Raw genomic sequence first — 42487 nt, forward strand, 5'->3', positions numbered from 1 at the left:
ATGGGGCTCGCATTGGTATGGGCAAGTGCTCAAAACAACTGGCTTTGCGCCAGTAAAACAAACGAAAACAAACTTGACATCGGAGCAACGCGCCGTCGCTAATATCTGCCGAAAATTCTACAATCAATTGTCAGAATATAGAATCAAGATTCTCTAATCCTTAGATATTTATTCCGATCTCGATCAATCTGATTGACCTGTTTGTGACATAGTTTTGCGTTCATCCCATAGCATGCCAACAAATTTTATGTTAAAAGCGCAGCATATTATGAGGAGGCCCATATGTTTCTATTATCTTCACTAGCCCTCTTTAGCGCCGCAACCGCTGGTATCGCTGACGCCGAGGCAAATCGCGTAAACTATTCCAATTGCTTGACCGATTTTACTGTTACGCATCTTGATCAAAAAACCGAACGCAAGGTTTTTAAAAAAGCCGCAGCGGAAGCCTGTCTCGACGAACGCAATGCTATGCTGACGGCGATGAAAAAGGATGAATTGGAATTTGGTAGCACCGAACAGGAAGCGGTTGATTATGCCACAGAAGAGGCTGACGGTGTCTTATTTGCCTTTGTCGGGGGATATTCCGGTTATATGAGTTCTAATACTCGTCCGGTAAAAGAATAAGCGCTAAAGTTTTTATTCAGTTCAGTTCCTTGCGAGGACAGGTATTTTGTCGTCGGGCAATTCGGCTTTTTCTTGACGTTTGGCTAGCACCTGCGCGCGTTTTTCTGCTTTGCGCTGCATCATCAGTCCGGCTAGCATACCCATGGCAATCCCCAGCATATATTGCACGACCGAGGTGACCAGAATCCACTCATAGAAACAGTGGAGCGCTACGATTACCAGCGTCACACCAATGCCAAGCGCTAAATCCCCGCGCGGATCGCGCCTATTGGCCCAAGCAAAGCGAAAAGCCGCGATCATTGGCGCGAACATGAACAGCAAAAAGGTAACAAGACCCAAATAACCTGTCTCCGCGGCGATCAGTAAGTAGACATTATGCACTTTCGCCGATCGACTGCCATAATTCCAGATTACGCCAGCTCTTTCTGAATATCCGCCGCTATTGGCCACCACAACATATTGATTGGCGCCAACACCCATGGGAAAATCTGCGAGCATCATCGTAGCGGCGCGTTCAAAGGCTTCCCGCTCTTCATTGCTGCCGGCAGTGGATTTGACTTCAAACCGCTGTTCTAGGGCGTTTAATGCGAGCGGAGTGGCCATGATCAAGGCAAATAGGCCGATGACTGCAACTTTGGTTTTCTGCGCAGAAGGCATCCGCAGCATCGATAAGAATATCAGCAATATGACGCCAGCACCCGCTAACCCTATGGTTGCTCGCGATGCGCCAAAGGCAACCACAATCAAACCCGCTACTACGCCCAATAATGGCAGTCGACTTTTTTGCGCTGCCAGCAACATCGCAAGCGATGGGTACAAGACGAAATGGGTCACCATTCCAAGCAAATTCTGATGCCCCATTGTTCCGCTCGCTTGCAAAACTCCCGACATTTTTTGACTGATCGCAAAGCCGGCTTGCAAGGTTATGCCGCAAACAAGGCCAGCAATAATAAGTTTCGGCCCGCCTTCATTCATGCAGATATTCGCAACCGCTAGAAACACCAACAACATGGTGCCCAATTGCCAGACGTAGAAAAAGGATGATTGCGGGTTGTTAGAAAAGGGGATCGATATGCCGGCGGCGATAATATAGGCAATGATTACCCCAACAAAGGGAAAGAAAAACGGCGATCGTCGACTGTTGAGAATGATTGCTAGCGCCAATCCGTCCAAAAGCGATATAATGACCCCTTTGGTCTGCCCCGGCCATGTTGCCCAACTGATAAACGCGGCATCGAGATTCCAAGCGGCAATTACGAAGGGCAAGAATCCAACGGCGAAGCAAAGATAGCGGCGATAGTGTCCGTTTTGACGCAATAGAGCCATGAATATGGGTACAGAAAAGATAATCACGACCAACGCAACGAATCTCATGACCTAATTACTTCCCATTTTTGCCTGTGAGGCATCTCATATCGTGGCTTTAATGTCATTCTGATAAAGATTTCACAAAAAAAATCTATCCAACTTTTATAATTTTGACGAGTCTGAAAAGGATTTTCCCTGGATTTTCCCTGGATTTTCAAAGTGGACAAATGCCTTTCGATTTTACGTTTAGGTACAAATAAATGGTATCCTTTGTAACAACTTAACAAGCATTACACCTGTTACAACTTTACTTGATTGTACATTTGTAACGACCGTCCCAAGATGGGACAATTTTTCCAATTGGGAAATAAAATAACGCACGAACATATTGTTCTTAAACAGAAATTGGTAGATTTTAGCGATTATTGGGCACGCACTCATTGAAAAACTGTCAACAATTCCGACACTCTAAAATAATTTACAAAAGCGCCAAAAATACGATTGACTCTCTGCCGCAATATTGGAATTAACTTTTTATTAACGCCTATCCTGGCGGGACAAAAAGGGGAAAATACGTGAATAAAACCAAGCTTCTAATGGCTGGTGCTGCAATCGCTGCAATGCCGCTATCAACTGCTCCAGCAAATGCTCTGACCATCGTGTTGGAAAATCTCGGCGGCGCGGAAAGCAATACCCGCGCATTTGCCGGCTTTACTGCTGCCGCACGTTTCTGGGAAAGCATTTTGACCAATGATGCAACCGTTCGGGTTAGCGTTGGTTTTTCAGCATTGGATCCAGGCGTTTTGGCTCAAGCAGGAAGTTCAAGTGCAGGTGTATTGGTTGAGGATTTTGTAACCGCATTGCGTGCGACAGGAACAACCAATTTGGACAGCCAAGCTGTTACACCTAATTTGGTTGCATCACAGTTTGACAACGACGATGGCACTGATATTCTGGGTTTCAATGCTTTGATTTCAGCGCCTAACGAAAATGGTGGCGGAGTTGCTACTCCCTTGACGCGCACGCTTGATGCAGATGGTAGTGCTAACAATGTTGTTCTCGATGCCAACCGCTCAAACTTGAAAGCTGTAGGTTTGCTAGCAGATGACGGCGCTTCTGATGCGGCGATCACCTTCAGCAATCAATTTGCATTCGATTTCGACCCAACTGATGGTATCAGTGCCGGCGCTTTCGACTTTGTAGGTATCGCTATTCACGAAATCGGCCACGCGCTTGGTTTCGTATCCGGCGTAGACACCTATGACTTTGTAGGCGGTAACCCTGACATTCCATTCGGCGACGGCACATTTGCAGATTTGGATCTCAATCCATTCCGTATCTTTAGTCCGTTGGACTTGTTCCGTTACAGCGATCTGAGTGCGCAATTGGGCGTTATTGACGTAGCTGTTGGCGGCGTTGACGGCGAAGCACCATTTTTCTCGATTGATGGCGGTGCAACCAATCTGTTTGGTGATGCCTTTTTCTCAACGGGTTCGTTCCTTGGTGACGGCCGTCAAGCCAGCCACTGGAGAGACGTTGCAGCGGGTGAAGTACAGCGCGGTATCTTGGATCCAACGCTTTCACGCGGAACAAACAGCATTATAACTGGTCTGGATCTTGCAGCCTTTGATGCCATTGGTTGGAACCTGGACTTTGATGTTCTTGCTGATCCAAATTTGGGCTTCAGCACCACAGGTATCAATGTTTCTGCTGTGCCTGAGCCAGCAACTTGGGGCATGATGATCTTTGGCTTCGGTATGATTGGTGGTGCTCTGCGCCGTCGTAAAACCGTTAAAGCGAAGCCAGCATTCGCTTAAACTAAAGACGAATAAAATTATAAAGACCCGCTGGCGCAAGCCGGCGGGTTTTTTTGTAGATGGAATAAGCGTTGCAGGTTTAACCATATCTTTGCCGCTGGCTGTCATTCCCTTGGCCACTCACGAACAGCAATTTCACTTCATGCATCATGCTTTTGTGATGATCTCTGCGCGAAGTTGATGTAAGCACCGATTCAATGGTGGGACAGGCAAAAAACTGAAATGGCACTGATTTCTCGCCAGATGATATCCCAGATCGGTTGGGTCACCGGTTCTTTTGGAGCTGCTCAAGGCCTTCGCCTATTCACCAATGTCATATTGGCGCGTTTGCTGGCACCGCAACTTTTCGGCGTCATGCTAATCGTAAACACGCTGCGAACCGGGATTGAGCTGTTATCGGATATTGGCGTCGGGCAAAATATTGTCAGCAATCGCGATGGCTTTAAGTCCGCCTTTTTCAACACCGCTTGGACCGTCCAAATCATCAGAGGCATTTTGCTATTCGGTCTGGCCTTGTTACTCGCCCAGCCCTTGGCCGGCTTTTACGACAGCCAGGAACTGACAGAAATTATCCCCATTATCGCGGTCGTGTTTCTGTTGACCGGGGTGCAATCTCCCTCGCGCTATTTGCTGCAAAAACAGCAAGCTGTAAAAACAATTGCGTTGTTTGATATGAGCATGGCGGCGGCATCCGCTGTGGTCCACATCGCATTAGCTCTCTACTCGCCGACCATATGGGCGTTGGTAGCAGGACTTATTCTGGCGACGACAATTTCAACCACCACCAGTTTTTTCCTGATCGACTTTCGCATGCACCGGATCACGATCGATCGGGCGCATATCAAATCGATTATATCCTTTGGCAAATGGGTCTTTGCGTCTTCCATTGTCTTCTTTCTCGCGATGAATTTTGACCGTCTCTATTTTGCGAAAGAAATTCCCTTTGCGATATTAGGGATATACGGCATCGCTCGAACCTTTTCCGATATGGTCGGAACATTGGTTCAACGCGTTGGGAATATGATGATCTTTCCTAAGGTTGCCGGATTTGCAAAAGAGCGATCAGAGCTGCGCCCAGCCATTGCCGGATTGCGGTTAAAAGCTTTGCTTGCCACTGCATTCGGCCTTTCAGTAATCGTTGCCTTGTCCGATTTGATCATCCTGTTGCTCTATGATGATCGTTATATCGCGGCAGCATTCATGTTGCCAATTTTGATGGCTGGCGCCTGGTTTTCCATATTATCTACTATGGGTGAAGCCTTCATGCTCGGCATCGGGAAATCGGTTCACAGCGCTCAAGCCAATTTTGCCAAATTATTATGGCTGGTTATTGCCGTGCCTATTGCGCTCATTAATTCCGGTTTTGTAGCTGCTCTTTGCGTCATCGCAATGGCAGACCTCTTCCGTTATCTCTCGCTTGCTTATTCGCAATGGAAAGAAGGGCTTTCCTTCATTCGACAAGATATTGCACTGCTTAGTTTATTTGCCTTATTGGTAATTGTCTGGCGTTTGGTATTTTCGCAATTGGGTATCGTCGCAGATTTTGATGGTTGGTTAGCTTATGGAAGCATTGTCAATGAATGATGACCAATCCTCTTCTCTAAAATCACGCGTAGGTATTGTTGCAATTGGCCGGAATGAAGGAGATCGTTTGGTACGGTGCCTGAAATCTTTGCAACCGCTTGAATTAAATATGATCTATGTGGATTCTGCATCCACAGATGGGAGCCCGCAAGCCGCGACAGAACATGGTGCAAAAGTTCTCGATCTTGATCTCACAAAACCATTTACCGCAGCCCGAGCGCGTAATGAAGGTTTCGCGGCGCTAATCGCTATGGTGCCCAATATTGACTATGTTCAATTTGTTGATGGCGATTGTGAGGTTGAGCAAGGTTGGATTACCAAGGCAGCCGCTTATCTTGACGAGAATCCAGATATATCCATAATTTGTGGACGCAGAAGAGAACGCTTTCCGGACAAATCATTCTATAATGATCTGTGCGATCGCGAATGGAATACGCCGATCGGGCAGAGTGCCGCCTGTGGCGGCGATGCGTTGATGCGCGTGACCACGTTTCAATCCAATGGCGGCTATAATGGAGCCCTCATTGCTGGTGAGGAACCGGAACTGTGCCACCGGATAAGGGCTGCTGGCGGCAAAATTTGGCGCGCCGATGAACCGATGACCATTCATGATGCCGCCATGCACAGCTTTCGGCCATGGTGGCTTCGCGCTGTCCGAAGCGGCTTCGGCTATGCTCAAGTCTTTTGGACTACACGCGGCTCAGACAATCCGCTATATCGCAGAGAAGTTGCTCGTTCCCTATTTTGGGGTTTGATTTTACCAACTATTTTCGTCATCGGCGCTTTTTTGCATCCGATATTGGGGATATTTTTCCTTTCTATATTTCCGCTGCAAATAGTGCGAATGGCAGCGCGAGAGGGGCTCAATCACAGTCGATCCTGGAAAAGCGCAGCTCTTCATATCGTTGGAAAATTTGGAGAGCTTTTGGGGATTGCTCGTTTCATCAAGCGCCTTATCAAAGGTGAAATAGGTGGAGCAATTTTCTACAAATGACCAAAGAAATCAATTCCAATACCCAAAATCAAGTCCTGCAGGGAATTTCTGGGCCTATTGCCTATTTGACCAGCCAATATCCGGCGCCATCTCATACATTTATCCGACGGGAAATTACCCAGCTGCGCAAAATTGGCGTAGACATTCAATCTTATAGTATTCGCAAACCGGTTGCAGGATTGGACAATAATTTAGATTTAGCCGCTGAAAATGAAACCTACTATGTTTTAGGACAAAGCGCGGCGACTTATCTGACCGCGCATTGCAAAGCGATGTTCACGCACCCTGTGCGATATTTGCGAACCTTGAAAAAATCCATACAGCACCGTGTTCCAGGGTTTAAAGCGTTCATATGGTCCCTTTTCCATTTCGCCGAAAGTATTGTGCTTGCCGATCAATTGAGAAAAGATAAGATTGTTCATCTGCACAATCATTTTGCCAATCCCGCCGCCAATGTAGGGATGCTCGCAGCCGAATATAATCAAATGCCCTGGAGCCTAACGCTACATGGCATCTCCGAAACCGACTATCCAGCTGGATTGTTGTTAAGTGACAAGATCGCGGCAGCAAAATTCATAGCCTGCGTATCCTGGTTTGGTCGCGCGCAAGCGATGCGGATTTGCGCTTCAGAGCATTGGCACAAATTTCATACCGTTCGCTGCGGAATTAGCCTCGACAATTTGCCCGTTAAACCGGAAAATTCAAGCAACGACCCAGAAGAAACAAAAACCAAGCAAATTATATGTGTTGCCCGACTATCGAGTGAGAAAGGCTTACCCGGCCTGTTGCAAGCTTTTGCCGGGATAAGGTCCAAGGGACTTGATGTTGAGCTGAGCTTATTGGGTGATGGTCCTGAACAAAATCTTATCGAGGCAGAATGTCGCAATCTTGGTATCGAACCTTGGGTCCATTTACTCGGCCGGCGTTCTGAAACCGAAACGCTCGCGGCGATATCGCAATCAGATTTGCTTGTTTTGCCGAGTTTCATGGAAGGATTACCGGTCGTATTGATGGAAGCGATGGCGTTGAACGTGCCGGTTATCAGTAGTAGAATTGCTGGCGTTCCTGAATTGATTGAAGACGGCGAAAGTGGATTACTGTTTGATCCTGCCAATTGGTCTGAGCTGGAGGAGAAGCTCGTTCGTTGCCTATCAGATGAAATTGCCGCGAAAAATAGAGCCAAAAACGCCAATCAAACCATTCACCGAGAATTTAACATAGAAGTTGCGATATCTTCTTTACCTAAGCTGTTCTCTGATGCGATATCCGACCATAAAGAATCTGCTGCGCAAGACAGCGAATAGGGAGGACAATCATGATATTTGATCAATTCGACAGTATTCGAATTATCAATTTACCTCATCGCACGGATCGCCGTAGCGAAATGGAGGGAGAGTTGAGGCGCATAGGATTGCTCGATGATCCCCGTGTTGCCTTTTTTAACGCCTTTCAATTTGATGATGCCGGTCCGTTTAGCTCTCCTGGCGCTCGCGGCGTCTATCAAAGCCATCTGGCGATATTGGATGAAGCCGCGGCCAATAATTATCGCGTATTAATTTTGGAGGATGATTGCGACTTTACCGCTGATGCAAAATCCTATGCCCCACCCCAAGAATGGGAAATATTTTACGGTGGCTACGAAGCTTCAGACCCCAACAACCTGCTGAGCAGCGATATCATTGGGGCGCATATGATGGGATTTTCCGCAAAAACAGCGGTTCATTTGGCCGACTATCTCCACGATTTGGAATATGAGGGCATTCATCCACCCATTGATGGCGCCTATATTTGGTATCGCCGCGCTCACCCCGATATTGTCACATTATTTGCGCAGCCAGCTTTAGGCAATCAACGGCCTTCGCGCACCGATATTGCCGAATTGCGGTTTTTCGACAAAATACCGATCGTTCGCGGTTTTGTCGCGCTAGCTCGGAAATTAAAGCGGGCGGTTATTCGCTAAGCGACCGAAGACACTAATATGATGTGTCTATGTCATGTTTCTTGCAAGCCAGATCGATATAAGATCCGGGAACAGGGGGCTTGTCAAATAAACCCACCAAGCGGCTATGCCACATATGAACCGCAACCGTATCATCAGCAAGCATCGCTTCTACAACTTCGGCTGGCTCATATAATGCGCGCGCATCTTTCCATCTGACAGGATAAAATACAGTGGGCGCTTTGGCAAAACGCTCAATGCCATTTTTCTTTATAACATGGGTAACCAATCCAGAAGAATAGGTGCCCCAAGGCATTTCATCGAGGCCGATAGGGCCTTTGGTTAAGCGCTGCCAATAAAAAGCCAATGACCGCTTCGGCCCAAACCAGGGCGGCCGTGTATTTGGTTGCGGAATCGTATTGAGATCAGATACCATTTGAGAGTCAGCAGGAGCAAGAAGAACAGCATTATTGACCCATCCTTCATATTCCCAGCAAAACACATGGTCTTCGGCAAAGTCTAGCGGTTTGACAAAGTAAAAGTCCATATCCACCCAATAGCCCAAGCCCTTGGCGAGTAGCTCATAGCGCCAGAAATTCGCGCCCAAGGCTACTGAGCCGGTATCCGCATAGGTCAACAAGCGCTCTCGCGGCATAACTTCTGCGGCATTGCGCAATTCTATACCCTTTGGCACGCCTTCCAACTTGTCCGGTTCATAGGACCATAAAGTGAATTTATGTCCCACTGCCAAAGCGGATGTCAGGCAAAGCCGTTCCAGATAGCTGAGCTTATTGCCAACCCATAGGGAATTGAGATGTTGTAGTGCCAAGTTGAAACTCCATAGAAAAGCACGAGCGACCGCAGAAAACTATGTTAGGGAGTGTAAAAATTATTTCCCTGAATGAAAGGGATAATATAAATGCTTCAAAATCAATCTGAATAATATTTATTATAGGCGCCGCTGCCATAGCCATAGCCATAAGGGTCAATCAAACCGCCAACATAGCGGTTGAGCACAGTACCCATGCACGGTGTCGGCTTAAGCAAGGATACGGTATTATTCATTTGTTTTTTAGTGGTGATGCCCTGTTCAATCACTAGCATATACGCATCGAGATGCTGTGCGATCATGATTGTATCGTCATTGGCAAAGGCAGGCGGCAGATCGCAAATGACAACTACATCATCGGGCAAGTCCTTAATCGCTGCCATAAGTGCTTCAAACCGTTTGCTCGCCAACATCTCTGCTGAATTGCTTTTGACCCGATGACACGGAAACAGGGCAAGATTGCTGTCACCAATTCTTCGTCCGACGGAAGAAAGATCATCGGTTTTTCCGGATAAAAACTCTCCCAATCCCGTTTTGCTCTCAATGCCCAACGCTGTGGCTAGCGATCCGCGCCGCAGATCCAAATCAAAAAGATAGATGGTTTTGTCAGACAAGCGCGACAGCGCGGCCGCTAAGTTCATCGATAGAAAAGATTTGCCCGCCGCTGGTGTGGCGGAAGTAAGACCAAAAAGCTTCCAACTATTGCTTTCAAGGGTTTTTATCACCTGCGACCGTAGCAAGTTAAAGGGTCGTGACCGAATGTCATTGCCGTCAAAACCAACAATTTGATTTTCCTCTAGCGTTTCCTCAGCGGGAACCAATGCTTCCAACTGTGAAGGATGAGGTATTACCAAAGGGCTAGCAAGTTCAGATGGGTTTTCGGTCATATTAAGCACAGATTTTTTCCAGAAATTTGTATTAGGTTGCCCAAGCTAATCGGCATGCGCTTCCTTGCGCTTAAAAGGCCAGAACCGACGTTCTGATTTTTCTTCATTATCCGATTTTATAGTCGGAACAACAACCATTGGCGCTGCGCCCAGAGCGTTTGAAATGGTCTTAGGGTCTCTAATCGGCTGCAGGAATAGTTCCGTGCCGAAAACCAAAATGAAGCCGAGCGCCAGACCAGCACCTAAACCGCCACCGGTCAACAGTATCCAATCTGGAGACGCCGGCTGATCGGGAATAACTGGCGGGTCAATAACCGACAAGCGCTCGCCCATCTGTTCATTTTCCGCCTTCACACCCGCTTGGGCTGCAAGAAGTCGTCCGGAAACGGTCTGATATTGGTCATTCAGGCCATTTAGACGTTGCTGAAGCTGGTTGATTTGCTGCAGCACAAGAGGCGCTTGCGATTGTGCGCTCAAGGACGCGGACATGCGCGCCGTTTCTGCCGCCTTAGCCGAACGCAAAGTCGCGATTTGCGTATTGTTAAATGCTATTTGCTGATTGATCGTATCTACCGGCAATTTGCTTAAATTCTGTTTTGCCAAAGCATTGGCTTCTGCCAATCGCTGTTGTGCGATCACGACATCGGGGTGATTGTCGGAATAAATGGCCTTTGCATTGGCTAGTTGCTGTTCTGCCGCAGCAACGACCGGATCGCGATTGGACGATTTCATGGCGTCATCGCGCTGCGAAATGAGTTGCGAATTTTCGCGTTGGAGCGCCCCGATCTGGACGTCATATCCGCCACCGCCGCCAATCATCATTCCGCCACTATTGGCAAGAACGCTGCCATTTTGGGCCTTGATCGTGGCAATTTGATTTTCAAGTTCTTGAATTTGCAGCTGCAAACCTGCAGCCTGATCGGTCAAAAATTCTTCAGTGCTGCTGGCTTGCTCACTGTTGACCGTTGAATCGAGTTGCAGAACTTGCTCGGTCAAATCTTGCGCCACACTTTGTGCTTTGACGGGATCTGAATATTCATAAGCAAGCGCAAAGGCGATAGTTGAGCTTTGCCCGCTGGAAGCGCGTTGCAAATCGGCCGACATTGGGACGATTTCAATAGAATCGCGCATATTTTCCACAATTTCCGAAAGCGGATCACTGCCGCGTTCGGTGGGATAAAGCTCATATTTATTGATCAATTCAATCACACCGGGTCGGCTTAGAACCTGTTGGCGAATTCGCGCGATACGGCGGTCGACAATCTCGGTAGCCCCATCGCCGGCGACATCATCGGGCAATTGCGAAGATTGTACCAGCAAGATGGCCTGCGACCGATAAACGGTCGGTAAAAGGAAGTAAGCCGCAATGCCGGCCAGAAAACACAGCAACAACGGAATGATGAAAAGCCATTTGCGTTGCCAAACGATCACAGGGATTTGCGACAGAAAATTTCCGCCTTCAAATTCCTGTTCGTCGAGATTGTCTAAGTTCATCGATTATTACCAAGCGTAAATCTGATTCCCACGCTAACCTGTGTATTGGCTCGACGGTTAATACCTGATTGAAATGAGTCGGAATAGCCCGCAGATACAAATCCGGAAATTCTATCGGTAAACCGGCGATTATACGTTGCCGAGGTCCGCAGATAGTCAAAATCATCAGAAATACCGAAAACCGAATTTGAAGATCGCGAATAGCCCGCGTTAAAGGTTAAGCTGTCATCTCGATTGAGTTGCTGACTATAACCTAATGTAAATGAAGTTTGTGACCGCACACCATCAAAGGAGGTCGGCGAGGTAGAACGGCTACCGGACAAACATAAATTCCCCGTCTCGGTTGTCCGGCACAGGCTTAAAGATCCAGAAAAATCCTGAGATTTTGAGGTACCGATTAAGTTTTTCGAGTTCGCAAAAGAAACACCTGCGCTGGCTGAAAGAGTGAAATCTTCTGAAAGTTGATGTGAGATATTCACCGAAGGTGTTATAATTGTTGAATCACCCTGGCGTTGCCCCAAATAGTTTACTTGGCCAAAGCCAACGGATGCGCCGATTGAGGTCCGATCCGAAATAATTCTGGAATATCCAAGATTTTGGTTGAAGAAGTTATATTCGTTCTGAACTCCGCCACCGGAGAAGCGGATAAGCGACACGCCAGCATCGGCGCTGATACTATCCAATTCGGTCAGGCTATGGGTAATACCAATTCCAGTTTGGACTGTATGCCTACGCTGGTCTAGACCGTTTAGGGCGATATCATCCGCAATAATCGGTAGAAAATTATCATCGAAAACCTCGGGCGGGTTAAAAAAGGCGTCATTCACGCCTAAAATGCTACCACTATAGCCTAGACGCCCGCGCAATTGGGTCCGCTCTGACAGCTCGTGATCAACACTACCACTGAGGCCATAACCATTATTGGTCCGAAAATCTTCTTCATATTCTTCCAAGCGGGCATATCCGCGCAATTTGAACGTTGTTACGGATTCCGTCACAACCAATCGCGGCGCCACGCTTATCGATACACTACCGGTGGAATCAACCGGCCCGTTTTCCAGATAAGGATTTGTCGAAGCGCCCACGCCGATGGAAACATCGGTAACAAAAGACGTTTCCGCCATCGCAGGAACCGCACTTAACAATGTTCCAGCCGCCAAAGTCAGCGAGCTCGTATGAATTATGGATCTATGCAAGATGTATATCCTTCCCCCAGGAATGTTGCGTTAGGGCACGATGACCGTATCACCGGATTGAATATTCGGTATGGCACGCTTTGACACAGCGGCCGCAGCACCGCTGCGTTTAAACAAACCACCGAGCCTAGTGCGAATAGTCACCAGTCCCTGCGGTGTTTTGCGGACGATAGAAATGCCATCAAGATCAGCAAATTGACTGGGCCCTCCCGCCATACTCAAAGCTTCCAACAAATTAATGTAACGGCCCGGTGAAAAATTCCCCGGCGAATTAACCCGGCCCATCACGGAAAACTGCAATCCAGTAGGCGAGCTAACCGAAACCGTGACCTGCGGGACTTGACCACGATATTGATTCTCTAGGCCTTTGCTCACCACAGCCTCAATTTCGTATGGCAATTTTCCTTCCGCTTCGATGCGGCCAACCAAAGGGAATGAAAAAGTACCATCGGGCAATACGCGTATCTGTCGTTGCAAGCGGCTTTCACCCCAGACATATACTTCGATATCATCGCCAGCATTGATGCGATAAGCGGCCTGATTAGGATTTGCAGGGGTTGCTGCGGCTGGCGCAGGAGCTACCGCTGTTTCAGAATTTTGGTCAGTGGCTTGCGCTTGTATGGAAACAGAAAATAGCGCCAACATCACGGCCAATATAAAATTCTTCATAGATATTACTCATCCATCGTTTTAACTTCACAGCGCCGTGCTATATAACCTAATATTAATCCTTGCCACAGCAAAACACAGTTAATCGTATAGGAAAACCTCAGTTAACCGCAAAATTTACAGAAATATCCAGCCATTTGGCCAATTAGAGCATAATCTATCAAAAACATGAAACAGTGCAAAACATCGTTAATGCGACCGATTCGAAAGGTTAACGCACCAATTGCAGCTGTTTTTTTGCTGGCAACACTTGCCGGGTGCTCTTCTTCTGCTGAGAAATCAGCGGAATCGGCCTTATTGGCGCAACAATATCTCGATCAAAAAAACTATTATGAAGCGCGCAAAGCGATAGCGGAAGCAATCACGCATCGTGACGATCAATCAGAGCTCCATATTTTAAAAGGGCGTATAGCATTAGGAGCAGGAAAGCGTCGCGATGCGTTTCTGGCCTATCAAGATGCTCTTTCGCTGGAATCGACAAACCCGGAAGCCCTTCAAGCGGTTTCTCAGCTTGGATTGCAAACCGGATATTTACAGGACGCAGAGCAAGCAGCGGATACGATGCTATCCTTTTCGCCAGAATTGCCAGAAGCGCTACTCACAAAGGGGCTTATCGCTCTGGTGCGACGCAAACATGACAAGGCTTTGGATCTTGCAGAACGTATTCTTGCCGTTCGTCCCGGTGATGAAGCAGGAACGATTTTAAAAGCGCGCACCTTAGCTTTGACAGGAAACCCTCAAGAATCTCTGCAAATGTTACAAAGTTCAGCGACTGATGAGAATTATTCTGAAGGCGTCGACATGACGTTGATAGAACTGTATCGCGACACGAGCAATTTGGAACAAATGAAAGCTACTTTTAAAAGGCTTATAAAACGACGGCCTGAAAACATGAGTTTTCAATTGGATTACGCCAATACTTTATACAAATCGGGAGATATTTCCGGAGCAAGAAATTTGGTCGGCGGTTTGTTACGGGACAAACTCAAACAAGCATTGCCGCTGTCGATGGTAACCGATCTTTGGCATGAATATGATAATGATCCCATTGATGCCAGTCTGCTCGATTTTCTTGCGAAAGAAGGTTCGCTTGAATCGAGAATAGAAATTGCTGAATTTTTGCTACATGTTGATCAACCAGAACAAGCTTTGACGATATTACGGTCGGTATCCTCCGGTTTTTGGCCGAAAGCCCGGGCGCTATATGCCCGGGGATTATATGCGACAGGCGAAACTGAAAAAGCGAGCGAAATGGCGACTGTTTTGCTGGATAAAGATGAAACCAATGTCCACGCCTTACTTGTTCGCGCGCGCCACCATCTGTCCCAGCGTGATTTTGTGAAAGCCGTCAATGATGCACAAATTGTTGTACGCGATAATCCTCAGCTGCTTGATGGATATTTAACATTGGCCGACATTTATCTTGAGAAAGACGATAACGCCGGTGCACAGAGGGTTTATGCAGATGCCGTAGATTTGCTTCCGCAAGACCTTGTTTTGTTTAAAGTTTATACAAAATTTCTTCTTGACAACGGCAATCCCGTTCGTGCGGTAGCTGCTGCGCGGGGATATGCCCGGGACACGTCCGCGTCGGTTAGTGCCTGGAAACTATACCAGAAGACCTGCGAAGAAGCTGGGATTGAGCAATGCAAGGCAGAAGCTCGCATCGGAGAAGAAACCGCCAATCTCATTTATGCGGTGGATCTACCGCCAGGGACACCGCCAACCCGTGGTCTGTTTGGGCGTTTGAAATAGTGCCTGATACCGTTAATCCAGCAAACGCGGATCACCCGGTTTCTGCACCTATCGATACTGTATCTTTTCTTGGAGTTGATATGGCTCCGTTGGATATGGCCGGCGCATTGGCCGCCGTTCGCAACTTGGCCATTCAAAATAAGTTTTCCTATGTTGTCACGCCCAATGTCGATCATTTTGTTAATCTCTATCCCGAAACATCGGGTCCACGCGATCAACTTTTTCGCGACGCCTATCAAGGCGCCGCGTTAACCTTGTGTGACAGTAGAGTTATCCACGGTCTCGCTCGGTTGAGGGGACGAAAGCTGTCGATCGTTCCGGGCAGTGATCTCACTGCAGGATTATTTGCGCATCAGCTTGCTGCAGGCGATCGGGTTGCGATAATTGGTGGTGACAATGATCTTCTGGCCACTCTAACAACGCTTTTCCCAAATCCGGAATATGTTCAACATATTCCGCCCATGGGCATATTGAGCAAACCCGAAGCCATGAATGACATCATCTCCTTTGTTGCGAACTCGCAAGCCCATTATATATTATTTGCCATCGGTGCGCCGCAAAGCGAGATAATCGCTCATCAATGCCTGAAGGCCGGCAATTGCACAGGGGTTGGTCTGTGCATCGGAGCATCTTTGGAATTTATCACTTCGATGAAAAAACGCGCACCCAATTGGATGCAAAAATCAGGTCTAGAATGGGCTTTTCGTTTGTTGAACGAACCGACACGCTTGTGGCGGCGATATCTGGTAAAAGGTCCGAGAATTTTCAAAATATTCATGGCGCACAAAGGCTAAAACAAACCGAAATTGCGTTTAACATCAATCGTTTGCACAAATTTTATGCTGAAATTGCTGTACTATTTTTTTGGGTTTGAAACCGAAGATTGATTTTCACCTGACCGGCGCGTGCGGATCCACTGAGTTTCCTTTCCTTTGAACAGCTTCAAATAAACCGGTATTTTCCACAGAATATACAAAGGTATCCGAGCCAGAGCTCCAAAGGACAAGACGGAACGACCCGCTATAATCCACGCGGCTAATGTGGTCAAAATGGACAGAAAAACAATGGTCGAGATGATTTGGAAGGGTAGGGGAGATGCTCCCCAGAATTTGAGCAAACCGCTCAACAAAATCACCACCAATCCTGATGCAAATAGCAAGGCCAATGGCGGAACCAATAAATGGAGACCCAAGAAAAATTGCGCCTTCGACCATGGAAGCAGGCCAGAACCGATAAGGGGAAGGGCTTGAGCCTTGGCGGTGGATAGAAATCCATGCTCCCATCTCGTGCGTTGAACCAATGTGTCTTCTTTGGCCGCCGCCAAGCTGGTCACTCCGGCAGACTCTACAAATAAAGGCGTTTGGCCGCTTTTGGTCAAGGAAACCCCAAGGGACAAATCCTCCGCCAAATCCCCACTCGCGAGAGGCGCCTTCGCAAATACAGGCCATGGAAAAGCCATACCGGTTCCGGTCAGTAACGCTGCTCCGCCCATGCGGGTCATACCCCGTTGACGAATGAGGTTTTTCATCAGCATCGCAAAATTGGATATTTGTACCATGGGCGGTGCTCCCGCCGGACTATGGATTAAATTGGTCGCCTGAACGGGGGCTCCAAGACTCTGCGCGGCAAAAGCTAGCTTTTGCGCGCTGTGCTTATCAAGCATGCAATCAGCGTCTAAAATAATCACAACATCCGGTGGCGTGGCGGCAAGAATATCGCGCCCATGTGCCAGAGCAAAACCTTTACCGCGATCTGTGCTGCTCGATCTTTCAACCACATCTGCGCCGGCAGCGCGGGCAAGAACAGCCGTATCATCACTGCAATTATCGGCGACAACCAGTATTTGCGCGTTTTCCGGAATACGTGATTTCAAGGTTTTGATGGTTTCATCTATGATCGAAGTTTCATTATGAGCCGGAATTAAAATGGCAATTTTTGGCGACGAAAACTTCGTTTGCTCGACTTGGCCTGGATCTTTTCTGCCCAACAAAAGTGCGATCAAAACTTCTATCAAATATATTCCAAATAATATCAGAAATGGCCCAACAAACAGCCAGGCGAGGGCGGTCATAGTGATTTCAACAGAATTCATGGACGGGTTTCATTTGCACGGCGCTGTTGCACAGGTGCACGGGCATGATGTTGGTGCAAGCCTGGATCAGGCGGCGGGTCAAACACCCGTTGCTTGCCATTATTCCTATAACCCTGCCTCAATCGCAACTGCTGACCATTTCCCAGTTCGCCTCCGGAACAATTGAGTTTTCGGTTTATGCAATGCTCTGTCCAAAGCGCAAGCGCTTCGTCATCCCATGCGCCGAACCAATCGGTATGGAAGGTTGTGCCCGGTTTCGCAGGTTTCATGCCTGGCATATAATCGGACGACAAATGCCAACTGGGATTGTCAGGATCCCATTCCCCGGAACCATCCAACGTTTCGTCCGTTTCATACCAGGCGGAAAGCGTGAACGTGGGAATATGATAAGGATGAGATTTCGGGCACCGCGCTATGCCATCGCTGCCGCGCACTCGGTAGGAGACATGTTTGCGATGGTCTTCGCTATCCAGATTACGGCCATCCCAGCAATTCGGCGCATTGATTAGAGCACCGAGCTGATTACCAGGCGGGCAGTTTTTCGCGGCCGTGACGATATCCGGATATTTACCTGGTTTTGCGGTTGGGCCTTTGCAGTTAAAGTAGCCATTGCCCGTTTTTTTGCCCGATTTGTTGAGCATATCATGTCCAAAAATAAACCGTAAGCCGCGCGGAATCGCGACACATGTTTGTTTTACGCCCTCTCCTTGAGCTTTGCAGCCTGCGGAAGAAGCTGGTAATCGCTTGTAATAAACGCCAAAATGATGCGGCTTAACCACCTGTCCACGGCCATTCATCATCGCAGGCATCCAATAGGCAGAACGATTGAGACGATTATTGCAGGTGCTATCGCCAGTCGTCCTCAAAGTCTCGTAAGTCGAATGGGCATCGGCCAACGTGTTGCCGAAAAATTGGTGGAGATGGGATTTGCCGGGTTCTCCAGGATAGACTATAGGATCATCATAGCTCAGTTGGCCCGGGCTGCAGAGAAATCGAAAGGCGCCCACAACATCGGGTTCTGCGCTCTTCGGCACCTTACCATGCCCCCAACCGGGCACATATTCTTCCTCGACATCAAAATTGCTAGGAATTGAGGGCAGTTCAACACCTTCTGGCATAGCATCATCATTTGCCAGGCTTTGCGTTCCTATGCCTATCAACCCGACCGCAAATATTAATTGTAACATACGCGCCATCGCGGAAATATCATCCTTATCTTCGCCGCCCCAATTTCACTGGCTTTATCAAATAGTCTTTCCACCGTCACGAGGTTAATCGCGCTGGCAAGCCTGCAATCTGTCCCAAAATTACAATCTGGCAATTTTAAGCTTATCAACACTCTTGCTAGCTATACGGCCCATCTGTATCGAACAGCTCAATAAATTACCGGAGATACTGGCATGAGCCGAGATTATTTTTCACAAAAACGCGTTTTGGTTACCGGAGGGTGTGGTTTTCTCGGTTCCCATCTTATCGATCGCCTGATCGAGCAGGGGCATGAAGTATTGTGTGTCGACAATTTGTTCACGGGCTCAAAAAGCAACATCTCCCATTTGCTACAACATCCCCGTTTTGAATTTTTGCGGCACGATGTTTGCCTGCCTCTTTTTGTTGAAGTCGATGAAATTTATAATCTGGCCTGTCCTGCATCTCCCATTCATTATCAACATGACCCTGTGCAAACCACCAAGGTATCCGTCCATGGCGCGATCAATATGCTGGGTTTGGCAAAGCGTTTGAAATGCCGGATTTTGCAGGCTTCAACCAGTGAAGTTTACGGCGATCCTGTTGTTCACCCCCAAACCGAAGATTATTGGGGAAATGTAAACCCGATTGGTATTCGCTCTTGCTATGATGAAGGAAAACGCTGCGCTGAAACCCTGTTTTTCGATTATAATCGTCAACATGGCATAGAGATTAAAGTGGCGCGTATATTCAACACTTATGGGCCGCGCATGCATCCTTCTGATGGCCGTGTTGTATCCAATTTTATCATGCAAGCAATCCGCGGCGAAGATATTACAATTTTTGGCAATGGCAGTCAGACGCGAAGCTTCTGTTATGTCGATGATCTGGTCGATGGGTTGATGAAGCTAATGAACAGCAAGGAAGGATTTACCGGTCCCGTCAATATTGGCAATCCCAATGAGTTTTCTATTCGCGAGTTGGCTGAATTGGTCGTCGATATGACCGATTCAAAGTCTAAAATCATAGACTTGCCACTACCTCAAGATGATCCGCAACAGCGGCAACCCAATATTGCTTTGGCCAAATCAAAATTGAACTGGGAACCGTCTATCGAACTCAAAGAGGGATTGGAGAAAACAATCACTTATTTCCAAGGTTTGGAAAAAATCCCCGCTTAGTCGCGTTTGCTCATCAATTCTGACAGAAAAGAACGATATTGCGCGGCAATATTTGACCAAGCAAAACTCTTGGCGCGCTCTGACACGGTAGCCGGTGCCGCAGATTTGTCTGCAATAGCATCTTTCAAGGCCTGGGTAACGGCCAGATTATCCTCTGTATTCACAAGATATTCGTCGTCCCCAACGATCCAGCGCAAGCGGGGGGTATCGTGGCCAATAATCGGAAGTCCACACGCCATCGCCTCAGGAAAAACATTCCCGAATGATTCCAGCAATGACAGATGAAGAAATACATCTGCTGACTGATACAGGCTGGGCATTTGATCAGGCGTTACAGTCAATTGGGTAAATCGATTGGGAAGCAATTCTGCAGCCAAAGCCTTCACTTCATCCCGCATCGGGCCATCTCCTGCGACAACGAGGTGAGTATCATCCATTGGTGCGACCGCTCTGATGCCATCTATAACCCGTTTCGTAGGGATTAGAGCGCTAACCATTAGGACAATTTTTCGATCTAATGGAAATCCAAATTTTCTCCGATCACCAACGCCAATCCTAAATCGATCGGTTGAAATGCCATTTGGAATTATCGCACATTTCCAGCGATCTTTATTGGATTCAAAATAATCTGGATTGGTACAAACCAACCCATCACAAGAGAAAAACCGGTATTCCGCATCATTCGAAACAGCTGGCCATTCTCCATTTTGGGTAACGAATATATTGAGCGGCTTTTGTCCGCTTAAGATGGGGCGTCCCAAAATTCGATTTGTGAATGGAAAAGAACATGTCAGAACAGCGTCATAATCTTGCGGCTTGTATTTTAAGGCAAGAGCCGGTGCAAAACTGGCTTCTTCATACACTGTTTCACTGCGAAACAGCGGAATAAAAGGAAATTTTTCAAAATTTTCTCGGCGAATGGATCCGGCATGAATAAATTTATACGGATCGCCTTCTCGCGCTTCTCCTGATCCGATGACCGTTACGTCATCTCCGGTTCTGGCCAATTCGGCAGCAACCGATAAAAGAGCCACTTCAGCACCGCGTTCGTATCGATGGAAGCCGGGCAAGGCGAATAGTAATCTCATGGCTTTACTCTGTTCTTGTTTTTTATTGCGTTACCGGAATGGTGCTCAAATTCAAAAGGGTTCTTTGTCATTGCCATGATCTGGTCGCAAACCATGCCGAAAATCGAAAAAATTCCAAAATAGACAAGTAAATACTCGGACGATCCAAGCCCAAAAAGTAGCCGTGCAGCCACATCACAAAACAAGTAAACGCCAGCAAAGGCCCATATGCATATGGCTTGTGCCATATTTTCAAATGGCGACAATTCTATTCAATGATCCTATAAAACTATTTACACCGGGATCAGGAGCAGAGTTTTGGAGGCCATATCGCTTGTTTATATCGCCTTTTCCTTGTTTGGAATTGCTTCCTTTGCCTTCTTGCCAGCGGCCCGCGCCATCAGCATCATATATTTCACCGGACTCATTTTTCTGCCGGTATCTTCTTATCCAGCGCTAGATGATTATTTCCCTGGCACAACAGAATCGTCTCCTTATTGGATTTTAGGCGTCGCGCTACCGACGGATGCTCTGATTAACAAAGCTTGGATTGCAAGTATCACAGCTTTTGCCGGGGCTTTGCTTTTCGATATTAAGAGCATCCGCCAATTTCGTCCGAAATTAATAGATTTCCCCATGGCTGCGTGGTGTATTTGGCCTCTTGTACAAAATTTCGCACTCGATCAAAGCCCGCCTGGCTGGCAATCAAGCCTCTATTTAACTGGGGTTTGGGCATTACCATGGTTTTTGGGGCGGATATATTTTACCTGCAGAATCAATCAACTAATCCTCATTGATAGCTTGACCAAAATTACCGTTCTCTTGGTTCCTTTTGCCATTGTCGAAGGATTTTCTGGCATACGTTTCTATGAATATTTCTATGGTGATCACCCTTTTTCTGCCGTTGGGGCAGAGCGATATTGGGGTTATCGGCCACTGATTTTTTTCGAAGATGGCAATCAATATGGCTTGTGGACAGCCATGGCGGCTATACTGGCTTTTTGGCAGTTAAAGTCAGAGGATGGCGGGCAGAAGGCGGGGCTAAACCGCCTTGTCGCATGGGCATTGATATTAATTGTAATCGCTTCACAATCTATCGGTGCCATTCTGCTCATGTTTGCCGGATTGGCAGCTTTGCATTTCCACCGTATATTGCATCATTTCCGGAAGCTTGTGCTGCCAGCCTTGGTGCTGGTTTCCATTCTCTCCGCCGTTCACATTAGCGGTGTTGTCCCCATTCGTGCGCTCGCAAAAGAAACCACAATTGGACAAACCGCGCTCAGCATATTGCGCAACGTTGGTCGCGGTTCCTTGTCTTGGCGGATCTCGCAGGATGAAAAGACTATCCCGGCAATTCGCGAACGCATGACAGTCGGTTCCGGCCAGTGGGATTGGTGGCGGGAATTAGGGCGGCGGCCATGGGGATTGCCTTTGCTTGTCATCGGTCAATTTGGACTGATTGGCTTGTTTCTGGCTATAAGCAGTCCTTTGGCAGCTATAATTTCCAGATGGCGCCGCAATTTGCACGATAGGACTGAAAAAATAGAACCTAGCGCGCGCGCCTCAATCCTGTTTGTTTCAGGCATAATTATCTTCGCCACAGCGATAGACTCGCTGCTCAACGCATTCATATTTCTGCCCGCCCTTATATTTGCCGGCAGCTTAGTTGTGAGTGATCCAAAACGAGATGTTTAGCCAGCAGGAACTTCCGTTGGTTCTGTTGGCAATTTCGGAGCTTCGGCTGGTTTTTCCCCTTCCTTGGGCGGTTCAAAACCAGTTTGATAGGTTATCTCAGCCTTGGTTTTGGCTTCGGCCAGTCGTTGCTTCATAATTTTGGCCATCTCTTCATTACGAATGGCTTTGACGGCAGCAGGACCCGCTTGATCGGCATTATAAGGCACTTTTTGCTGCGCTTTTATCACATTCGCGGTCACGGTTCCGCTGGTTGGAATCACAAAAGGTTCACCGGGATCAAGGGAAATAATTTGCGCCATCATCGCGGGAGGAACTTGTAGTGAATCCATCTGCGCTGTTTTGCGATTATATTTAATATCCATTTGCGTAAGGATCGCGCCCACTTCTTCGAGTGTATTGGCTTTTTCTAACTGCTTTAAATCGTTGAGATTGGCAGGAGCAGGAAATAAAATCTGGTCCACTGCGTAAACCGTACGATTTGCAAAGGCAAAGGGGTTGGCTTCCGTGTAACGGTCAATGGCGGCTTGATCAGGCACTTTAATCGTTGTTCCTGCTTTGTCGGCATACATTTGCACCAACAAGGCTTCACTCAATTGCCGTTGACGAATGAGATAGGCCGGGTCTTGATCGATACCAGATTCCTTGGCCGCTTGCGCCAAAAGACGGCGTTCGATAATCTGCTGCAAGGCCTTTTGTTGCAGTATTTTTTTGTCGGCACCTTCTGGAATATTGGTTTCATTCAAGGCAGCATTAATCTCCTGCAGCGTGATTTCTTCATTATTCACAACCGCAGCAACCTGACCTTCAGCGGATTTTTCACATCCGGTTAGAACCAGCGCTCCAACGGCGAGGCCCAATATAGCGCGGGTTTTCATAGTCAGCTTCGTCGTCACGGTTACTTCTCCTAAAATTCTGTCCATTAAAAAGACAAAACGAATCATTGGCTTGTTACATAGTCGTTAAAAATATACAGAGGCTTACATAGCAACGGGAGGCTAGATTGGAAACCATTTACGATTGGCTAACAGTGGCCATTTTTGGCGGTTTAATCGTATTATTTCTAGATCGTTCGGTCGAGGATGATCCGCCTGATCATCTTTGGCAATATCTCGTCGCGTCTGTGGGATGCGCGGGTGCCAATTATTTGGGCAATGAAGGCTATCAATTGGCAGCAGTGGCAGTCATTGCCACGGTCATCACATTTATCATGATGGTGCTCAAACCATTTGAAAAGTTCAAACGCCCGGACGAATAAACGTTCCAAACCCCAAATTTTAGCGCGTGTAGATTATACCTTGATGCCGCTCAACAAAGCTCGGCCTTGCTTATTCATGCCTTGATTAAGCTGGGCTGCAAATTTGGAGAGGTGCGGGAGAGCTTCATCAAAATTCGGCGCTATGAGCGATGTACGGACCAAAACACCATCCGGGATTATGCCGCGCAAATTGGCTTTGATAACGGCCAAACGCTGCTGGCTCCATTGGACCGGAAACTCGCTGCCGATCCGTGTCCAATATAAAACATGTTCGGTCCGTCCCCTGCCTGTTGCGGTGAACGCATTGGCTTGTATTTTTCCGCCAAGCCCATTGTCAATTTCCATGGGCTGCGTTTCAGTTAGTTCATATCCGCCCGCGGGATAACAGATTTCCGGCCTATGCACTTGCAGCACGCCATCTTGGGTATTGCTGTAAGCGGTCAGGAACATGATTGGCGGATCTTCTGGCGCCGTGTAAACCCGAGTTACGAGATTGTCGTAGAGCCGATCTGACAAGGCGTCAGGCGGCGGGAGCACCACGCCGCTGGATGTTTCGAACCGCCAAAGCCCGATATTTTCGGGAATAAGTTTTTCAAAATCAGTTTTTTCCACCGCAGGAAAAATGACTTGCGGCATCCTCGCATAAGCCAATCCGGCGGCCAAGCAAAATGCACCACCCATGATCAAATGCCGGCGACTGACAATAGATTTATTTTCTGAATCTGATCTCTCGGCACTTTCCGCAATAGAATTATCAACGCTCATGTCGCCGCCCTCCGATTGGTAAACCGCCGCCATATTGGTTCAAGAACGCTATCAATCGCAAAGATAGTCAATACAGCGATCATGAACATCGTGATGCCGGCAAAATTATGCATAAAGCCTTGAGCCGCAGCTTCGCCGTAATAGTAAGTCAGCAATATGAGAATAATAACCCGTATAAAATTGGCAATAATAGCAACCGGGATGATCATCATGCTGAGTAGCACGGAATAGCGCCAATTGGCTTGATGCCGGACATAAATATAGAAAAGCGAAATGGCAGCGAGCGAAACCAGTGAATTGAGCCCAGAGCAGGCCGCCGCTACCAGTAGTTGATATTGGCCAATTTGGATCATCACTCCCGCGCCGCCTATAGGATAGCCTAGCGTATGCAACAAACTAATCGCTGCTTGAGAAATTAAAATCTTCAGCGGCTGCGTAATCAGTACGATTAGCGTGTCTGGCGGTGGGAAAACAAAAACCATGTAAAATAGCGGAAACCACATGATTTTCATCGCTTTTTTCCCAACCATGCTGTACAATGCAATCAAAACGAGGCCATACATTAAATAGCCTTCAAGCTCGATGATCTGCGTGATACGGGCGAATAAGAAGAGCGGAAGAAACACGGTCGCCAGCACCATAACCGGCAGGGTAGGGGCCGGCTTCATCGCCGGTTTCGCTACCAACCACCGTCTGCGCAAAAGCCATAGACCGGTAAACAGGACAATGGGACCATGGGCTCCGGTTTCTTGAGACCAGCTTTCTTGCGAAACAAATGTCATCGTTGGAATAATGATCGCAACCAAACCCAAGGCGAGTAAAATATTCGCCAAGCTCATAGGGGGTAGTGAAGGTCTTGCAGTTGCACTGGTCATGAAGGGTCTGCTTTTATCAGGCCGGATGCTGCAATATTAGGCATGGAGAAAGATCCGAGATGTGAATGATAAGAGAATTTACTTATTTGTGAAAAGTCGCCTATCATATCCCGCAACCACTTGCCATAGTTACCAGCAATAAGCCTAAAAAATGGCGGTAATGTGCTATTTCGGCACAGGAACAAGCCGACTTCTTTATAACCCGTGCTATACGAATTAAACCATTGGTGTAAAAGGCTGTGCACAGGCGTATATTGCCAATGAACCATTCTACTGTTTCAATAGCAGAGGGTTTGCGTGTACGGGACATCGCGATTGATGAGATGAGGGCTTTTCGCAACAGCGAGCGCTAAACTGAATAATTATGAAATTCACCGATTCAGATCAGATCCCTGCGCAGCGCAAAACGCTTAAACGCAGCTGGAGAGCGCGGCGTCGTTCGATCATAATATTCATTCTGCTATTTTGCCTGATACCGATATCTGGTCTCTACATGTCTTCAACGTCATTTTTTGAGGACCGTATCGGCCTTGGAAAAGAGCCTTTTGCTACGATTTCGTTAGACGATCCTTCAAATGTAGTGGTGCCCGCTCTCCCGGCTTTGCCCGCGGAGATGGCCGAACAAGAAATGGGCCCCAAATTATCAGAAGAAGATGCCATTGCTTTCAATAATGGCGTTCCGGAATCCAAAGATCCGGTCGTTCCTGCCCGTCCTTTCCTGGTACCATCGAATGTTGCGATGGAAATCTCTAGAAAAGCAGCCATTAACTGCTTAACATCGGCAATCTATTATGAAGCTGCGATTGAAGCGGAACGCGGACAAAGAGCGGTTGCTCAAGTTGTATTAAATCGTGTCAGACATCCTGCTTATCCCAATAATATCTGCGGGGTTGTATTCCAAGGTTCTCAACGCTCTACCGGCTGCCAATTTTCTTTCACCTGTGATGGTTCACTCGCTCGTACGCCCAGTCCGTCCATCTGGAAAAAAGCCGAGAAACTGGCCGCGGAAGCCATTTCCGGCACAGTAGAACCGAGCGTTGGAACAGCAACTCACTATCATACGGTTTGGATCGTCCCCTATTGGGCAAAAAGTTTGGTGAAGGTCAAAACCGTTGGATCCCATATTTTCTACCGCTGGTCTGGTTATTGGGGCAAACGGCCCGCGTTTACGCAAAAATATGCCGGAGAAGACCTGTCGGAAGATGTCTTGACCGAGAGCGAAGGGGAAACAAGCCCCGAACAAGCGTTCGATCTCGTCGATCAAGAACCTTCTGAACAGCCAATATATGTGCCCGAAACTGATCCCATTCTTACACCCAAGTTTGAAGCCGGGCCATCAACAACGGCTCTCCCGGAAAATGACGGGCTGTCAGCCGATGATGCGCAAAGTTCGATTGCAGCCGACAACGAAAAGGGCACTCTCATTCTGGATTGAGCATGTTTCGCTCTTACAATCGTAACATTTTGCAAGATTAGTTACGATCCAGTAAAATCATCCATTCATCGCTTTTAACCTACGGAGAACCTATCTATTTCAAGTTTATCCTACATAGGCTCTAGACAGGTCCATAGATCATGGATATCTGCCCGGTTTCGAGGAACTTGATATGACGGACCAAGCTGAATCTAAATTTCTTGCTTCCTTGCGCGGGAATATTGTCCCTGTCGCTATTGCCTTCGCCTTATTCGTCTTTCTTGTTCTTTTGCCACAATCCTTCTTCTATCGAGGGCTAGTGTCTCGCCTGGCTGAATGGCAATTTCATCTGTTCGGCAATTATTTCCCCATTCTCACAATGGCCCTGCCGATATTATTGCTCACACTTCTGTTGGTGTTGATTTTATGGATCGTTTTTCGGGTTCGAAAAAAGAAGGAAGCTGATCAGCCCGAACTATCTCTTCCAGACCAAGTCAAGAGAACATTGGGTAAAACAAGACGCGCCATGTTGAGTTTTTTCATTTTGTCAGGTCTTGCCGTCGTTGCAATGTTGGTCACACTTATTCTGGTTTTCATGCTGCCAAATGACAGCGGCAAGATGCAGACAATTAATGTTGGCAGCTTGCCATTTGCAGAACCCAAAGAAGGCAATGCGCGATTAAATGGAACATTAGATTGGCAAAAATTGGCAACGATAAAAAAGGACCTGGTACTCGCGCGGCAGAGAACTTATTTCATCCCGATCGTCAGCCGGATCGCTGATCGCAAATCTACGCGTTATTTTGTCCAAGTCTTTCGCCCAGAGTTTGTCTTGCCGCGCAACCAGCTTCCTGGTCGGGTTCCAGAGCGCGAGCATTTGTTGGAACAGGGCAGAATAGTCCCAACAAAAGATGGCCCTGGTGGATCAGTAAACGGTGTTTTACGGCAAGATGGGCTGCCCGATGAAATTGTTCTGCTATATCAAAAGGCGGGCGTAGATGTGCACCCCGATCACTATGTCCTGTATCGCGATGCCAGCGATTTAAGCTGGCCTTATTGGGGAGCCTTTTGGCAGTTTTTCATTCTTGCGATTGGCACATTGTTGATAGGCCTGTATCAGCGCAGGCAATTCAAACGCTTGAAAAAGGGATCTGAAGAGGCGGATTACAGTTAATCTGGCATTTACCGTCCTGCTGAACAATTTTCCAATATCATCGCTGCTAAAGGGGGTTAATGTTATGGCAACCAATAAACCTGCTTTTAAGCATAATGACATTGGGCGGCGCCTTTTTGGCTGCTGTGCAAGTGTCGGTGTTTTCGGATGCTACACCGGTGACTGCGATGAGCGCCGCATTGGACCACGATACAGTTAACACCGACAGCCCAGACCAGTCTGGACCGCTCGAAATAAACCGGTCAACCGATGGCCTGTTTTATGTTGATGGAAATGTGAACGGCGTTTCCATTCGATTCGCGATCGATACCGGAGCTTCTGTCATTGTTCTCAACAAGGCCGATGCCAAACGCATCGGTTGGGAAGGCGCGCCGTCTTCAACCCATCGGATACGAACCGCATCCGGCTATGGCAAAATGACCTGGAAAAAAGCCGACCAAATCAATGTCGCTGGAAAATCATTGGGTGATTTGGATATCGCTGTGATGGATGGCGGCCCAGCATTTTCTCTTCTAGGCCTTAACGCTCTATCGCAATTTGAATCGATTACGATCAAAAATAATCAGATGATTATAGAATAAGAATGCGGTTTACCCCACAGCCAATTGATTGGATGCTGCCTTTGTCGACTTGCGACGACGCAAAGCCGTACCAATCATTCCAAAGCCCAAAATAAACATCGCCCACGTAACCGGTTCTGGAACCGCGGACATGATCGGAGGCTCTTCCATAGGAGGGTTTTCTTCTCCTGGTGTATCGTCAACCGGCGTTTGTGGGTTGTTAAATGTGCCAGGCCCGCCGCCGCCAATACCACCTGGAACTCCGCCAGGATTACTAGATGGGCCAGTTGGCGAAGTTCCGCCACCGCCCGGTCCCAATGGTCCACCAGGAGCAGTCTGTGCATCGGCCAGCTCAGTCGGCAAATCGCCAAATTCCGGAACAGTTGCATTTGGAATATTATTGGCCGCATTGCCGGTATTGCCCGCACCAGAAGGAGGAGCTACGAATGTTGGATCGCCATCGCCTGGCAACAATCGACGGCGCAATCTGCGATCAACGCCATCGCCTGGAAAACCACCCAAGGTCCGCAACAACGTGTCCGCACCTGGGATCGAAAGATAGGTTACCGGCAATCTTTCCGGCACGGCGGTGAAAACAAAAGGCGTTTCCGATTCAGGAACCCACATAGCACGATCATTATGAGGAAACAGCGCAGCCAAGCCTATGGCACCGCCAAAAAGCAATATCGCAGTTCGGCGCCGGCGATCGGCAGATGCTATCAATCCTGAAAGATTATCAGACACGTCAGATTCCTGTTTATCATCGCGCCCGTGAGGACATTTTCTCGATGAAGTGTTTATATTTCCTTATCACATATACAGTTCTGTGCAATTTGCAACGGTGTTTACCAGTTTTGACACCATGAAACCGTCCGGAAAACTGGGCTTTTTCGAGCTAGGCCAATATAATTTTATCTCTCGACCATTTGATCCTTTCTGCCAGCATATGGCTACGTAGTTTTAAATAATCTCAACAAATTAACCTTTGAGAAACCAATTTCATCGCAAGACTGTGTCAGGAGCACAGACATGCACGCACGAAAAATCAAATATGATGAGTCCTTTATCGCCAAAGAAGGCAAGGTTTCTCAACAGGAACAAGAGACTGTGCAAGCAATCGGGGAGAATGAAGCGAGCTATGTGCCTTCGCCTGCGCGAAAATTGCAGCAACAAATTGAAGATCAGATGGGTGACACTGTTGTTTCACCGTCAACCGACAAATATGGAACGATCGCTAGCGTAGCGATTATCGTTGGAATTTCTTTGGCTCTTTGGACTGGCGTAGCGACTATCAGCTTGGTCATTTTCTAACGCCCGGCGGTAGAACGCTGAATGATTCCGCCAGAAATCCAGCACGCCTCACGGTAGCATGGTATATTTTCGTGATAAAAACACCAAGATATCATGGACTTGTCGCGCTTTGGTTAACAAACCATTAGTTTGTGGCCTTCTAGAGCGTTTTCCTCTATTCCAATAAGTGGGTTGCACGTTTGTGTATATAATGATGGTGCGATAGTTGAACGAGAGTTACCCTTTTTCAGAACAGCAGTTAAAAAACGGAACAACAGAACGTTGGCCGCTTAGATCGACGCGTCTTGCGCTTTACACCCTGCTGCAATTTCTAGACATTATCGCAATCGTATCCGCCTTTATGATGGCCAGTTTGCTGCGTGAGGACAAATGGCTTTCCCCGCAAGGCTATCATATCGTCTTGCTGGTGGTTCCCATTTTCGTAATGTTCGCCTTTACCCGTGATTCCTATTCGATTGATTCCTTGCGCAGCCTATCGGAAAGCGTCAGACGTCCATTCTCAGCGCTCTTCGCGACTGGCATGATCGTATTGATGTTTACGTTTTTCTCCCAAACCGGAACCGACATCTCGCGTTTGGCTTTTGCTTTTGCATTCACGGCCAGCGCCGCCTTTATTGGCTTGGGACGTCTTATCGTGAACCAATTTATATGGTTGAAATTCCGCGGAATTGTTGTTGATCAGTTGCTCATTGTAGACGGCGTTCCTCCGTTGGCCTTTGAAAAAGGCATGTATTGCGTCGATGCCCAGGCTGAAAAACTATATCCGGATCCCATGGATCCCCATATGTTGTCGCACCTGTCCGAAGTGGTGAAAGGTTATGATCGGATCATTGTGGCCTGCCAACGCGATCGCCGGTCGGATTGGGCGCTTTTTCTTAAAGGATCGGATGTAACCGGTGAATTGATTGTAAGCGGCGCTAACAATCTGGGTGCAATCGGCCTAGGTGATTTTGATGGCAATGATACATTGGTGGTTTCTCGCGGGACGTTGAGCCTGGTCAATCGTTTGAAGAAAAGAGCCTTTGATCTGGCAATCACTATACCTTTGTTGATCTTTCTGGCGCCTCTCTTACTCGTGGTCGCTATCTTAATCAAATTGGACAGCCCGGGGCCCATTTTATTCCGCCAACCTCGAGTAGGCCAGGGCAATCGGATTTTCAGCATTTACAAATTCCGCAGTATGCGCTCGGAAAATGGCGATATGGCAGGAGATCAATCCACCCAGAAAAATGATCAACGGATAACCCGGGTTGGCAATTTTATCCGAAAGACGAGCATTGATGAGCTTCCTCAGCTGATCAACGTTCTACGGAGTGAAATGAGTGTGGTGGGGCCTCGACCCCATGCATTGGGATCTTTGGCCGGAGACAAGCTGTTTTGGGAAATTAATCAGCGCTATTGGCTCCGCCACGCGCTCAAACCGGGTATAACGGGGCTCGCACAAATTCGCGGCTTTAGAGGAGCGACCGATCGACAAGAAGATCTCGAAGCTCGGTTGCAATCAGATTTGGAATATCTCGAAGGGTGGCGCTTGTGGCGCGACGTGACCATATTGTTCGGTACCGCAAAGGTTCTTATCCATCCCAATGCCTATTGAATAGACTGACTGACCTTTTCGCCGTCATACAACAATCGGTTTGAATCAGCTCAACCACCGGTTAAGCGCACGCGTCATCGGTAATTCTATAATGAGATGGAACCAGTGGGAAATCGCAATGGCAACGCCTGCGAAAATCAAGGTCATCACCAATAGCGGAACTCCGGTTATCCCCAGCCATTGGGCAACAAATACCAATAGAGTGATAATCAAGATATGGGCCAGGTAAAGCGTATAAGAGCTGTCGCCCAATGGGGATAGTTTCTCGATAAATACCGGTTGGTAATAGCCTTCCAAAATCACCACCGCCAAAATCAGCAAGGCACTGGGCACACCCCAAATTATCGCGCTTGGCAGGTTTTCATAACCCCAGGATATCCCGACAGCAAAGAGACTAACAGACGCCAGCAAAGCAACAATCCCCCATAGTTTGGGAAACTTCAATCGCGTGGTGAAATAGGCAATCCAGGCACCAAATAGAAATTCTATCAAAAGGCTGTTGGTGGCGAGAGCAAGGGCGGCATTGCTTGGTTTGAATAGAATACCAAGCCCCATGGCAATACTGAAAAAGACCGACAAAATAATAATACCGCGCAGACGTCCAAACAGCATGGCCAGACCGAACATGAAATAAAAATACATCTCATAGGATAGGGTCCATGCCGGACCGATAATTAAAGCGGCATTGTCTGGAAAAAGCAGTAATGCGGAAACCAACCGATAGACAGAGAAGTCATAGCCCGATCCAATCATTGTATTGACCAATATGTAAACGATGGCGAGTAACCAATAGATTGGATAAATTCTAATGATCCGCTTTCTGAAAAACCGTTTAGCACTATAGCCCTTGGCATCAACCGGATTGGTCAAAACCATGATATATCCACTGATGACGAAGAATATATGGACACCTACCGCGCCGAAACCAAAGAGGTAGAGTTCATATTTGGATGCACTATTTGGCGATACGTCAGTGGCAAGAGCCAAATGAGCGTGAAACAGGACAACGAGTGAAGCGGCAACGAAACGTAAAAATTGTATCGAATGGGCTTTACGTCTTTCCGTCACCGTTATTCCCCCAAAATATGCCGGCCTGTTTTCGTTCATGAAACCGCATCCACCGAACTTTGCCCTAATCGGTAAATACGCCTTTCCGCAAGCGCACTTTTCAATCCGTATCATTCATGGATAGTTTAAATGGTGAATGACGGCATGATTTCCTGACCAGAGAAGATTTAATTCTCGAACAGATTGTGGCTTGCTTGAAAATATTATTTCGTATACGAACCAATTATAGTTCACATACGAATTAATATTATGACTCATAAAACACCCCGAATTTTTCATCTTTTGCAGCAAGCCCATAGTGCTGTTTTTCGCGCAGCGGATCGATTCTGGCGTCAAGAAGAAGGATTGACCGCCACTCAACAAGGAGTTTTGTTCACACTGTCGAAGGGGGAGGGCATCCCGATAACGACTATTGCCGATCAGCTAAAAATGGGGAAATCCAGCTTGACCGGCTTAATAGATCGGATGACTGAACGGAAACTGGTGCGGAGAGAAACAAGCGCCCAAGACGGACGGGTACAGTTGATTTTTATCGAACCGGCAGGGGTTCGTCATGTGGAACGGTCTGTGTTTCGTGTTCGCCGCTATAACGAACGGTTACTGGAAGCCTTCTCGCCCGCTGAGCAACAAATCATCGCGCGGTTTTTGAATTATGTCGCGCATAATGCCGATGATATTATCACCAATATACCCGAAAATTCCGAACCAGAAATTGAGACAAAAAAATGACTGATCTCATAGAATCCCAAACCGTCGCGCGTGTCCTTGAAATAGCGTTTAATCGCGAAGCGCAGCTCAATGCCTTAACCCACGAGATGTACGACGCCATTGCCGATTGCCTCGACAATGCCAAGGCCGATGAGAATGTTCGCGCAGTCGTTATTACTGGCCGCGGGACTGCCTTTACCGCCGGCAATGATCTGGGTGATTTTGCCAAACCCATGCCCAAAGGCAAACCACCCGTTGTGCGCTTTTTGGAAACTCTACGCGATATAGAAATCCCGGTGATTGCTGCTGTTAATGGCCCAGCTGTGGGTGTTGGCTTGACGATGCTGCTCCACTGCGATTTGGTTTTTGCGAGTGACACAGCGGTGTTTAGCGCTCCTTTTGCACAAGTGGGTTTGGTTTCAGAAGCCGGTTCCTCCTTATTGCTGCCGCAAGCGGTTGGCATGGCGCTGGCCAATGATATTTTCCTGACCGGGCGCAGATTAAATGCGCAGGAAGCCTTAGCCGCTGGTTTGATTTCCCGGATCGCGGATCCAGAAACGCTTTTATCGATGGCTATCGAAACTGCACAAAAAGTAGCTCATCTGGCGCCAGGCGCAGTGCAGAAATCCAAGCAATTGGTCCGCAATTCTAAAGAATTGATAATCACACAGATGGCAAATGAATCACTTCATTTTGCTGCCCAATTACAATCGTCGGAATTTAGCGAATCTGTTGCGGCCTTTCTAGAAAAACGCCCCCCTGAATTTGCATAGATCGGAGAAATTTATGTTTCAGCGTATCGTCTTGTTCCTCGGCATCATTGTGGCTGCATATATATCGACACGGGCATTGACAGCTCCGCAGGACGTCTTGGCATATTTTGGTCTCGTGGTTGAAGGCGCCGATGGTCGAAACGAAATTCGAGGGCAATATGGTGATTTTTTCGGCGCTGTTACGATCGCATTGCTGTTAAGCGCATTTGACAGATTACCGAGAAATTTTGGCCTCGGCCTCTTGCTGGTCACAGTAGGCGGTGTCTTGTTCGGGCGTCTGGCCAGCATTGCAATAGAAGGGCTGTCCGTTTGGCCCGAATATTCCGACGGAATCAAGACTTTTATCATGGTAGATATTGTCCTGGTCGCGCTCACATTAGCGGCCTTGTTTCGCAGATCTGATAAACCAAAAATCGGTCTTTAGGGGATTTTCGATGCTGAAATGGACGCTGCGATTAATTATTGGCTTGGCAATTACATTGTCGCTGTTCTTGATTGGATTTCGCTGGATCCATGGCAGCGGTGAATATTACCCCGATATGAGCACCGTGCCGACAATCGAAGATGCTCGTGTTACCACTCCCATTTTATTGCCTTATCCTCCTGGTATGGTTGCCAGCTCTCCAACTGGACGGATTTTCTATACTTATCATATGCTCCACAAGCCTGAGCGCTTTGCAGATGCTACGATTTTTGAATGGAAAAATGGAAAATCCTCACCTTTTCCAAACGCGGCCATGCAAAAAGAATTTCACGGTGCCATGGGTATTACCATCGATCGTCAAAGCCGGTTTTGGATCATTAAACCGGGTGCGTTGGAAGGCAAGAAAACCCGCCTAATGGCCGTTGATATGACCAGCGGAAAACTGGTTGTCGATCATTATTTTGCGGAAAAGGAAGCCGGCTTTGCGCAGGATATGCGCGTGTCTCCAGATGGAAATACGGTTTACCTGGCCGACACGGGACTTTTCAAATTTACCGCGGCTGGATTGATTATTTTTGACGTACCCAGCAAAACATCCCGCACGGCTTTAAAAGGCCATTCCACCGTCAGTCCACAAAATTGGTTGATGCGCAAAACCAATGGCGATCCTTATAAACTCGCCTTTGGACTGCTCAGCTTTGTGGTCGGCGTTGACGGCATTGCTTTAACGCCAGATGGTGAAACGCTTTATTTTGCAACCATGTCTCACGATAGCGTCTTTCGCATTCCAACTGAGATATTGCGCGATAAGAATCAGACGGACAAAGCGGTTGCAGAACAGATTGAATTTGTCGGCAAAAAACCAATGAGCGATGGTATCGAACTCACAGCCGAAGGTGACCTGATCATAACAGACGTTGAAAATGGGGGCATAGGGTCACTTTCCATGGATGGGACTTATACAAGCCTGACAAAATCAGACACCGTGGATTGGGCCGATAGCGTCACTGTCGATCCCGATGGGGCAATATGGTTTACCGATAGCCGTCTAACTGATCTCATTGACCAATTCGCGACGCCGAGTGACGAGCAAAGAATGAAAGAAAGCGGTCCCTATGCTATCTACCGGATCGCTCCGCTTGGAGCAGAAGAAAATCTGCAATAACGATTTTCGGTAGACTTCCCTATTCCCGGCTGAACCGAACTTGCGGAAAGGCGAGCGGTTGATAGGCCAATCAGCCATTATTTGCGATCATTTTATCCGTGGCGATTGTTATTGCATTTTCACCATTGATCTCTAAATTTGTCCGGACAAATATATATTATTGTCTGTTTTTGAAAAATTGAGACGGGAAAACATGCATGTCGTTTTATCGCTTGGCAGGACTTACCCTTACGATCATTGCCTCTTTCGCAATACCGATTCACGCGACAGAAGCTTCGGGGAAACCGTTAATCGCTGAATTGGCTGATATGCTGGAAGGCGAGTTTGATAGCCGCCTGCAAATGGAGGAGGATAAAGCGAACAATGTTTCGAAAGAAAAATCGCACGCTTGGGTGAACAGGAGTTTTGTAAGGATCAATGCTCCGGAATTCGATAGCCCAGTGTTGGTCGGTAGCACCTTATACCGAGCGGATCCTTGGATCTTTGACGAAAATGAGTTTCTGGTATGGACCTTTACATCAGTCCAAAATGGCAATGCAGTTTTGGCAACACCGCGTCGTTTTAAGGAGCAGCATAAACGCTTGCCATTTGCCCGCGATGCTAATCGTTTAGCCGGGTTCTCTGCCGAAGATTTGGAACCGGCACGCAGCGGGGCTGCATGTCCTATAACATGGACAAAAACCGAAACAGGCTTCTATGGAAAATCTACAGATTGCCGGACAATGTCGACGGTTCATAAAAAGTTGCTAAATTGGGAATGGCGCTATCAATTGCGCTCTGATGCTCTTTCTATAGAATTTTTCGGCACAGATGATTCCGGAAAAACACTTGATGGAACACCAGATAATATCCCATATCGATTGAATGCTTTGACGCGGGATGGGGTGCCGAAGAGTAATGCCGATGTCATCAATGCAGTCCTCAGAACCGCCACAATTTATGTGAAAAATTGGGATAGCTCGGTAAGATTCTATACAGAATATTTGGGGTATAAGCTTCTGGTTGAGAACGAAATTACGGATGAAAAGTCTCTCACCACCATTGGTGCGGGACCTAAAATGAAGGCGCGCATTGCCTATCTCAAACCCGTCAACAATAGAATAGAACGACCATTTTCTGGAAATTATCTGGGACTTATTGAAATTTCCGGTCCAGGCGCGGATGATGGTGCATATCGCAGGATTTCCGATGATGCCTCAGCGGCGAAAGGGGAAATAGTGTTGGCCCATCAAGTTGTCGGCATAAAACGTGTCTATGCTGCAATGCAGGCAGATGAAAAAATACAGATTATCGCACCGCTCAGTCCCAGTGGAGCGGGTCTGTCTCAATCTTTTTCAGTGCTAGATCCCAATGGTGTCCGGGTGGAAATATATGAATATGCTCCTGGGAAGGAACCCAAGAGAAATCCTTAACTCATCTACAATGAAGTAGATCATATTTCGATCAAGCATAATGGTCATTTTCAATGTCATTTGTTGTTGGTCCGCATTTTTGGGAAGGATATTTAGCTATGACCGCAAACATCTCACTTTATCGCCGGGATTTGCTTTTTGCAGGACTGGGTGGAGGTACATTGGCGTTAAGTACAGGTTCTGCCAAAGCGCTACATTCCCCTGCTTGGGAAAGCCTATCAGAGCGAGAACGTTTCCATATCTATATCAAACTAGTGGGTAGTCTGGATACATCGGATGTTTATATCTGGTTTAAAGGTGTTTTGTGGGGTGCATTGCCACAACGACTGCCGGTCCCTTTCTGTGGATTTCAGGGCTTGGCGCGGCACAGGTGGACAGCAAACGAAAAAGAAGGCGTTTTCTTGCAAAAGAGCTTCGATGTGGGTTTTTTTAGTGATCTTGAAACCGGACTGCCGATAAGGGAAATCTCAAACCCTCTTACGGGTGAAACAAATCAGGTTTTTCACAATAAATATGGAGGGTTTGAGCGAAAGCATAATTTTGCAGAATTTATTGAACGCGGCGACGATAAAAGCGGGAAGACTAAGCGGGATTGGAGAACGGCAGGAAACCAAGCCTGTTTGAATGAGATTTCCAGCGGGCAATTCACTAGCAAATTACAGCCTGAGAAATGGCCGCGGGAAACTTCTGGACCGCTTAATTTCTATGCCGGAGAAACCAGCTATTCTACACAATTGGATCATCTTCTGGATCCCAATGTGCGTCAGGCCGACTTTGCAATGTTCTGGTCATCATTTAGCCCTTGGGAACCTTGGCTGCTAATGGATGCAGCACCAGGTAATGCACAATGGCGAGCAACCGGGATGAAACTGAATTCCTACAAAGATGCTCCCAGAGAAATGCTTGAATTCATCGAGAAAGATCAGCCCAATTATTTCGATGATGCCGACCCTTGGCCTGGAGTTTTGAGCAATACAGATCGCTTTATAGAGGCCCGTTCTCCTCAAAAATTGGCTGTAAGCTGAGTTATCAGCCTGTGGTACAACGTTCAGATTGTCCCAAGTCTAACGGCCTCCTAAACGAATATTGATTTCATTCGTCTTTCACCAATACACTGTCATCTTCATTTTCATCGTCAAGATCGGCTCCACAGCCGTCTGGAGCACCACTGGGACAAGCATCATCCGCTTGCCACAAATCATCATTTCCAACACCGGTTACCGGTTCATCGAGTGAACCGGACTCGGACTGAGTTTCAAATTCCTTTATTTGAATGAGCGAATTGCCCATTGTGTTCATAGAAACATCCATAGTCGTTTCGCTGCTTTGAGCTTCTTCTTCACTGATATCTTGAACGAGACTTTCGATAGCTGATCCCCCGGCTGCGACGATCGGCGGCGAAGCATCAACAGGATCAGGCGAGGGCGTAGGCGCTGGGCTTGGGGTCGGTATGGGTGCTGGAGTTGGCGCTGGTGCAGGCGTTGGAGTTGGAACAGGTGTCGGTGTTGGAGCCGGAGATATTGAAGAACAGCTGGCAGGATTGGCGATCACGCAACCATTGATCGTCGAGGCGGGATTGAAACCGGTCACAATATTGGTCGCAGCAACCGCATCTATGCCGGTGTTGCCGCCGATAATTCCATTAATGACGACGTTAAGCGGTGTTGCGATGACCGTATCGAATAGCGACAGGCTGCTAGCAACAATCCCTCGGCGATCATCGAAAGCCGTGCTAGCGGCGGTGTTCTGGATATAAATACTGCTGTTTGTAGTGGTCAAAGTCACATTGCCGCCGCGAATAACCCCATCAGCGTTGATTATACCGTCATTCTGCGCGAGCCGCAGGTCGACATCTGAAACGGGCAGGCCAGTAATGTCCGCGAACGCTTGATCGGTCATGGCAAAAATGCTGTTGGCGATGAAGGACAGATTTCCGGCGCCGCCAAAATTTCCGCCGCTATCGGTAATTTGAACCAGCCCGCCACCATTCGTAGCAATAAGAATGTCACCTCCGGCAGCGTTTAAATTCAATCCGGTATCAGACAAAGCGCTGGTGAGATTTAAGTCACCAATGATACGGATGCTGTCGGCGCTGTTCAAAGACACATTGCCGATCTGACCGACAATTTGGCCAGTATTCAACGTCAGGTTATCAATCACCAGCGAAGGATCGGTTGAACCGGTGTCAGCGGCAAAAAAAGCAAAGTCACCCCCAGATTGAATCTGGTTAAACTCATCTTGGCTGAGATTATAAACACCGGCTGTTCCTGTGCCGCCAAGAAGCGCAACGTTATTGCCATTGCTTTCTAGCGTGATCAGGATTGTATTTTGAAATTCACCCAATTGCCCAGAACCAGCAATATTTATGTCGGCCGAGCGAGTGGTTATGGTTGTGCCACTGGCGAGCTCTTGTATGTCAATCAGCCCCCCGGCCACAATTGTCAGTCCGCCGGAAGCGGCTGTCAAATTGTTGATAATCGCATCCATGCTTGCACTGATCAAGATATTGCCATTGCTTGATGTTACTTGCTGCGCGAAGCCCGCTCCGCCTGCAGTCACCGAACCACTTTGACTGGACAGAATGATATTGCCTGACCCCGCAATCTGAGCAGCAGCAAGATCGCCTTGAATCACAATATCTATGTCGCCGTTATTGGCTGTGGCGACTACGTCCAAGTCTCCTGTCGCGCGTAAAAGGATATTATTGCCATTGGCGGTTACCCCATTGGTGGCGACAAGCTCGGTATCGATGAATATATCGCCACTGCTCGAGTTGATATCCGCTGTTGATGCGGAGAGGGTTGCTATGTTTATGCCTTGATCGCCCATGAGAGCGACATTTCCGGTCGCGGGATTGAGCGCTATTACGTCGCCAGCAATCTCTCCGCTAGCGTTAAAGGTGAGATCGCCAAAGGCCATGGCAGCGTTGAAGGTAATATCACCCCCAGAATCCGCTGTAAAATTACCACCTTGCGCATCGAGACCGCCAAAGCCAATATCACCCGCGGCATCCAGATCTATAGTTCCGGCAACCGTCACCATGCCATTGCCATCAATGTCACCCGCCGTGGCTTCCAGCGTCAGGTTGGTTCCAATCATGCCGCTGTTCAACGCGACCGACGCGCCGTTCAAATTGGTTGACGCACCGGATATTGCGCTGTCAACTGCGACAGCAGCGATGCCCGTTATAACAATACTTCCTGCGGCATCTAAAGCGCCAAAGGCTGCATTTGCAAGTGTAACATCCGAAGTGATATCGCCCCCGGAAATTACGTTGCCAATATCCACTGACTGAGATGTCAGTGCGATATTTCCACCGCTACTAATATCGCCGCTACCCCTATTTTTGCCAATCAAACCGTTTACTGCTGACAGTGAAATGGAATTGGGCGAAGTAATGCTGTCAAACAGGATATTGGTCGCGCTAGTGAGGTTCAGGTTCGTTGCTGTTGCATCACCGATAGCAATATTATCCGCATTTAGATTTACGTTGTTTGTTGGACTGGAAGGGATTGTCTGATTTATTCCGCCACCATTGATACTGCCCGCAGCCGACAAGTTCATCGTGTCTTCCGTCGCCACGTTGGTGAAATTTATGTCGCCGCCGGCATCAACGGTAAAAGCAAAAAAACCCGGCGCAGTACTGCCAGTGAGTGATCCGAAACTGATATTGCCAGTCGCATCAAAATCAACAGCACCGCCGACATTCAATTCCCCATTACCGCTGATATTGCCCGCATTGGCGTTTAAAATGAGTGCACCGCCTGTGGTTGCGTTGTTTAAAGTAACCGACGCTCCGGAAAGTGCGCCCGTTCCATTGCTATTGATCCCATCAACTGCGGTCGCTCCTGCGCTGGTGGTGGTAATTCCGCCAGTGGATGTCAGCGTTCCAGCGTTAATTGCAGCGGCTTGTAAAATGACACCGCCCGCTTCGGCCGTATCGATATCAATTATTCCCCCCGCCGTCAGGGTCGTCGCGCGGATGCCGTTCACAAAAATATCACCGCCAACTATGTCGGTTCCAGCATCAATGGCAATTTCAAATCCTGTGCTTGCAGCACGATCAAACATGACCGCACCGCCAGCATCAATGTTAAAATTGCCGTCGGCGGTTGCATCGCCAAATAAGATATCACCCGTCGCTGTGAGATCTATATTACTGCTATTGCCGGATGTGAGAATACCATTACCTGAGATATTACCGTTGGTTGCCGTGATAGTCAGGGAGCTTCCTGATGCCGCATTGTTGACAACCACAGCCGCGCCGCGAACCGCAATTACGCCGCTAGTAGCTGTATCAACCGCTGCATTTTCTATGGCTGTAACTGATATATTTCCACCTGAAGCAACCTGGCCAGCATCGATGTTCAAAGCATCTATGCTGAGAGTGTTCGTGGCATCTGCATTATCCAGATTTATGGTGCCGCCCGCATCCAGGTCAATCCGCCCAAAAAACCCGGGGGTCATATTTGTGACCGTACCGCCGTTAATATCGGTTCCGGCATCAACACGAATGGAATCAACGGTCGAAGTAATATTGGTGAAGCCAATTGCTCCGCCTGCGCGCAATTCATTAGTGAAATTGGTGCCCGCAAAACCCCGCGTCAAAACCGTACCGGCATTGATATCGGTTCCGGCAACAAGCAAGTTCCGGGATTCAGATTCCAGCGCATTGAAGGTAATCGAACCACCCGCATTGGCCGTGAACGTTGTCGCTGCGTTTAAGGCATCGAAATTAATGTCACCGGATGCTGTCAAGTTGATCGCGTCGCCAACCACGGTGTTGCCAATGCTGTTGAGCTCACCTGCTGTCGCATTTAAAGTGAGGCCAGTTCCAATCATACCGCCACGCAGCGTAACCGTGCCGCCAGTAATATTTGTTGTCGTCGCGCTAACTGCCTCATTCACTATAGCCGCTCCGACTGCGGTTACAGCAATTGTGGTGCCTGCATCCAACGTACCAGTGTTCGTCGCCGCAGCATTGAGAGTTATAGCCGTCCTGCTGCTAATATCCCCAGCACCCGTGGCGGATTTACCAATGGCGCCGCCCGGGGCGGAAAGAGAAATGGCGGTATTTGAAATGAGGGAGTCGAAGAGAATGTCAGAGGCACTGGTAAGACTGATATTATTGGCATCGACCGTTCCAATGGCCAGGCCGCTGCCGTTTAATATTATCATATCGGGAGAGGTATAATCTCCGCCAGTAATCGATCCACCGGCAGTGATGGTGACATTGTCGAGCGATCCGATCGCGCCCGTTAGAGCAACATTACCTGCAGCATTGAGAATAACAAAGTCATTGCCATTATCACTGCCGTCCAATCCACCGCGGACCGAACCGCCGGTGATGTTGTTCGCATCAATGGTAATATTGCCAGACTGGGTATTGGCTTCGACAAAGGCTACATTGCCGGCAATATCGATATCAAAGCCGGTGCCAGCAGTAATCGCGCCAAAAGCGATATCCCCGGTGGCATCAAAATTGGCAAAGCCGCCTAAACTAATAACGCCATTGCCAGCAATATCACCCGCTGTCGCGTTGAGCGTTAGATTGGTCGCGATATCGCCGTTGTTCAATGTCACAGACGTCCCGTTGACGATTGCCCCAGCGGCTGTGCTGTTAAGCGTATCGACAACAGCAACGCCGCCAGCGGTCAGAATAACATTGTC

The 42487-nt window shown here is 47.9% G+C and carries 38 protein-coding genes (1 of these 38 cut by a window edge); 23 read left to right on the top strand and 15 right to left on the bottom strand.

Annotation, left to right across the window (positions count from 1 at the left end; translation table 11 throughout):
• Both ABJU74_RS02595 and ABJU74_RS02600 read left to right on the top strand, forming a co-directional pair.
• Positions 1-157 carry the 3' end of an HAD family hydrolase gene (locus ABJU74_RS02595; protein WP_348382953.1) on the top strand. The gene continues 584 nt to the left of window position 1, outside the view, so only the last 157 of its 741 coding nucleotides appear in the window; the start codon falls outside the window, past its left edge; it ends in the stop codon at positions 155-157.
• Positions 158-282: 125 nt separating this feature from the next.
• Positions 283-624: a hypothetical protein gene (locus tag ABJU74_RS02600; RefSeq protein ID WP_348382954.1), complete on the top strand. Its 342-nt coding sequence runs from the start codon at positions 283-285 to the stop codon at positions 622-624.
• A gap of 21 nt (positions 625-645) precedes the next feature.
• Here the strand turns inward: ABJU74_RS02600 and ABJU74_RS02605 are convergent, their stop codons facing one another.
• Complete coding sequence (locus ABJU74_RS02605; RefSeq protein WP_348382955.1) at positions 646-1998, bottom strand: O-antigen ligase family protein; 1353 nt, start codon at positions 1996-1998, stop codon at positions 646-648.
• 509 nt (positions 1999-2507) lie between these two features.
• Between ABJU74_RS02605 and ABJU74_RS02610 the strand changes: the two genes are divergently transcribed.
• The 5 genes from ABJU74_RS02610 to ABJU74_RS02630 all read left to right on the top strand — a co-directional run bounded on the left by ABJU74_RS02610 (position 2508) and on the right by ABJU74_RS02630 (position 8287).
• Entirely contained in the window at positions 2508-3749 is a 1242-nt protein-coding gene (locus ABJU74_RS02610) for an NF038122 family metalloprotease (protein WP_348382956.1), read from the top strand.
• Positions 3750-3971: 222 nt separating this feature from the next.
• Positions 3972-5333 carry an oligosaccharide flippase family protein gene (locus tag ABJU74_RS02615; RefSeq protein WP_348382957.1) on the top strand — a complete coding sequence of 454 codons (1362 nt, stop codon included), beginning with the start codon at positions 3972-3974 and terminating at the stop codon, positions 5331-5333.
• On the top strand, positions 5326-6327 hold the full coding sequence (locus ABJU74_RS02620) for a glycosyltransferase (protein WP_348382958.1): 1002 nt from the start codon (positions 5326-5328) through the stop codon (positions 6325-6327). The genes ABJU74_RS02615 and ABJU74_RS02620 overlap by 8 nt, the downstream gene beginning before the upstream one ends.
• Positions 6324-7631, top strand: coding sequence for a glycosyltransferase family 4 protein (locus tag ABJU74_RS02625; RefSeq protein WP_348382959.1), 1308 nt, complete (start codon positions 6324-6326; stop codon positions 7629-7631). The genes ABJU74_RS02620 and ABJU74_RS02625 overlap by 4 nt, the downstream gene beginning before the upstream one ends.
• A gap of 11 nt (positions 7632-7642) precedes the next feature.
• Positions 7643-8287: a hypothetical protein gene (locus ABJU74_RS02630; RefSeq protein ID WP_348382960.1), complete on the top strand. Its 645-nt coding sequence runs from the start codon at positions 7643-7645 to the stop codon at positions 8285-8287.
• 13 nt (positions 8288-8300) lie between these two features.
• Here ABJU74_RS02630 and ABJU74_RS02635 read toward each other — a convergent pair whose 3' ends face one another.
• The 5 genes from ABJU74_RS02635 to ABJU74_RS02655 form a co-directional block, all read right to left on the bottom strand.
• Positions 8301-9095 carry a hypothetical protein gene (locus ABJU74_RS02635; protein WP_348382961.1) on the bottom strand — a complete coding sequence of 265 codons (795 nt, stop codon included), beginning with the start codon at positions 9093-9095 and terminating at the stop codon, positions 8301-8303.
• Positions 9096-9196: 101 nt separating this feature from the next.
• Entirely contained in the window at positions 9197-9991 is a 795-nt protein-coding gene (locus ABJU74_RS02640; RefSeq protein WP_348382962.1) for a CpsD/CapB family tyrosine-protein kinase, read from the bottom strand.
• A 36-nt stretch (positions 9992-10027) separates the two neighbouring features.
• Positions 10028-11476: a Wzz/FepE/Etk N-terminal domain-containing protein gene (locus ABJU74_RS02645; RefSeq protein ID WP_348382963.1), complete on the bottom strand. Its 1449-nt coding sequence runs from the start codon at positions 11474-11476 to the stop codon at positions 10028-10030.
• Positions 11473-12672 carry a hypothetical protein gene (locus tag ABJU74_RS02650; protein ID WP_348382964.1) on the bottom strand — a complete coding sequence of 400 codons (1200 nt, stop codon included), beginning with the start codon at positions 12670-12672 and terminating at the stop codon, positions 11473-11475. Before ABJU74_RS02650 ends, ABJU74_RS02645 begins: the two co-directional genes overlap by 4 nt.
• A 30-nt stretch (positions 12673-12702) precedes the next feature.
• Entirely contained in the window at positions 12703-13341 is a 639-nt protein-coding gene (locus ABJU74_RS02655) for a polysaccharide biosynthesis/export family protein (protein WP_348382965.1), read from the bottom strand.
• Between the two features lie 192 nt (positions 13342-13533).
• On the opposite strand from ABJU74_RS02655, the gene ABJU74_RS02660 reads away from it, so the two are divergent.
• Both ABJU74_RS02660 and ABJU74_RS02665 read left to right on the top strand, forming a co-directional pair.
• A complete protein-coding gene (locus tag ABJU74_RS02660; protein WP_348382966.1) occupies positions 13534-15096 on the top strand; it encodes a tetratricopeptide repeat protein in 1563 nt (520 codons plus the stop codon).
• On the top strand, positions 15096-15890 hold the full coding sequence (locus tag ABJU74_RS02665; RefSeq protein WP_348382967.1) for a WecB/TagA/CpsF family glycosyltransferase: 795 nt from the start codon (positions 15096-15098) through the stop codon (positions 15888-15890). The genes ABJU74_RS02660 and ABJU74_RS02665 overlap by 1 nt, the downstream gene beginning before the upstream one ends.
• Positions 15891-15952: 62 nt before the next feature.
• On the opposite strand, the gene ABJU74_RS02670 is transcribed toward ABJU74_RS02665, so the two are convergent.
• Positions 15953-17188, bottom strand: coding sequence for a glycosyltransferase family 2 protein (locus ABJU74_RS02670; protein WP_348382968.1), 1236 nt, complete (start codon positions 17186-17188; stop codon positions 15953-15955).
• Positions 17185-18384, bottom strand: a complete 1200-nt coding sequence (locus ABJU74_RS02675; protein ID WP_348382969.1) for a DUF1996 domain-containing protein — start codon at positions 18382-18384, stop codon at positions 17185-17187. The genes ABJU74_RS02670 and ABJU74_RS02675 overlap by 4 nt, the downstream gene beginning before the upstream one ends.
• Before the next feature lie 204 nt (positions 18385-18588).
• Between ABJU74_RS02675 and ABJU74_RS02680 the strand changes: the two genes are divergently transcribed.
• Positions 18589-19554, top strand: a complete 966-nt coding sequence (locus tag ABJU74_RS02680; protein ID WP_348382970.1) for a UDP-glucuronic acid decarboxylase family protein — start codon at positions 18589-18591, stop codon at positions 19552-19554.
• Here the strand turns inward: ABJU74_RS02680 and ABJU74_RS02685 are convergent.
• A complete protein-coding gene (locus ABJU74_RS02685; RefSeq protein WP_348382971.1) occupies positions 19551-20642 on the bottom strand; it encodes a glycosyltransferase family 4 protein in 1092 nt (363 codons plus the stop codon). The genes ABJU74_RS02680 and ABJU74_RS02685 overlap by 4 nt on opposite strands.
• Before the next feature lie 297 nt (positions 20643-20939).
• On the opposite strand from ABJU74_RS02685, the gene ABJU74_RS02690 reads away from it, so the two are divergent.
• Positions 20940-22316 carry a hypothetical protein gene (locus tag ABJU74_RS02690; RefSeq protein ID WP_348382972.1) on the top strand — a complete coding sequence of 459 codons (1377 nt, stop codon included), beginning with the start codon at positions 20940-20942 and terminating at the stop codon, positions 22314-22316.
• Here ABJU74_RS02690 and ABJU74_RS02695 read toward each other — a convergent pair.
• Positions 22313-23209, bottom strand: a complete 897-nt coding sequence (locus ABJU74_RS02695; protein ID WP_348382973.1) for a SurA N-terminal domain-containing protein — start codon at positions 23207-23209, stop codon at positions 22313-22315. The two genes, ABJU74_RS02690 and ABJU74_RS02695, sit on opposite strands and share 4 nt — an antisense overlap.
• Positions 23210-23316: 107 nt before the next feature.
• Between ABJU74_RS02695 and ABJU74_RS02700 the strand changes: the two genes are divergently transcribed.
• Complete coding sequence (locus tag ABJU74_RS02700; protein WP_348382974.1) at positions 23317-23571, top strand: XrtV sorting system accessory protein; 255 nt, start codon at positions 23317-23319, stop codon at positions 23569-23571.
• Positions 23572-23604: 33 nt separating this feature from the next.
• Here the strand turns inward: ABJU74_RS02700 and epsI are convergent, their stop codons facing one another.
• Together epsI and xrtV are read right to left on the bottom strand one after the other, a co-directional pair.
• Positions 23605-24336 carry an exosortase-associated protein EpsI, V-type gene (gene epsI / locus ABJU74_RS02705; RefSeq protein WP_348382975.1) on the bottom strand — a complete coding sequence of 244 codons (732 nt, stop codon included), beginning with the start codon at positions 24334-24336 and terminating at the stop codon, positions 23605-23607.
• Positions 24333-25211, bottom strand: coding sequence for an exosortase V (xrtV, locus tag ABJU74_RS02710; RefSeq protein WP_348382976.1), 879 nt, complete (start codon positions 25209-25211; stop codon positions 24333-24335). Before xrtV ends, epsI begins: the two co-directional genes overlap by 4 nt.
• Before the next feature lie 364 nt (positions 25212-25575).
• Here xrtV and ABJU74_RS02715 point away from each other — a divergent pair, with 364 nt between their 5' ends.
• The 3 genes from ABJU74_RS02715 (at position 25576) to ABJU74_RS02725 (ending at position 28380) form a co-directional block, all read left to right on the top strand.
• Positions 25576-26646, top strand: a complete 1071-nt coding sequence (locus ABJU74_RS02715; protein ID WP_348382977.1) for a cell wall hydrolase — start codon at positions 25576-25578, stop codon at positions 26644-26646.
• A gap of 172 nt (positions 26647-26818) precedes the next feature.
• A complete protein-coding gene (locus ABJU74_RS02720) occupies positions 26819-27799 on the top strand; it encodes a hypothetical protein (RefSeq protein WP_348382978.1) in 981 nt (326 codons plus the stop codon).
• 59 nt (positions 27800-27858) lie between these two features.
• A complete protein-coding gene (locus ABJU74_RS02725; protein ID WP_348382979.1) occupies positions 27859-28380 on the top strand; it encodes a TIGR02281 family clan AA aspartic protease in 522 nt (173 codons plus the stop codon).
• Positions 28381-28389: 9 nt separating this feature from the next.
• Here the strand turns inward: ABJU74_RS02725 and ABJU74_RS02730 are convergent, their stop codons facing one another.
• The gene (locus ABJU74_RS02730; RefSeq protein ID WP_348382980.1) at positions 28390-29103 is read right to left on the bottom strand and encodes a PEPxxWA-CTERM sorting domain-containing protein; all 714 of its coding nucleotides are present in this window, start codon (positions 29101-29103) and stop codon (positions 28390-28392) included.
• Between the two features lie 285 nt (positions 29104-29388).
• On the opposite strand from ABJU74_RS02730, the gene ABJU74_RS02735 reads away from it, so the two are divergent.
• Both ABJU74_RS02735 and ABJU74_RS02740 read left to right on the top strand, forming a co-directional pair.
• Entirely contained in the window at positions 29389-29670 is a 282-nt protein-coding gene (locus tag ABJU74_RS02735; RefSeq protein WP_348382981.1) for a hypothetical protein, read from the top strand.
• A 205-nt stretch (positions 29671-29875) separates the two neighbouring features.
• Positions 29876-31267: a sugar transferase gene (locus tag ABJU74_RS02740; protein ID WP_348382982.1), complete on the top strand. Its 1392-nt coding sequence runs from the start codon at positions 29876-29878 to the stop codon at positions 31265-31267.
• Positions 31268-31312: 45 nt separating this feature from the next.
• On the opposite strand, the gene ABJU74_RS02745 is transcribed toward ABJU74_RS02740, so the two are convergent.
• Positions 31313-32374 carry an acyltransferase gene (locus ABJU74_RS02745; RefSeq protein WP_348382983.1) on the bottom strand — a complete coding sequence of 354 codons (1062 nt, stop codon included), beginning with the start codon at positions 32372-32374 and terminating at the stop codon, positions 31313-31315.
• Between the two features lie 210 nt (positions 32375-32584).
• On the opposite strand from ABJU74_RS02745, the gene ABJU74_RS02750 reads away from it, so the two are divergent.
• From ABJU74_RS02750 to ABJU74_RS02775, 6 genes are all read left to right on the top strand, one after another.
• Positions 32585-33064: a MarR family winged helix-turn-helix transcriptional regulator gene (locus ABJU74_RS02750; protein ID WP_348382984.1), complete on the top strand. Its 480-nt coding sequence runs from the start codon at positions 32585-32587 to the stop codon at positions 33062-33064.
• The gene (locus ABJU74_RS02755; protein ID WP_348382985.1) at positions 33061-33816 is read left to right on the top strand and encodes an enoyl-CoA hydratase-related protein; all 756 of its coding nucleotides are present in this window, start codon (positions 33061-33063) and stop codon (positions 33814-33816) included. The genes ABJU74_RS02750 and ABJU74_RS02755 overlap by 4 nt, the downstream gene beginning before the upstream one ends.
• A 13-nt stretch (positions 33817-33829) precedes the next feature.
• Positions 33830-34240 carry a DUF4345 family protein gene (locus ABJU74_RS02760; RefSeq protein ID WP_348382986.1) on the top strand — a complete coding sequence of 137 codons (411 nt, stop codon included), beginning with the start codon at positions 33830-33832 and terminating at the stop codon, positions 34238-34240.
• 10 nt (positions 34241-34250) lie between these two features.
• Positions 34251-35405: an L-dopachrome tautomerase-related protein gene (locus ABJU74_RS02765; RefSeq protein WP_348382987.1), complete on the top strand. Its 1155-nt coding sequence runs from the start codon at positions 34251-34253 to the stop codon at positions 35403-35405.
• Between the two features lie 197 nt (positions 35406-35602).
• Positions 35603-36817, top strand: coding sequence for a VOC family protein (locus ABJU74_RS02770; RefSeq protein WP_348382988.1), 1215 nt, complete (start codon positions 35603-35605; stop codon positions 36815-36817).
• Positions 36818-36870: 53 nt separating this feature from the next.
• On the top strand, positions 36871-37842 hold the full coding sequence (locus tag ABJU74_RS02775; RefSeq protein ID WP_348382989.1) for a DUF1838 family protein: 972 nt from the start codon (positions 36871-36873) through the stop codon (positions 37840-37842).
• Between the two features lie 67 nt (positions 37843-37909).
• Here ABJU74_RS02775 and ABJU74_RS02780 read toward each other — a convergent pair.
• Positions 37910-42487 (bottom strand): hypothetical protein (locus ABJU74_RS02780; protein WP_348422545.1); only part of this gene is annotated, 4578 nt, incomplete at its 5' end.

This window comes from Parasphingorhabdus sp., from assembly GCF_039982415.1.
GTDB lineage: Bacteria > Pseudomonadota > Alphaproteobacteria > Sphingomonadales > Sphingomonadaceae > Parasphingorhabdus.

Bases quoted from the DNA above. Each gene is read 5' to 3' on its own strand.
- ABJU74_RS02600 (WP_348382954.1), top strand. From the start codon at position 283: ATGTTTCTATTATCTTCACTAGCCCTCTTTAGCGCCGCAACCGCTGGT.
- ABJU74_RS02605 (WP_348382955.1), bottom strand. From the start codon at position 1,998: ATGAGATTCGTTGCGTTGGTCGTGATTATCTTTTCTGTACCCATATTC.
- ABJU74_RS02615 (WP_348382957.1), top strand. From the start codon at position 3,972: ATGGCACTGATTTCTCGCCAGATGATATCCCAGATCGGTTGGGTCACC.
- ABJU74_RS02620 (WP_348382958.1), top strand. From the start codon at position 5,326: ATGAATGATGACCAATCCTCTTCTCTAAAATCACGCGTAGGTATTGTT.
- ABJU74_RS02625 (WP_348382959.1), top strand. From the start codon at position 6,324: ATGACCAAAGAAATCAATTCCAATACCCAAAATCAAGTCCTGCAGGGA.
- ABJU74_RS02630 (WP_348382960.1), top strand. From the start codon at position 7,643: ATGATATTTGATCAATTCGACAGTATTCGAATTATCAATTTACCTCAT.
- ABJU74_RS02645 (WP_348382963.1), bottom strand. From the start codon at position 11,476: ATGAACTTAGACAATCTCGACGAACAGGAATTTGAAGGCGGAAATTTT.
- ABJU74_RS02655 (WP_348382965.1), bottom strand. From the start codon at position 13,341: ATGAAGAATTTTATATTGGCCGTGATGTTGGCGCTATTTTCTGTTTCC.
- ABJU74_RS02660 (WP_348382966.1), top strand. From the start codon at position 13,534: ATGCGACCGATTCGAAAGGTTAACGCACCAATTGCAGCTGTTTTTTTG.
- ABJU74_RS02670 (WP_348382968.1), bottom strand. From the start codon at position 17,188: ATGAATTCTGTTGAAATCACTATGACCGCCCTCGCCTGGCTGTTTGTT.
- ABJU74_RS02675 (WP_348382969.1), bottom strand. From the start codon at position 18,384: ATGGCGCGTATGTTACAATTAATATTTGCGGTCGGGTTGATAGGCATA.
- ABJU74_RS02680 (WP_348382970.1), top strand. From the start codon at position 18,589: ATGAGCCGAGATTATTTTTCACAAAAACGCGTTTTGGTTACCGGAGGG.
- ABJU74_RS02685 (WP_348382971.1), bottom strand. From the start codon at position 20,642: ATGAGATTACTATTCGCCTTGCCCGGCTTCCATCGATACGAACGCGGT.
- epsI (WP_348382975.1), bottom strand. From the start codon at position 24,336: ATGAGCGTTGATAATTCTATTGCGGAAAGTGCCGAGAGATCAGATTCA.
- xrtV (WP_348382976.1), bottom strand. From the start codon at position 25,211: ATGACCAGTGCAACTGCAAGACCTTCACTACCCCCTATGAGCTTGGCG.
- ABJU74_RS02715 (WP_348382977.1), top strand. From the start codon at position 25,576: ATGAAATTCACCGATTCAGATCAGATCCCTGCGCAGCGCAAAACGCTT.
- ABJU74_RS02720 (WP_348382978.1), top strand. From the start codon at position 26,819: ATGACGGACCAAGCTGAATCTAAATTTCTTGCTTCCTTGCGCGGGAAT.
- ABJU74_RS02725 (WP_348382979.1), top strand. From the start codon at position 27,859: ATGTTATGGCAACCAATAAACCTGCTTTTAAGCATAATGACATTGGGC.
- ABJU74_RS02735 (WP_348382981.1), top strand. From the start codon at position 29,389: ATGCACGCACGAAAAATCAAATATGATGAGTCCTTTATCGCCAAAGAA.
- ABJU74_RS02745 (WP_348382983.1), bottom strand. From the start codon at position 32,374: ATGAACGAAAACAGGCCGGCATATTTTGGGGGAATAACGGTGACGGAA.
- ABJU74_RS02750 (WP_348382984.1), top strand. From the start codon at position 32,585: ATGACTCATAAAACACCCCGAATTTTTCATCTTTTGCAGCAAGCCCAT.
- ABJU74_RS02755 (WP_348382985.1), top strand. From the start codon at position 33,061: ATGACTGATCTCATAGAATCCCAAACCGTCGCGCGTGTCCTTGAAATA.
- ABJU74_RS02760 (WP_348382986.1), top strand. From the start codon at position 33,830: ATGTTTCAGCGTATCGTCTTGTTCCTCGGCATCATTGTGGCTGCATAT.
- ABJU74_RS02765 (WP_348382987.1), top strand. From the start codon at position 34,251: ATGCTGAAATGGACGCTGCGATTAATTATTGGCTTGGCAATTACATTG.
- ABJU74_RS02770 (WP_348382988.1), top strand. From the start codon at position 35,603: ATGTCGTTTTATCGCTTGGCAGGACTTACCCTTACGATCATTGCCTCT.
- ABJU74_RS02775 (WP_348382989.1), top strand. From the start codon at position 36,871: ATGTCATTTGTTGTTGGTCCGCATTTTTGGGAAGGATATTTAGCTATG.